The following is a 57671-nucleotide window of genomic DNA, read 5'->3' as shown; positions in this document are numbered from 1 at the left end:
CCAAGGCCAGCGTGGTCACCCCCGGCGCCCCCTTGAACGAGCCCAGGGCCACGATCTGCCGCATCACGACACCTCCTTGACCGACTCGCTCAGCACCGCGATCCGCGGCTCGGGCATCTGCGCCACCCGACGCACCGCCGCCCCCTCCACCAGCACGGTCACCGCACCCTTGCCGGACGCCGATTCCGGCCGCCCCACCGCACTGACCACGCCAAGGACCGGATCGGGAAGCTTCGCGTCCTCCTCCGTTGCCGCACGCCCGCCCGGTTCGATGCCCGGCACGACAGCAACCCGCTGCCCGGCCGCCAGACCGGCAGGCAGCATTCCCGCCTCCACCCCGACCACAGCCAAGGCCAGCCCCGAAGGAGGAAAGCCCGCCCTGTCCCCCACCTGCCCGGGCGCTAGCAACTGCCCCGCCGTCAACGGCACCACGGCCCGCCGCCCCACCACCGCCGCACGCCGCCCGGCCGGAACCACCTGCTGCGCGTCATCCACGCCCAGCCGTACGACGCCGACATCACGCTCCTCGATCACCTCGCCCGCAGCGACCGGCCCCACCACGGACAGCACCGGCTTCCGCTCCCCCGCATTGCCCACCGTCCACGCGGCCCCGCCCGCACACGCGACCGCTCCCGCCACACCCAGCGCGACAAGGCCCGGCCGCCAACGCCGTCGCGCCCCCACCAGCCCGTCACCAACAGGTGGCGTATCAACCGGCCGCCGAGGCGGATGCAGCGCCGCCCACCCGCCGTTCACGCCCGCGGACCCGGAAGAAGACATAGAGGTACCCACACTCCACCCACTCGATCAAAGAGAGACCCTGCGGCACCGGCCCCGGCGCCCGATACACCCGCCCTGCCAGAGGGTCAGGACACGACCAACGCCTGCGCCTCAGCCACCCGCAACGCCATCTGCGCCCGCGTCTGAAGCCCCGGAATAACCCCCTGCTCGCCCCCGCCGTGCCACTCCACATCCCAGGTGACGGTCACCGAAATCGTGAACGCTTCCTTCGGCTCCCCTGCCGACGACCGCATGTAGGTGTGTCCGCAGTCCGGGGACTCGGAATCGGCCGCGTACTTCGCCGAGTACGCCGTCCCCGCTCCCTCACACACCACCGTCTTGCCGTCACCCATGCGCCACGCCGCGCTCCGCGGTATCGCCGTGGCCGTCACCGACACACCCGGCACCTTCACAGTCTCCGACACCGGCTTCCACATCACCCGGTCCAACCACATCCACGTCGGCACCCGCACCAACTGGGCATACGCCTCATCAGGATTGGTCCGAATCTCCGGGTCAGGCAACACCAACTCCCGCACCGCCTGCTGAGCCACGACAGCAGGCTCCGGACGAGCTCCCCCGCCCTTCTTCCTGGCAGGCGGCTCCTTGTCATCCGGTTCAGCGAAGTTCTGCCCGGGCAGGGGCACACCGCGCGGACCGTACATCTGGCCCGGCCGACGCTTCCACTCACTCGCGCCACTTCCAGAACTCGCACCTCTGCCCGTCGCCGCCGAGCCCCCGGAAGCAGAGCCACCACCCGGGCGCCCCGGATATGGAGGGCGTGCCTTGGACGCCGCACCGACACCACACCTACCGGCATGGCACTTCACGCCCGTGGCAACATCCATGCTGGGGTCCCCATCGGCGCTAGCGCGAGTTGGACCAGTCAGCGCCCCGAGCATTGACGACGCCACAACGAAGGCGGCCGCGGTCTTCGCCAAGAGACGGGGCCTCAGTCCATGCATGATCCCGCCTCCCCCCAGTAGAGCTCGGAGACCATCCACTTCCCGGATTTGAAGGTGACGGTCGCCTCGGTGCGGTAGTGCGCGCCCCCGACGCCGTCAGGGGAACCGGTCGGCCTGACCTGCACCCACTTGGACCCGTCGACACAATCCAACAATTCGAGTTCAGCCTTGCTCGACTTCGCCACCGTCGGCGCGATGCTGGCCGCGCCCCGACTGGTGACCCCCTTCTTGCGTGTCTGCTCCATCATGTAGCGCAGCAGGCTCAGGGCATCGCCCTTGGCATGGTCATTGAGCCGAGGGTGCTTGGGGTCGGACGTACGCGAAGCAGCTGCGGCGTCCTCCCACATCGCCCTGTACGTCGCGATCGCCTTACCCTCCCCTTCGCGCACAGGGGACGGCGACGAGGATGGAGGAGGCGACGTCGTTGCTTTGGCAGCCTGCGAAGCGCTCGCGCCCTTCGGTCCAGGTGAGCCCTCCGCGCACGCGCTCAGACCGAGCGCCAGCCCAACGGCGCAAAGAGCTGTTGCCGCCCCGCGCGTTCTCTTCATTGTTGCCATACGCCCCCGCTCTCACCAGCCATGCATTACACGGTGTGCACGCATGGTCACCAGGTGGTGGACCCGTCATGCCCCAGGATTACGGTGCGTTAAACGCACGGCGGAGGGATCGCTTCCCTTTCACTCTTACGGTGTGGGCCTGGTCAAGGGGAGCCCAGCGTGGTCACCCCAACCAGATTGGGACGACAGCGAGTTCACGGTTTCAACCAACTCGCGGCAAGCCATAGAGGTGCGGCCCCAAGCGAGAGCGGCGAACGTCAACATCACGACGCTCGCCGCTCTCGCTCAGCTATTGCATGAACGCACGTCCACCCAGATGCACTTACCTCCCGAGGTCCGGCGAACGCCCCAGCTGCCCCGGCTGAGGTAGTTCACGATCCCCAAGCCCCGCCCGCGTTCAGACAGTGCCTCGCACAGGGCGTCAAGGCCGCCGCCCCGGTCAACCTCCCGGGGCTCGAACGGTACGGACGAGAGGGCCGAGGTCACCACGGGCATTCGACAACACCCGTCATGCACCTCGCAGAGCAGTTCACGCTCCGTTTGCCTCAAGCTGACCACGTACGGTCCACACGCATGCTCGACAGCGTTGGCCACAAGCTCCGACACCGCAAGCACAGCGTTCTCGGCGACATCTCCCGGCACACCGAGTCTGGCGAACTCGGCACACACAACGGTGCGCGCCTGCCCGACCGGATTCTCAACTCCCGTCCCCCAGCTGTAGAGCTTCCGAGATTCCGGCGCACCGAGCCCCACCCCGGGCTTCATCGCGCACCTCCGCGCTGCGCATGACGACCACTTGGCACGCGGCGGTGACGACCAGCCCCACGGCGAAAGCACACTCGTACGTCCTCCAGCGCACACGCGGCCGAGACAGACAGCGCGCTCAGCAAGAGCGCACCGGAGAGTGGCAGGGACAGAAACATGGCGGCCTCCCGAGGTCGCGGCATTGGACCGCGACCACCACACCGCCCGCTTGGACAAGAGCGGAACGCCCTGCTCCGAAGTGATCGACACTGTCGAAGTCCTCACTGACCAGCTCCGGAGAAGCCCGAAGCTCTCTCCGACTCCGGCGCAGACCCGCGGTTCAGAGCTGGCTCTCACACGGATGCCCGACCTCGTGATCCGGTCGCATCACAACGCTGGCAGGGCGGTACCTGTGCTCGAAAAAGATCCGTAACCAGCGCTAGATCGAGTACATCCATCGCACGACGGGAACGCGACCGGCTGCCAGTGTGTCCGCAATCGTCTAGGGCGGCTCTCGGGGGTATCCGAGGCACGGGCCGCCACCCGGCGGGGTGGAGGCGCGCACCGGCGAGACATCGTTGCCAATTCCGCGGGCAAGCCCGTACCCGTAGTGGGCGCGGTGGTGGTCAGTGCCGCATCCCAGCTCAGCGACGGTCGCGCTGGCCACAGGGCCGAAGATTTCGGCCTCGGGTCCGGGGACGTCGCGTAAGTGCCGGTACAAGGCGGGCTCTTGGCCGATGCGGGCGATGATGAGCTTGCCATGGGCTTTACGCTGAAACGCGGCGTCGTACTCGGTGAACGTACTGGGTGGGCATTTCTGGAAGAGTCAGCTGCAAGTTCCCGTCAGATCGGTCGCGACCGGCAGGTGGCCGATCTCCTCTGCTTTGCGGGCTAGAAGGTAGACGGGGTGGCCGCCTCGCTCGGTCTCGTGAATCAGGTCGAAACCCTGCCGGTCGCGGTAGTAGCGCACGAGCCCCAGGTGTCCACAGCCGCGCCGCACCCAGAGCCTTCCGGTCTGAGCGGCGTGCCCCAGGGCCCACCATGCGATCAGGGTGCCCGGTTGGGCGGCCCGGTGGTCGGGGTGGGTGAACGTGGTGGCCAGGAAGAGCGCCGGATCGGAGCGCTCGGCATCGGTCCAGCCCCACTCGGGTGTCTGGTCGTAGAGGCTGGTGCAGCCGATCAGTTCGCCCTCCGGGGTGATCAGTGCCCAGACTGGGGTGTGGCCATTCCCCGCCTGCGCGGCGATGCGTTCGGCCCGGCCGTCTTCGAGAAGGTCTTCACCGCCGACCTTGCCCGTGCGCACCATCCAGGCAGCGCGGGCGCGGATCAGCTCGGTGTAGGCGGCCCGATCGTGGGCGCTGGCGGGTCGCATCAGGTACATGTCTGCAAGACTCTCAGTGGTGGGCGGCGCGGTAGGCGAGGTCAGCGGCGACGACGTCGGCGAGACGGTCGTCCGTAGCGCGGATGTTGCCGGATTCGATGCGCGTCAGTGCCTGGTTGAGGGCGTCGGCGTCTACGAGCTTGGCGTCGATGAGTGGGGATCCCTCATCGAGCAGGCGCCGCACCTGTGCGGGCAGTGTGGTGCGGATCGCGGTGTTCATGACGTCGGTGAAGTTCTCCGACAGCGGCGGCTCCACCACCAGTTCGGAAAAGCCCAGAGCAGTCAGGCGGTGGCGGTGCAGATTCTTGCGGGAGCGCCAGGTTTGGGGCAGCCATTCGCCGAAGCGGATCATGTCCGGGTCGGTGAAGGGGTGCAGGGGCCAGATCCCGGCATCCAGTAGCAGCGGGGCAGCCGATGCCATTGCGAGCAGGGTCATTTCGTTGACCACGGCGGGTGGGCAGGTGTCTCCGTCCACATCCCTGAGGGCTTCTCGGGCCACTGGGCCCAGCCATTCGGTCATCGCGTGCCCTGGCCCGACGGGCTGGTGCGGAGCTTCCTCAGGGGTCAGGGCGACCATCTCGTCGCCGCCGATCCCGGTCACCACGGTGCGGATGCCGGCGCGGGTCAACTGCTCAACGAGGGCGGCTGTGGCTTCGTGGTAGGGCTCTTCGTAGGGGTATACGTAGCCGCCCGTTGCGCGACGGCCGCCGGGGTGCAGTGGAGGATGGGCAAGGGTGGTGATGTCGGTGCGGAAGCGTCCGGTGCGGATCATCTCGGCCCGGCGTACACGTTGCTGCTTCCCCATCGGGCCCGGCAGCGTCATCGCCGAAGCAGTGATCCTTTCGGGGTGACGCAGGGACAGATGGGTGCCGGTGACGGCCGAGTCGAAGCCGCCTGAGATGTGCGCGCTGGTGGTGTCCGGGTCGTAGAGGTGACGGTCGAGCACCCCGTCGAGCATGGTGCCGTAGGCGGTCAGTACGTCGGCGCTATCCGCGAGGGTGCGGGCCTTGGAGTGCAGTGCCGGGGCAGGCAGCTCGAAGTGGACCGGCCCGTGGCCGTCGTAGTGGGCGGTTGCGCGCTCGGTCAGCCGGTACAGGCCGGTGAAGCAGGTGTGATGGCTATAGCGGAACCACAGGCTGAGCAGGCGTGCAGTCTCGGGGATGTGAAAGTCCACGCGAGGCAGTCGCTTGACGAGGTCCGCAGTGGTCCACGACCCGTGCAGCACACCGTCGTTGGCCGTGAGGTAGAGCGGTGCGGTGCCACGTTCGCTGGCTCGTACGCTGACCGCGCCCTCTGGGGCGAAGTCGATGGCGACGAAGTCCAGAGGCCACGCCAGGAGCTCCGCGCGGAGCTGGCGGAAGGTGGCAGAGGGCAGCTCCACCAGAACGCGTCGGCCCCCGCCCACGCGGTGGGCGTTGCGCTCACGTACATGGATGAGCGCCTGTCCGGTATCGCGGTCGGTGAGGGCGACTGCGTCCACGGCCGGGTGATCAAGGGGGGCCACCCAAGACGAGCCGCGTTCCAGGCGAGTGTTGTTCCACGCCCAGCCACTGGTCCCACGGCGGGCTGGGGCGGGTTCGATGCGGAGCTTAAGCACGAGTCCTCCACGGGGGTGGGGCGCAGGCCCGGCCGGGCGGGATCTGGGCCCGGCCGGGCCTGGCGCGCAGAAGAAGCAGCGGGGGCGGGTCAGACCTTGAGGCTGTCGTACTCGTGGTTGGTGTCCGAGGAGCCCGCTTCCTTCTTGTAGGCAAAGCGGCTTGCCAGGTCAGGCACCTCGAATTGGGCTCGGTCGGTGAACAGTGGGCCCAGTTCGATGTCGCCGAGCGTGGTGGCTTGCAGGCTGGTGGACTGGTCCAGTCGTTGCTTCACAGCGGGTTCCATTCGTCGGTGGTGCTCCGGGGCGGGCGACTCTGCCCGCAAGACCCGTGCTGACCCGCCTCGCAGGGAGAACGTTGGGTGAGCGGGTTTGCCCGGCACGGGAGTTCGAGGAGGGTGCTAGCGGCCGGTGAGGGTGTGGATGAGGAGCGCGCCGAAGGTGATCACGACCAGCGACACGAGCGCCGTGGTGATGACCGTCTCGGTCACCCCGGAGCGCACCGGACGCCGGACCCTGTGACCATGCCTGCGGCTCACCATGACGGCACCATCGCGTTCTTCAGAAGGCGGCACGCCCCAGCCAGGAGGTAGAGCCGGGCGGACGGGTTGGTGAAGGCGCCGGTCTGCTGGTCATGGTGGACCGATCTGGCGTGGCCGATGCTGTCGGCGAGCACGTCGCGAGCGCGTTGCTCGGCAGGGCTGCGGCCGGGCATGCGGCCCAGGTGGTACTCGGCGGGCGGGATCAGCGCGGCCAGGTGGATGGTCAACTCGGCGGCCACGGCGTCGGCGAGGCGGCTGGCCGGGTCGGCGACGGCGAGACCCTCGGCGCGGTGGACGGCATTGTCGACGAGGGCAAGGTCCACAGGGTCGCTGCTCCGGTGGTGGGGGTGCGGGGTGGCGGTCATGGGGGTCACCGTGGGCTCCCTGGCTGGACGTGATGGTTCCGTCTGGTTCCTGACGTACAGCCAACTACCGGTCACGCTGCGCGGGTACCGTGAAGAGAGAGCGCGCACGTAAACGCCGTAAAAGCTGTCGGAACTGTCGGAACTGTCGGGAGAATCACCCATGGCAGGTACACCGCGTACGCCGAACACCAGGCTGGCCACCCTGCTTGACCAGGGACAATGTCAGCGCGAAGAGCTCGCCCGCGCGGTGAACCGCATCGGCAGGCTCGCCGGGATGCCGCTGACCTACAGCGGACAGTCCGTCTCCATGTGGCTTCGCGGGCACCAGCCAAAGCAGCAGGTCAGGGCGCTCGTGGTGGCTGCCCTGTCGGAGAAGATCGGCAGGCCCATCACGCACGAGGAGGCAGGACTGACCCCGGCCACGTCCTCCCTGGGCTCACAACACCGCGACACTGTTGAGGAGTTGATCGACCTGGGAAGGGCGGACATGGATCCCTCTCGACGCGGCGTCCTCGCAGCCGGCGTATTTACCGCAGCGCTGGCCGTGCCCGCCTTCGGCACAGCCACAGCGCGCGCCAGTGAGCCGGTCTCACCAGGCAAGGCCACCACTCGGATCGGCGGCTCGCAGGTCGCCTCGGTGCGGCGCACGACCACCAGGATCGCGGACATCCTGGACGAGGACGGTGCAGGTCACGCGCGGCCCATGGCGGCAGCGTTCCTCGTAAACACCGTGGGTCCGTGGATGAAGGCGCAGGCGTCTGGGGCGGTCTCGGCCGATATGAAGGCGGCAGCCTCGGACCTCACGTATCTGACCGGCTGGATGGCGATGTACGAGAAAGACCACGCCGCCGCCCAGCGCTGGTACCTCAAAGCCCTCTCCCTCGCCGACGAAGCCGGGGACCACGTGACGTACTGCCGCACACTGCGGGGCATGTCATTGCAGATGACGAGCCTCCGCCACGGCCGAAAGGGGCTGGAGTTCGCCGACAGCGCCGCCGAGGCCGCACCGCAGGCCGGCCCCCGCCTAGTAGCGTTCCTCCGGGGCCAGCAGGCGCACGCAGCGTCCATGGTCAAGGACCGCCGACAGGCCCACACGCGGCTGAGCGAGGCCGAGGCCGCACTGTCCAAGGCCGACAACCGGCGCGATGCCGTGGGCGGATACGACCGCACCGCGTGGCTCTTCCACCTCTCGCACGTCTTGTACGAGGAGCGGGACCTGCCCGGCAGCATCAAAGCGCTCCAGGACTCCATCAAGGTGCAGCCCGCACAGGAACGACAGGGCCGCGTGCACTCCTACGCCTTGCTGGCCCAGCGGCAGCTCGCCCACGGGCATCTGGACGCGGCGTGCGCCTCCTGGAATCGATTCCTGGACGAGTACGAACTCGTCTCCTCCGCACGCGGCGACGAGCACTTCGGAACGATGCGCCGGGAGATTCGCGCTCATGTCGGCGCACGGCCGGTGAAGGAGCTGGTGGGACGGGCGCGAGAAGTCGCTGCCGTCAAAGCCTGACGGCGCGAGGGCGCGGAGAAGCTAAGCGGATCAGCCCAGACCGTCCCCTTCTTCCTCTGACAAAGCCCGCCCAAGCGACTCAGCAGAGCGGTGCAGACGAGAACCCGCACCCTTCACATAGCTGTAGCCGCTGTCGTGGGCAGGGCCGCGTCTCAGGGCCCTTATCCCCGTTGGTCGGCAGTCTGCGTGGCACGAGCGTCCGGTTGGGCAGCGAGAAGCCTTGGCGGAGGAATCGCTGTGCACAGGGAACTGCAATCGCCTCGGGCACAAGATCAGCACCGGTTCGGACCGCCGCATTCTCCGCTCCGCAAGGTAGGGATCGAGTGCGCCTTCCGGGCCGGAGCGTTGGCGGCCTGCCCGGTGATCACCTCCACGACGATCTCGCGGACGCCTCGCTGCCGTCCAGTCGGCTGCCTTCCGTGCGCTCTTCCGCGGCCACGAAGTGTCACCTCGATGAGCCTCGCGCAGGCGCACGCGGACGCCCCTATGGGTGATAAATACATGCAGAGTTGCGTCTCCACCGCGGCTGGGGGCGCCTGCTTCTCCAGCTCAGCCCATGGCTGCGTCCGCCGCCCCGGTCTTCGCTGTCCGGGAGAGCGACACGATCTCGAGGCGAGCTCCCATCCCCTGGAGCGCCGTCGCCGTATGCAGGAGAGAGACCTTGGCGAAAGCGAACAACGATTCCGGGGTCAGTTCGGCTCCGTCCTTGAGCAAGATCCCGAACACGAGCGTCGGTGCACTCAACGACCTGTCCAGCGGGTGCCCGGGAGCAAGCTCGTCCACCTTGGAGAGGAAGTCCTTCCGGGCCTCAAGGTCGAAACGAACCGTCTCGATCCCTGTGCGCCCCTGAGCGAAGAGGTGGTTCAGTGGGGCGGTGCTGGACGGTGCCTTCTTCACACAGATGAACTGTCCCTGCGGCCCGAGAGCGTCAGCGATCTCCAGGCCGCCTCCGCGCAGTCGCTCGGTGTGTACGTTGTTCTTGTCGAGCAGCACGTACCCGTCCTGCGCCGCGACCTCCTTGTTGTACCAGTCCTCGTCATGCGCGTTGTGCCTCTTGTGCTTCGCAGGACTCCCGCACTTCTCACCCATCTCGCACATCTCGATGGTCCAGGGCGGCATCGTGACGCTGGCAGGCTGGGCGAGAAGCTCGACGATCCGCTTCTCGACAACAGTGAGGTACTCGGCTCCGATCTCGTACCACTTCCCCTGCCAGTAGAAGAAGTGCGCCACTCCATCGGGCACTTCCGCGGTGAGCCAGTGGTCGACCGGAACCTTGCCGCTGTTCGCTTCGGAGTCATCGGTGCTGGCGAACATCTGAATACGACCCTCGCGGAGCGCGCGGAGGCGGCCTCCCTCCGGGCGGTGCTGAACAGTGGCGACGAACTGGTCGACGTCAAGCTCGGCGTACTGCCCGGCATGGCCGGCGAGCGTCACCTTGAAGGACTCGGCGAACTCGAAACGCTCCCTGCAGACGCTGGGCACGGCGAGAGCCATGCGGCTGGTCTGCCCCTCGCCGAGCATGGCATCAAGGCGCGCGTCAAGGTTCTGCGCCTGCTCGCTCTTCGGGCTGAGCGGCCGGACCTGGGCGATGAACTCGAACTCGGGCAGCGGATTGGGACGGGCGCACACCTCCTCGATCCGCTGGAGGTCGTGGAGCAGGGCAGCGGGCGAACTCCCGAGATGTATCTTGACCGACCGGTCGTTACCGGTGACGTGGGCCGGCCGCTTGTTGCCTTTGGCGAAGGTGAGAGGGACGTTGTCGATCTGCCCGGATATCTGGCTGACGATCTCGCCGAACTGCTCGATGCCGAAGCCCCGGATGTGCTCACCGCTGGTGGCGGAGTTCTCGTCAGTCCGACCTCGGGCGTCCATGACCTGGCGGCGGACCTTGGTGATGCGGTCCTCCTTCAGACAGCGGACGGCGAACTCGATGCCGAATCCGGGGTCGATCCGGACCGGGTCGATCATCAGGTGGCCCATGCCGTAGGTGAGGCCGTAGACCGCCTTCTCGGTGCGGACCAGGAAGAGGGCGAGCGAGGTCCGGTTCTCCTCTGCAACAGGGTGCCCCGTCAGGATGCTGAGCGGGTCGCACCAGTCGGCCCGCCCTGGGGTGATCGTGCCGGTGACAAGCAGGCCGTCGAGGCCGTCCTTGTTGACCGAACGGCTCGTAAAGCCTTCGCGGTCCAGGTAGCGGGGCAGCACGAAGGCGCTCAGCTCCTCGTCCCAGGTAGATCCTTTGGCGCGAAGCCGGTGGAGCGAGGTCTTCCGGGTGGTCGGCGACTTCTTCGCCCGGTGGGGGCGGGGGCCGGTGCTGGGGGTTTCGATCGTCACGGGTGTCCTCTTCGATGTGTGTGGCCTGGAGACGGTCCGGTGCACGTACAGCTGGTCCGGCCGATCGGAACGACGCGATAGCGCGTGGTTTACGCCGGCGGTTCGGTTGTGCCCTCCGAACCGCCGGCTCACGGTTCCGCTCGGTCAGTGACGGCGGGTCGGCTTCTGGGGCGCACCGTGAGTACGCCGGGCCGGGGTTGCGGTCAGGTGCCAGCCGTGGCACCGGGGACAGAGGTAGGAGCGGATCGGCTCCTTCCCTCTGGCTCGGCCGTGAGCGCGGATCCTGGAGAGCGTGAGGTCGGCCGCGATGCGGTCGACGAACCAGGTCTTGCCACAGGAGGTCTGCCGCTTGCGGCAGGGGCGGAGCGCCCGCTGAATCGTGCGGGCCTTGCGCTGGTGGTGCACCGGGGTCCCCCGTTTCCGAGATGAGGTGTGTGCTCGATCTTGTGGAGCGTCGGTTCCTTGAGCGGGCTGGGGCGTCCGGCTCTGCGGAGCCGTGGGGCGCCTGGAACGACGCGGGACTTGATGGCATGCGAGGTGCAGTCGGCGAACCAAGAGCTCCCGCCGGAAGGAACCGTAGCGGCGCCAGAGACCGCACGCAAGATGTTGACGTCAGGCATCGATGTTCACAGATGACCGTTGACTTAATACGGGCATGTTCACAAACGCTTGCCTGGGGAGAGATCTGACCGATATGGTCACCGTCATGAGTTCAGCCGAGCACGAGGAGATGACGGCCGCCGCAATCGCCAGGCTGGCCGGCGTCGGACGTGCCGCCGTGTCCAACTGGCGCCGTCGGTACCCCGCGTTCCCGCAGCCGGTAGGTGGTGACCAGCGCAGTCCGACGTTCTCTCGGGCCGAGGTCGAGGCATGGCTGAAGGACACCGGTAAGGGCGATCAGCTATCGACGGCTGGCCGCACTGATACCGGCACTCACCGTGTAGAGCAGGAAGCGCCGCACTCTGCCCTACACGGCGACCGCCTACCGGAGGAACAACGGGAGCATGGAGTCGCGAACCTAGGGTTCGCACAGCTGCTGGCCAGGGCGATGGTGGCCCTATTGCCACGCACCACAGCCGTGGGGCGACCGATTGAAGCGGGTTTCACGGAGGAACCGGCAGTACTCGACCCAGCTTGTTCCAAGGCCACGTTGCTGATGGCCGTCGCGGATCGATTCGGGGATGCCGTCAAGCTCGTTGGCCAGGAAGTCGAGGAGTTGGACGCCTCGGCCGCCGCCCACAATCTACGCAGCAACGCCCACGGGGCACCGTACGAGATCCACACCGGTGACTCCTTCCTGGACAATCAGCTCGACGCCTACCTAGGTAAAGCGGCGGCCGTGGTCTGCGAGCCTCCTCTCGACCTGCCCCGTTGGCCCGCCGACGAGCTGGGCACCGATCCGCGCTGGGTATTCGGCGTCCCTGCTCCACGTGACAGCGAGCTGGCCTGGGTCCAGCATTGCTACGCCCATCTACGGCCCCGCGGCCTGGCTGTGATCGCGGTGCCACCCCGTACGGGTGTCCAGCCCTCCGGAGAACACATCCGCGCCGAACTGGTACGTTCCGGGGCCCTGCGCGACGTGATCACGCTGCCGAAGGGAATGGGATCGGCGACTGACACCGAGTTCTGTCTCTGGGTGCTGCAACGCCCCTACGATGCTGTCGCCACGGAGACGGTGCGCATGGTCGACCTCGCAGGACTGGGCGATCCGGCCGACGTGCCCCAGGAGTTCGCTGCGTGGGAACGCCTCTTCGCAGATGCCCACTCGACAATATTCCGCGCCGTTCCCCGCCGAGAACTCCTCAACGGCGATGCCAACCTTCTGCCCTCCCGGCACATCAACTCGCATACCGAGGCGAGTCCCGAGGACTTCCTCCAGGTCACCGACCGACTGCAGGACATGTACATGCGCATCGGCCAAGGCCTTCCGCGCTTCGCCACGTCGCCGAAGCCGGCACACCACGTGTACGTGACCTTTGGCGAGCTGGAACGTGCGGGTGCATTGAAAATCCGCTCCCGCGAGACCACCCCACGCGCAGGCGACCTGCTACTTCGGACTCTCGGCCGCCCGCCGGTCGTTGCTACCGGCAGCGCCGAGGATGACATCGGCATCGCACAGGTAATCGAGATCGACGGCACCCGGCTGGACTCACATTTCCTCGCCACTTTCCTGCGCATCGACGCCAACGCGCTGCCGGTATCCAACACCCTCGGCGTACTCAGCCGCGAGGACCTGCGCCGCTGCCGCGTTCCCCGCATGCCCCTCCCTGATCAACGCCGTTACGGAGATGCGTTCCGCCACCTCCAGCAGCTCGAGGACGTACTCACCACGCTCGCGAGAACGAGCACGCACGTCATCAAGCAGACCATCCACGGACTGACCACCGGTGTTCTGGCACCGGAGTTCACCACCTCGCAGCACACTGATGAAGCCGAGCCGGCTGACGACGAGACGAGAGATCTGTGACCTCAGCACCCACGCACACCAAGATGGCGAACGACATCTGGTCGGTTGCCGACTTGCTGCGCGGCGACTACAAGCGCCATGAGTACGGGCAGGTGATCCTGCCGTTCACCTTGCTGCGTCGTCTCGATGCAGTAATGGCGCCGACCCGCGACGCGGTACGCGCGCGCAACGCGTCGCTGGAGGTCCAGAACAAGGACCGGCTGCTGGAGCTCGCCGCCAAGCTGTCCTTCTACAACACCTCCGATCAGGACTTCGCCTCGATCGCCTCGGACGCCCCGAACGTCGCGAAGAACCTCCGCGACTACATCAACGGCTTCTCCCCCAACGTCCGGAAGATCCTGTCCCGCTTCGACCTAGACAACGAGATCACCAAGCTCGCGGGCGCGAAGATTCTTTACAAGGTCGTCGGCAAGTTCAATACGATGCATGACCTCGACAAGCTCTCCAACCACGACATGGGTTACGTCTTCGAGCACCTGATCCGCAAATTCGCCGAAGACTCCAACGAGACCGCCGGTGAGCACTTCACCCCTCGCGAAGTCATCAAGCTGATGGTCAATCTGCTCATCGCCCCGGACGCCGAGACCATCGCCGGCGAGGGCCAGGTCATCAACATCCTCGACCCCGCCTGCGGAACCGGCGGCATGCTTACCGCGGCCGAGGACCACATCAAGTCGATTAACCCGAAGGCCAAGGTCTACCTCTTCGGGCAGGAACTCAACGCAGAGTCCTGGGCCATCTGCCAGTCGGACATGCTCATGCGCAACCAGCCCGGCCGCATCCACTTCGGGAACTCTTTCAGCGACGACGGCTACCCGGACCAGAAGTTCGACTACATGCTGGCCAACCCACCGTTCGGCGTGGAGTGGAAGAAGGTCAAGGACGAGGTCGAGGCCGAGACTGAGATCGGCCACGCCGGCCGCTTCGGCGCGGGCACACCCCGCATCAACGATGGATCGTTCCTCTTCCTCCAGCACCTGCTCTCGAAGATGGAACCCGTTGAGGGCAAGGGGGCCCGCTTGGGCATCGTCTTCAACGGCTCGCCGCTCTTCACCGGCGCGGCCGAGTCCGGCGAGTCGAAGATCCGGCAGTGGATCCTGGAAAACGACTGGCTGGAGGGCATCGTCGCCCTCCCGGACCAGCTCTTCTACAACACCGGTATCTCCACGTACTTCTGGATCCTCTCCAACCGCAAGCCCGAGGCGCTGCGCGGCAAGGTGGCCCTGCTCGATGCCCGCGACCAGTGGGAGAAGATGCGCAAATCCTTCGGTGACAAGCGCAAGCAGATCAACGACGAGCAGATCAAGCACATCACCGAGCTGTACGTCGACGCACTCGCCGGCGCGGTCAACGAGAACCACCCGGACCACGCCAAGGTCAAGGTCTTCAAGACCCGCGACTTCGGCTACCACCGCATCACCGTCGAACGCCCTCTGAAGCTGCGCTTCGAGATCACCGAGGACTCCCTCGCCGCGCTGGAGAACGCGAAGGCACTCACCAAGTGGGACGGCCGTAAGGCCCTGGTCGAAGCATTGCGCGGGCTGACAGGCTCGGTGTGGTGGACAAAGCAGGACGCGCGAGACGCCCTTCACGCAGCCGTCGCGGCATACGGCGCGCAGTGGCCTGGTTCGGCAGCGCTCCTCAAGGGCGTCTGGGGCGCGGTCTCCGTCGCCGACCCCGAAGGCGAGGTCCAGAAGACCAAGAAGGCCGGCATCGAGACGATCCTCCCGGACCCTGATCTGCGCGACTACGAGAACATTCCGCTGGACGAGGACATCGAGACCTACTTCACCCGCGAAGTCACCCCGCACGTCCCGGACGCCTGGATCGACCACGAGAAGACGAAGATCGGCTACGAGATCCCCTTCACTCGGCACTTCTACGTGTACACGCCGCCACGGCCACTGGCGGACATCGACGAAGAATTGCGCGAGCTTGAGGTGCAGATCCAGAAGCTGCTGGGCGAGGTGTCGGCGTGACTTCGAAGACTGGGTGGCGTGATACCCGACTCAAGAATCTCTTCACCTCTGTCCGCAATGGCACTTGGGGTGATGATCCCGATGGTCAAAGCGATGTTTTTTGCGCCCGGGGAACCGATTTTGATCGCACGACCAGTCGAATCATTTCCGCAAAGATGCCACGCAGAAGCGTCGCGCCTAGCGTCCGTCGAGACCACGAGCTATCGCGCGGAGACTTGGTGATCGAAAAATCTGGGGGCAGCGCAGATCAACCAGTCGGCAGTGTCGCTCTCTTTGATCTCGATGTTCCCACGGTTTGCTCGAACTTCAATGCCCGGATGAAGGTTACGGCGTCCGTTGACTCTCGATTCGCCTGCTACCTATTGAATGGCCTCTACTGGTCAGGATTCACACGACAGTTTATCAAGCAGACAACAGGGATCCAGAACCTCGACGCTGAGGCCCTCCTGGCCGAACATTGCGCCATTCCACCCCTCGATGAGCAGCGCCGCATCTCCGACTTCCTCGACGTCGAAACATCCCGGATTGACCAGATCGTTGAGCGGCGTCGCACTCAAATCAATCGCCTCAACACTCGCGAACCCTCGCTACTCGATGCTTCATACCGAGCAGATGGAAGTAGCTTCGTTCGCCTTAAGCATCTAGCTTCTCGAATTACCAGCGGGCCGCGCGGATGGGGTGATTTGATCGCGGACGAAGGGACCCCATTCTTGCGAATCTTGAATATTCCACGCAGAGGAGTAAAGCTAGATACTTCTAACATGGCTCGCGTCACGGCCCCTCGTGGTCCTGAACGCGAACGAACCAGAACGAAGCCTGGGGACATTCTGGTAAGCATCACCGCAGACATCGGGTCAGTTGCTATCGTTGACGGCATCGCAGTAAACGGAAACGTTAGTCAGCATATCGCCCTTGTACGCCCGACCTTGTCTATTTGCGATCCCGAATGGCTTGCTTACGCTATTAAGTCGCCCGCAGCAAAGGGGCAGTTGACTGGGAACAGTTATGGCGGGACCAAGGTCGGCCTCGGCCTTGGCGATATCGCAGATTTGCACCTTTCCGTACCACCACTGCCCGTACAGCGGACTATTGCTCGGCACATCAGCCAGGAAACAGCAGTAATTGAGGCGATCAGGAGTGCAATCGAGGGCCAGGACGCCCTCCTCACCAAACGTCGCCAGGCTCTGATCATCGCCGCCGTCACCGGACAGTTCGATGTCACGACCGCCAGCCGTTCGTCCCAGTCCGGAGGCATCGTATGAGCATCCGCGGAGCCCACTCCGAAGACGCATTTGAGTCCAGCGTCGAAGCCGAGCTGCTCGCGCGCGGCTGGTCCCGCGCCCAAGGCACATTCAATGTCGAGCTCGGTATCGACGCTGGCGAGATGTACCGCTTCATCGACGCGACGCAGCAGAAGGCCTGGGACCGACTCATCGGTTTCTATGGCGGCGACCAGAACACCGCCAAGCGCCAGTTCGCGGAACGCGTCGCAGCCGAGGTCGATGCACGCGGCGTGCTGGATGTTCTGCGCCAGGGCGTGCGCGACCGAGGCGTACAGATCGACCTGGTGTACTTCCGCCCCGGCCACACCCTGGCCGTGGACGCACTCGCCGAGTACAACGCGAACGTGCTGACCCTGGCCCGTCAGCTGCACTACAGCACCCGTCACCCCCGCCGCTCACTCGACGTGGCGCTCTTCGTCAACGGTCTGCCGGTCGCCACGGTCGAGTTGAAGAACCCGAACACCCACCAGAACGCCGACCACGCCGTCGCGCAGTACCGTCGCGACCGCGACCCGAACGACGTGTTCTTTGCCAAACGGGCCTTGGTCCACTTCGCCGTTGACCCCGACCGGGCCTTCATCACCACGCGGCTACACGGTGCCGATACGGAATTCCTGCCGTTTAACCTCGGCTCCAAGGGCCCCGGCGTGTCCGGCGGGGCTGGGAACCCGGCCGCCGCCCCCGGCTCGTACAGCGTCGCCTATCTGTGGGAGCAGATCTGGCAGCGCGACAACTGGCTGGAGATCTTGCACCGTTTCATCCACGTCAAGGCCCCGGACAAGAGGGGTGCGAAGGAGAACCCGCACACCTCACCCCGCATCTTCCCGCGCTACCACCAGTGGGACGCCGTACAGAAGATGGTCACCCACGCGCGGGAACACGGGGCCGGGCACAATTACCTGGTCCAGCACTCGGCCGGCTCCGGCAAGTCAAACACGATTGCCTGGTTGGCGCATCGCCTCTCCACCCTATTCGACGCCGCCAACCAGCCAGTTTTCAACAAGATCATAGTGATCACGGACCGGGTGGTCCTCGACCGGCAACTTCAGAAGACCATCTTCCAGTTCGACCACACCCCGGGCGTCGTCAAAAAGATCGACGAGGACTCGACCCAGCTCGCCAACTCCCTGGACGACTCCACCTCGAAGATCGTCATCAGCACCCTGCAGATGTACCCGTTCGTGCTGAAGAAGATCGCCGACATGGGCCTGTCCGGCAAGCGCTACGCGGTCATCATCGACGAGGCGCACTCCTCACAGGGCAGTGAATCGGCGATCAAGATCAAGCAGGCGCTCGGTTCGAATGTTCCGGCTCGCGAGGAGCACGAGGACCCCGTGGAGTACATGACACGGGTACGCGGCAAGCAGCCAAACCTGTCCTACTTCGCCTTCACCGCCACCCCGAAGTCGCCCACCCTGAAGCTGTTCGGCACCTTCGACCCGGACCGGGTGAACCAGCGCACCGGCGAGCAGGGCATGTACGTGCCCTTTCACATCTATTCGATGCGACAGGCGATCGACGAGGGCTACATCCTCGACGTGCTCGCCAACTACATCACCTACAACACCAAGTGGCGGCTGCGTAACGCCGCCGTCGACCAAGCGGAGTCGGCCATCTCCAACCCCGACGTCGACGAGAAGAAGGCCAAAACCAAACTCGTCCGTTACGCCGAGCAGCACCCCAAGTCCTTGGAGCAGAAGGCGCGGCTGATCGTCGACGACTTCCGGGAGAACATCACCGGCCGGCTCGGAGGCCGAGCCAAGGCCATGGTCGTCACCAGCAGCCGTCAGCACGCACTGGACCTTTACCAAGCGATCCGCGCGTACGTCACGCTGCGCGGGTACAACGACTGTGGCGCGCTCGTCGCATTCTCCGGGCAGCTTAAGGACGACGCCGGCCTGGAGTTCACCGAGGCCCAGCTCAACGGTTTCCCTGAGGGCCAGTTGCCGGACAGGTTCGGTTACACCAAGGCCGACGATCCACAGGCGGTCGCCCGCGCCCAGGAGGAGTACCGGCTGCTGGTCGTCGCGGAGAAGTACCAGACTGGCTTCGACCAGCCGTTGCTGTGCGGGATGTACGTCGACAAGCCGCTGACCGGTGTCGCGGCTGTGCAGACGCTGTCTCGGCTCAACCGCATCCACCCGCTCAAGTCGCAAGACGACGTGCATATTCTCGACTTCGTCAACGAGGCTTCCGACATCCAGGCCGCCTTCGAGGACTGGTTCGAGACGACCATCACCGAGCCGAGCGACCCCAACCTCCTCTACACCAAGCAGCACGAGGTAATGGGATACGGCCTCCTGGCGGCATCGGAGATGGAGGCCTTCATCCGCGTCCTGTCCGCAGCCGGTCCCGGCCGGATGCCGGACGCCGCTGAGCGGAAGCTGCACGCCGAGCTCCACGAGTACCTCAAGCCAGCCCTCGACCGCTTCGATGCTCTGGAAACAGACGACGAACGGGAAGACTTCCGGGGCGCGCTGCAGGACTACGTACGCGCCTACAGCCTCATCGCCCAAATCGTCGACTGGGGTGACCGGGACCTGGAACGCCTCTACCAGTACGGCAGGATCCTGCTAATCCGTCTGCCCGGGCGCCCTTCCACCTCGGTCGACATAGGGGACGCGGACCTGAGTCACTTCCGCCTTGAGTTCACCGGACGGCACAACGTGTCGCTGTCCGCCGTCGGTGACCGCGATGTCCGGGGGCACGCCGCCGACGGCGGGGGCTACCGGGAGCCGGAGGTGAAGCCGCTCTCCGAGATCATCGAAGAGCTCAACGACCGATTCGGACTCGACCTCAGCACCTCCGACCAGATCCTCGTCTACCAGCAGGTCGTTGGCCTGGTCGAGGACACCGCGATGCAGCAGGTTGCGCTCATGAACGACGAGGCCCGCTTCGGACAAGTTGCCGACGACCGGCTCGACGACATCGTCGCGGAGAACGCCGAGCGCAACACCGACTTCATGAAGCTGTACTTCGACAACAACGAGTTCCAGAAAGCGATCAAGGAAGCAGCCCGCAAGCGCGCCTACCGCATCATCACCGAACCAGCGCGGGACGAAGCCCTGGCGAAGCTGCGCAGTGAAATGCGCCGGGAAACCGGAGGCCAGGCGATCGAGCAGTAAGCGCTGCAAGTGACAAGCAGTGGGGCGGGCGGAGCCGTACGCTCTGTAGATCTCGGGGTAGGAGTGGTGGGGCGTGACGGACAGTACGGAACAATCGGCCGAGAGACCGCTGCTCGCAGGGCGCTACCGGGTGGACGGTTCGATCGGCCGCGGCGGCATGAGCGAGGTGTTCCACGGCTACGACGAGCGTCTGGACCGACGCGTCGCGATCAAGGTGCTTCGCCCCTCGTCGACCTCCGCGATCCCGGCTTTGCCTGACAGTCCTGAGGCGGCGGAGATCCTCGACGGTCTGGAGCGCGATCGCAAGCGGTTCCTACGCGAGATCCGTACCACCGCACAGCTAGAGCATCCTGGGATCCCTGCGGTTTATGACACGGGTGTCGAGACCGCTCCCGATGGCAGCGCGCAGCTCTGGCTCGTCATGCAGCTGCTGCGCGGCTCGACGCTGGAGGCGGTTCTCGACCGTTCGGATTACGCCGACGCGGCGCCGACCGTGGCTTGGGCGGCGTCGATCGCGGCGCAGATTGCGGCGGTACTGGCCGACGTGCACCGCGTCGACATCGTCCACCGCGACATCAAGCCCTCCAACGTGATACTCGTCAATGGCGGCCTGGTAAAGGTCCTCGACTTCGGCATCGCCATCCTGCGCGGCGCGGGCGCGCTGCCGCGTCTGACCCAGATCGACAAGACCGTCGGAACCCCGCCCTACATGTCTCCGGAGCAGTGTCTCGGCAAGGCGGTGACTGTCGCCTCGGACATCTACTCGCTCGGCTGCCTGCTCTGCGAGTTACTGACTGGCGACGTGCCCTTCCACGGGACCGACAGCATGCCGCTGCGGGCCCACCATCTGCAGACACCTGCCCCCTCTGCCCAAGGCCGACGAGCAGACGTCCCAGTCGCTCTTGACGCGCTGCTGGCGTCGATGCTCGCGAAGGACCCGCAGGAGAGGCCATCGGCAGAGGCCGTCTACGAGGCCCTTCTGCCCCTGGCATCGGCCCCGAGCGATCCGACTACGAGCGGCGACGAGAGCCGAGACCCGACGCGCCCCTTCCGCCGTCCCCTCCTGGCCCCGGCTAAGCAGCGGGAGCAGCCCACCGTCCGAGGTAGGCTCACCGATGGTGAGGCCGAAGAGCTGCAGGCCAACGTTCGGGTACTGCTGGACAACGATCATCCCTCCGAGGCCATCCGACTTCTTGAGGACGGTGTTGCCCGCGCTGCCCACGACCCGTTCCTGGACCTGCGCCTGCGCCACTTCCTCGCCGCCGCACATTTCTACGCCGGCGAGTACACCCGCGCCGCCTCGCTCTTCCAAGTCGTCGGCCGCGACTACCACAAGCATCTACCTTCAACCGATTCGTACGTACTTGACTGCGCCTACCACGCGGGCCACGCGTACGCAGAGATCGGCAAGCCGGACAAGGCACTGCCCCAACTCCGCTTCTACGTACAGAACGCCGACTCCTCGGCAAGCCGCGACACCGCAGACCAAATCCGCGAGTCGCGCTTCGTCATCGCCCAGATGCTCGCCGCCTCCGGACATCAAGACGAAGCACTGGCGGAGCTCGAAGCGGTCCGCCCTCTCTTGGTCGCCACCTTCGGATCCGACTCAACCCAGGTACGCAACCTCGACAAGCAGATCAACCGCCTGATGGGGCGCGTTAAAGGAGAAGACTGAGCGGCGACCGCCTCAGATCCGTCCGACGACACCTCCAGGGGCAATACGTTCCCTCTGCCCCTCGTCCACAGCTCTGCGCCTGCCGAAACTGTCGTCCATGCAACTTAGGAGCACCTTCGGCGATGGGGGAGGGTGAGTGCTTGTGTTGCTTCGTCTCACATACCTGACCGGCACCAACCTATTCGGTGCGGCGGCGTCGTTCGATAAGCCAGCGCGGGAAGTAACTGCCCCGGCTCAGCTTGGGGATGGCCATTTCGACGGTTCTAGCGCAGGTGTCCCACTCGCGCGGGCACCAGCCGGTGCGGGGATTGACGCGTTCGTCGCTGGTTCACCACTTCAAAGATCAGCCGGTGGCCATTCAACTATGCGGGCATAGTCGCAATGCCGGAGCAAACCCCTGGATCAGGTCGAACCCGTACACCACTTCCCTGGACGCAGCCCTCGGCAAGCATGGTCATCGAGCGGAGCCAGACGGCCGGGCGCCAGAGTGAGCGAAGGGCCTCGAAAAAGGTCTCGGTTGCGGTGTGTAGGACGGGTGATGGGCAGGGGGGGCACGATGGCCTCTCGCGTCGGTGTCTGGGCGTGTGCTTGTAACCGAAGCGTCTCAACGGCGCACCTGTGTAAACGGGTTGTGGTCGGCCAGCAAACAGCACAGGGCCGCCCCAAGCCTAGCGATGTGTAGGGGGACGCATGACCCGAGGTGATATGGCGGCGCTCGCCATCACTGCCTGGACGATGTCGCTTTGGGCACTGATGATGACGGCGACGTCTCAGCGGCGGGGCAGACGGACGCTACTCGAACGTGTGGTGTGGCACTGGGCGTTGAAGCGCGCAGTCGAGCGACGGACTGATCTGGAGTCGAAGATCAGCTCGAGCAACTTGGCCACGTTGCCGGAGCCAGCCCTGAACTACATGCAGCGTGACGACGTGCTCTTCCAGGCATCATCAAGGGCTTCTGCGGTCAAGATCATCAGTACTTCCATGCTGTCCTTCAACGCCGGCGGAGCGCTCTCGCTCTCCCTCATGGCCAGTGCTTGGTCCTCGTGGCGTGTGCCTCTAGCGGGCGTGGCCCTGCTAGTGCCAGCGCTGCTCACGATCGGACTAAACCTCTTGGCCATGGGCCCTGGGATGCAGCGTTGGACGACCGAGGTCGTGACCGCCGCCGCGCGTCGGTCCTACGAGGCACTACTGGTGCCGTTCGAGGCGTCTGGACGGGAGCCGTCGGGCAAGGAACCCTTTCATTCCCCCCACATCTCAGCCGTACATGCTCTGGAGGACCTCGCTCGCGCCCTGGAGAAATACGCCGTCAAACGGGCCCTTCCTGACGGGAGGAACCCCATGCCTCAGGTCGTGCGGCATTATGCGGCCGCCGCAACGCACGTACGCACGCTGCGTGACGCAATTGAACTTGACCGGACGGACGACGGCCGGCAGCAGGCAATCGGTGAAGTAGGACGGCTGCTGACGGTCTTGGCGGGGCCGAACCTCCGGGATCTCGTATCCGTCGTTGGTGACGACGAGAACCTTCTCAGCGAGCATCGTGCGCGTACGGCGTGGCGGCGTCAGACCCTAGCGCTTACGGTCTTCACGCTAGTGCTTGGCGGTATTGTCGCCGCTCTTGCCCTGTCGTCGTCCGGGCTCGGCGTTGCGGTCGCCACGGTTGCCGCCGCCTTCGTAGTGGCAACGTGGGCCAAGAACTTCGGGCTCTCCTCCACCCAAAGTGATGGCGGCGCCAGTAGTTGAACTGTTCAGAAGTCAGGCCCGCGCCCAGAACGCCCACCCACTCGCCTGCCGCACCGCCGTGGTGGAGGCACGAGGACCAAGAGACTTGTTGCTAGCGGCGATACGTCGTGAGGCTTACCGAAGGGTTTGCCTTCAACAGACCACAGGAGCCCAGACAGCCCCAGATTGAGGCAGGGCCCGCGCGGCTATCCGCGGGCTTACCTCTTCCCAGCCGCGGTGCCCGGCCGCCGCTCGACCGGTGCCTCAGTACGCGACCAGGGCGGCTGTGTCATTCCCGCTGGCCCTCAGTTCGACAGCGGGCCCTCTCCCGTCGAGCGAGCCCTACGTTAAGAAGGCTGCAGTGAAAGCAGCACCACCGTATGTACAGCAGCTGCCATCCTGGTTCTCTGGCACCTCACGAGCCGAAGACCCTCAGCGGTCGCCGTCTTCCTCAAGTATGGCGAGTACGACCCAGGCTCCTCGGCGCGTGGGCCCGGCCACGCCGGGAGAGACACACACCCGCCCGGAGTATCAGTATCTCTATACGGCGCCCTACAGACGCCAGCATCCACTTGCGCCGTGACAAGGGGACCTACAGGAGCAGGCGTGCCCAGCCACCACCCCGTCCGACCTGCACCGCATCTCGCCACCGCGTTCAACCTCTGGATGACGTGTGCACCGAGACAGGGAGCCCCCGCAGACATGGGGTCGGTGAAAACCGTCAAGGGGTCCAGTGGGAGCACGGCCCCATGACGAGTATTCGGACAAGGGGGCGAACAATGCGACCCCTTGTCTCGTCCACCAGGCCGGGCAGCGGAGATGCTCCCTGGGAGCGACCGGATCGGTGACCGTCCGTCGACCGCCGGTTGACGTCGCTCCCAGACTCCCGCTCCCTGGGAGCACAGGGAGCGGCTCCCCGCTCCCAGAATTGCTCCCAAACACGAAGTAGGGGCCATCCGAAGATGGCCCCTACCTGCGACGTTTCCGTCGGGACGACAGGATTTGAACCTGCGACCCCTTGACCCCCAGTCAAGTGCGCTACCAAGCTGCGCCACGTCCCGGTGCGCGTGTCCCGCGGTGTTCTGCGTGATCGCGCAGACAGAACTTTACCCCACGTTCGGTAGTGGTCCTCGCCCCCCGCCGGACGCCTGGCGAGGGACAATCGCCGTATGAGCACCGCACCTCGACCCGATGACCGTGATGACCGTGGCCGTGACCGTGACACCGAAGGGCGGGCCCGTAACGCGCGGCCGCGTGACGGTCTCGGGCGGCCTTTGCCGTACGGCACCGAAGGCGTGGAACGGCAGCCCGAAGGGGTCACGCGTACCCCCGAGGAGACCGTCACTCAGGCGCAGGCGCTGCTCGACGCCGGTCGCCCCTTCCACGCGCACGAGGTCTTCGAGGATGCCTGGAAGTCGGGGCCCGAGGACGAGCGTGACCTGTGGAAGGGGCTCGCGCAGCTGGCCGTTGGGCTGACCCACTCCGCCCGCGGCAACCTCACGGGCGGGGCGCGGCTGCTGCTCAGGGGGGCGGGCGCGATCGGCGCGGCGAAGCGGGAGGAGCGGCCGTACGGGATCGACGTGGACGGACTTGTGTCGTGGGCACAGCAGTTGGCGGAGTCCCTGGTAGAGGGGACCCCGGAAGAGGCGGACGGGCGGACGGTGGACGCGGCCGAGCACGCACCACGGCTGCGCGGCGCCGACGGCGTCTGACGCGGTGGAGCGTGGTGGGCCCTGGTCGCGCCGACATGACCGACCGCTCCGATCGGCGGGGCACGGCCGGTCGCGCGTGACGCCGCAAGGCCGGACCTCACAGCCGCCCCGGGCACAACAGCACCGCCCACGCGGCGGCGCGACCCGCCCACCCCCGTGACCCGTCCGTACGGCAGACTCTCGGCGTGCGAAAGATTCATGTCATCGGCATCGGCGCGGGCGACCCCGACCAGTTGACCCTGCAAGCCGTCAAGGCTCTGAAGAGCACCGACGTGTTCTTCATCCTCGACAAGGGCGGGGAGAAGGACGACCTGGTCCAGCTGCGGCGTGATCTCCTCGACGCGCACCGCGCCGACGGCGCCTACCGGGTGGTCGAGGCACGGGACCCCGCGCGCGACCGCAAGGCGGGCGGCGCTGACTACTCCCCCGCCGTCGGGGACTGGCGCAGCCGCCGTGCGGACATCTACGCGCGGCTGATCGCCGATGAGCTGGGAGCGGATCAGTGCGGCGCGTTCCTGGTGTGGGGCGACCCCGCGCTGTACGACAGCACGCTCGGGATCCTGGAGGAGGTCCTCGACCGGGGCGAGCTGACCTTCTCGTACGACGTCGTGCCGGGTATCAGCAGTGTCTCCTCGCTCGCCGCCAGGCACCGCACCGGCCTGAACCGCGTCGCGCGCCCCGTGCAGATCACCACCGGGCGCCGTCTCGCCGACGGCGGCTTCCCCGAGGGTGTCGATGATGTCGTGGTCATGCTCGATGCCCAGCAGGCGTTCCGGCAGTACCAAGGGGCGGAGGGCAGTGACATGTACATCTACTGGGGTGCCTACATCGGGACCGCCGACGAGATCCTCGTCTCCGGTCCGCTCGACGAAGCCGGTCCCCGCATCGAGACCCTCCGGGCCGAGGCGCGTGAGCGCAAGGGGTGGATCATGGACACTTATCTGCTGCGCCGCAACCTGGACTGAGCGAACGGGCGCGCGGCCCGCAGGGCCGCCGTCACCGGACCGGACCGGCCCCGCATGCACACGCCCATGCGCGGTGTGAGGGTGACGGGGTGACCACCACCGCCGAGCCCGCCGCCGAGGCCCCTGCCCAGGGGCCGCCCGTCCTGGACAAGCGTCGCCGCAACATCGTCTTCGTGACGATCATGCTGGGAATGCTGCTCGCCGCACTCGACCAGACCATCGTGGGCACCGCGCTGCCCACGATCGTGGCGGATCTGGGCGGCGCCGAGCACATGTCGTGGGTCGTGACGTCGTATCTGCTCGCCGAGACCGTCGCCACGGTCCTGGTCGGCAAGTTCGGCGACCTGTTCGGGCGCAAGATCGTCTTCCAGGTCTCGGCGATCGTCTTCATCACCGGTTCGTTCCTGTGCGGCCTGTCGACGAACATGACGCTGCTCATCGCCTGGCGCGCGCTGCAGGGCATCGGTGCGGGCGGGCTCATGGTGACCTCGATGGCGTTGATCGCCGACGTGATCCCGCTGCGCGAGCGCGGGAAGTACCAGGGTGCGATCGGTGCCGTCTTCGGGGTCGCCACCGTCATCGGGCCGCTTCTCGGCGGGCTCTTCACCGACCATCTGACCTGGCGCTGGGCCTTCTACGTCAACGTGCCCATCGCGATCGTCGTGGTGATCGCCGCGGCGCGGAACATCCCCGTCGTGAAGTCGGCGGTGCGTCCAGTCATCGATTATCTCGGCATCGCGTTCGTCGCGATCGGTGCCAGCGCCCTGATCCTGGCGACGAGTTGGGGCGGCAACCAGTACGCGTGGGGTTCGGGCACGATCATCGCGTTGTTCGTGGGCGGCGCGATCGCGCTCGGGCTGTTCTGCGTGGTCGAGACGCGGGCCGCTGAACCGATGCTGCCGATGCGGCTCTTCGCCAACCCCGTCTTCACGGTCTGCTCGGTCCTCAGCTTCATCGTCGGCTTCGCGATGCTGGGCGCGATGACGTTTTTGCCCACCTATCTGCAGTACGTCGACGGGGACTCGGCCACGATCTCGGGCGTGCGGACGCTGCCCATGGTGATCGGGCTGCTCATCGCGTCGATCTTCAGCGGCAATGTGGTCAGCAAGACCGGGATCTATCGGATCTTTCCCATCATCGGCGCCTTGGTGATGGCTCTCGGGCTCTATCTGCTCTCGCTCATGGGCAGCGAGACCAGCACCTGGCTCGAATCGCTGTACATGTTCGTCCTCGGTACCGGTATCGGGCTCTGCATGCAGGTCCTCACCATCGCCGTGCAGAACACCGTCGTCTACTCGGACCTGGGTACGGCGACCTCCGGGGTCACCTTCTTCCGTACGCTCGGCAGCTCCTTCGGCACCGCCGTGTTCGGCACCATCTACGCCAACACGCTGAAGCCGAACCTGGAGGACGGGGTCGCCGCGGCGGCGCAGGCCGGGGCCGCCGACCCCGCCGTGGTGGCCAAGGCCGCGCAGAGTCCGCAGGGGCTGCACGATCTTCCCGCGGAGGCGGCCGCGCCCATCATCAAGGCGTACGCCGACACACTGCACACCGTGTTCCTGTGGACGGTGCCCGTGGCGCTGCTCGGGTTCCTCGTCGCCCTCTTCCTCAAGCAGGTGCGGCTGCGGGACAGTGCGCGGATGAGTTCGTCGGACATGGGCGAGGGGTTCGCGTCGCCCACGTCGAGCGGCAGCTCGGACCGGGTGCTCGAGCTGACGGTCGGCAACATCATCCGCAGTACCGGCATGGATACCGCTCGTCGCATCATGCGTGACTCCGACACCCGGCTCGACGTCGCGGGCGCGTGGGCCGTCATGCAGGTCACGCTCTTCGACCGGATGGTCGGTCACTCGAATCTGAGCCTGATCGCCGCCCGGCGGCACCTGCCGGCGGAAGTCCTGGTGCCGGTCTTCGACCGCATGGTCGAGGAAGGCTTCCTGACGCGCTCCGGGATGCTCTTCTCACACACCCCCGCCGGTGAACGCGAGGCCGACGTGATCGGCAGGGCGTGGGCCAAGTGGCTGGGCGAGCAGGTGGAGAAGGACAGCGGCCGCCCCGCCGACCAGGACCTCGTCAAGGCGGTCGATGTGATCGCGAAGCGGCTGCTCGTGGAGGACCTGGAGCATGGCCTGGCCCCCGAGGCGAGGCGGCCGGTCCCGGTGCCGTCGGGCAAGGCCTGACGGCACCGGGTGCGCGGGCTCGTCCGAAGGTCCTGTCTCAGCGGAACGCTGCGAGATGCCGGGCGACCCAGTCGTCGAAGGAGCGCGGGGCGCGGCCGAGGACCCGTTCCACGTCCGGGCTGATCCGCAGTTCGGCCGGATTCGGGGCGCCGATGATGTCCAGGGTGTCGTCGGCGACTTCCGCGGGCACGAACTGGATCATCGCCGCCCTGGCCTCTTCGCGGGTGAGTTCGTGGAACCCCACGGGCGAGCCGACCGCCGCGGCGATCACCTCCCCCTGCTGACGCGGCGTGATCACCTCCGGGCCCGTCAGCTCGTACACCCCGCCGGTGTGCCGGTCATCCAGCAGACAGGCCGCCGCGACCTCGCCGATGTCGGCCGGGTCGACGACCGGCACCCCCACGTCACGGAAGGGTGCGGCGACCGTCCGCCGCGTGCGTACGGACTCCGCCCAGGCCAGGGCGTTGGAGGCGAAGCCGCCCGGCCGCAGGAGAGCCCAGTCCAGGCCGGATTCCCGCACCGCGTCCTCCACCGCCCGGACCGCGACCCGCGACGGACCGAGCGGTCTGGTCGCCACACCCTGCGAGGAGAGCAGGACGATCCGCCGCACCCCGGCGGCGACGGCCAGGTCGATGATGCCTGCCGGGTCGGCGTCGGGAGCGTGAAGGTCGCCGGAGAGCAAGAAGAACAGGGCCTTCGCTCCCTCCAACGCGGGTGCGAGGGTTGCCGGTTCGGCCAGGTCGGCCGCCACGTGCCGGACTCCGTCCGGCAGCGCCGTCGCGTGCCGCGACACCGCCGTCACCTGCTCGCCCGCGTCGGCCAGGGCCTGCGTCAAGGGTCGGCCCACATTCCCGGTGGCTCCGGTCACCACGATCATTGTCAGCTCCTGATCCGTTGTGTGCTGTGGGAGTTGACGTTAGGAACCCGGCTTACTTTTCGTAAGGACGTACCTGGAGGTAAGCTCCGGACATGAGTGAAGGCGCGCAGCTGACGCACACCGAGTCGGCCAAGCGGTATGACGTGTTTCACACCGACTGCCCCGCGCGCGACGTGGTCGACCACGTGACCAGCAGGTGGGGCATCTGGGTACTGATCTCCTTGCGGAGCAACGACCTTCGGTTCTACGAGCTGCGCGACAGCATCCACGGCATGAGCGAGAAGATGCTCTCTCAGACCCTGCGCGCGCTGGTCAAGGACGGCCTGGTGCGGCGGGAGGTCGAGCCGACGACTCCGCCCCAAGTCACCTACGGTCTGACCGAGTTCGGGCAGTCGGTCGGCGAGCCCCTGAGGGACCTGTTCGACCGGATCACCCAGTGGCTGCCGCCGCGCGACACCTAACCGGCCGACGAATCAGGTCACTTGACCGAGGCGACGCCCAGGTATGACAGGACGCTCTTCTCGTCCGGCAGCACCGTCGCACCCTCCGGGGGACGCGGGCGCCGCACGATCACCACGGGCACCGACAGCACGCGGGCGGCGGTGAGTTTGGCCGCCGTGGCGGCGCCCCCGCTGTCCTTGGTCACCAGGACGTCGATGCGGTGCTCGCGCAGCAGCGCCGTCTCGCCCTCGACGGTGTAGGGCCCGCGGTCGATGAGCACCTCGGTGTGGCGGGGCAGGGGCGGCTCCGGCGGCTCCACGGAGCGTACGAGGAAGTGGAGTTCCGCCAGGCCCGGGACCGCGTGCGCGTCCGCGAAGGTGGCGAGGCCGAGACGGCCCGTGGTCAGGAACACGCGGCGGCCGAGCGCGGGCAGCAGCGCCGCCGCGTCGGCGAGCGAAGCTGCTTCGTGCCAGGGGTCACCGGGCTCGGGCCGCCAGCCCGGCCTGCACAGCATGACGGACGGCACACCGGTGGCCGCCGCGGCCAGGGCCGCGTGCTCGCTGATGGTGGCGGCGAAGGGGTGGGTGGCGTCCACGACGGCGTCCACCTCGTGGTCCCGCAGCCAGGCGGACAGGCCGTCCACGCCGCCGAACCCCCCGATGCGTACGTCTCCTTCGAGCGCGGCCGGGCGGGCGACGCGCCCCGCGAGGGACGTGGTCACCCGGACTCCGGGGCGGGCGGCGAGGGCGGCGGCGAGCCTGCGGGCTTCGGTGGTTCCGCCGAGGACGAGCACATGCATGACCCCGAGGCTACGCGGCGGCTCGCGGCCGGGTTCGAGCAGTTCAGCGCAGCAGCAGCTGGAGGCCGCCGAGCACCGTGGCCCCGATCACCAGCTGCTCGAAGAGACGCTGGTTGATCCGGTGCACGGCCGCCCTGCCGATGAGGGCGCCCGGGATCACGAAGAGCACGAGCGCCGCGTCCAGCAGCAGCGAGTGCGCGTCGATCAGGCCGAGGCCCACGCTGAACGGCACCTTGGAGGAGTTGACGATGAGGAAGAACCACGCCGACGTCCCCAGGAAGCCGAGCTTCCGGAAGCCCGCGGAGAGCAGATACATCGACATGACCGGGCCGCCCGCGTTGGCGACCATGGTGGTGAAGCCGCCGAGCACGCCGTAGGAGGGGGCCTTGAGTCGCGAGCCGCGCGAGGGTTTCACCTCGTCGTCCTCGGCGGCAGGGGCCCTGCGGCGCCACAGCGTGACCGCCGCCATCAGCAGCAGGATCGCCCCGATCGACGTACGGACGGCGGCGTCGTCGGCCCACATCAGGAAGACCGTGCCGACGACCACGCCACCGGCGACGGCCGGGAACAGCCGCCACAGGGTGGGCCAGTGGGCGTGTCTGCGGTAGGTGAGGACGGCCAGGACGTCGCCCGCGATGAGGATGGGCAGCAGGACGCCGGTCGACTCGCGCGCCGGCAGGACCGCGGCGAAGACCGCGAGGCTGACCGTGTTGGCTCCGCTGACGGCGGTCTTCGAGAAGCCGACGAGCACCGCGGCCGCGGCGAGCGCGGCGAATTCCCAGAGAGATATGTCCATGCCGGGGCGAAACCTACGCCCCGCTGTAGGTGACGCGCAGCTCCCGCTTGAGGACCTTCATGCTGGGGCCGAGCGGCAGTTCGCCGGTGAACTCGACGCGGCGCGGGTACTTGTGGCGGCCCAGGTGCTCCTTGGACCACTCGGTGATCTGTCCGGCGTCGGGCGCGGAGCCGGGCGCCGCGACGACGACGGCGCAGATCTCCTCGCCGTGCACGTCGTCGGGCAGACCGATCACGGCGACCTGCGCGACGTCCGGGTGGCGCATGAGCACCTCCTCGACCTCACGCGGGTAGACGTTGAAGCCGCCGCGAATGATGACGTCCTTCTTGCGGTCGACGATGGCAAGGAACCCGTCGGCGTCCTTGGTCCCGAGGTCACCGGTGCGGAACCAGCCGTCGACGACGGCCTCGGCGGTCGCCTCCGGGCGCCCCAGGTAGCCGGAGAAGACGTTGTGGCCACGGACCACGACCTCACCCAGCTCCCCCGTCGGCAACAGCTCGATCCGTCCCTCGACGTCGGCGCGGGCGATCTCCACGTCGACGCCCCACAGCGGGTGGCCGATGCTGCCCGCCTTGGTGCCGAAGACGGGCTGGTTCACGGAGGCGGTGGGCGAGGTCTCGGAGAGCCCGTACCCCTCGTAGACCGGTACGCCGAAGGCCTGCTCGAAGCGTTCCAGTACGCCTACGGGCAGCGAGGCGCCGCCGGAGATCGCGAGCCGCAGCGCGGGAAGCTCGGCCGCCGTGGCAGCGGCGGCCACGAGGTTCACGTACATCGTCGGCACCCCGTGGAAGGTGTTGACGCCCTCCGCCGCCATCAGCTCGATGGCCCGCGCGGCGTCGAAGCGCGGCAGCAGGACGAGCGTGGCGCCCGCGCGCCAGGTCGCGTTCATCGAGACGGTCTGGCCGAACGCGTGGAAGAGGGGGAGCGCGCCGAGCGCGATGTCGTCGCTGCGCACGTCGTGGGCGTCGAAGGCGCAGACGGTCGCGTTCATGACGAGGTTGAGGTGGCTGAGCACGGCGCCCTTGGGGACGCCGGTGGTGCCGCTGGTGTAGAAGACGACGGCGGGGTCGTCGGCCTCGCGGGTGACGTAGCTGGGCAGCGGCTCGGCTGCCCCCGCCAGGGTCTCCAGTTCACCGCCCTCGCCCAGGGTCAGCATCCGTACGCCGGTGGCGGCGGCAGCGGCCTTGCCCGTCCCGGCCTGCGCGGGGTGGCACAGCAGCAGGGTGGCGCCACTGTCACGCAGCACGTGCTCGACCTCCTCCGCGGAGAGCAGGAGGTGTACGGGGACGACGACGCCGCCGGCGGCGAGGATCGCGTAGTAGGCGCGCGGGAACTCAGCGGTGTTGGGCGCCATCAGAGCCACGCGGTCCCCCGGCCGGACGCCGAGGTTCACGAGCGCTGCCGCCTGCGCGCGGGCCTGCTCCCACAACTCACCGAAGGTGAGCCGCAGTTCATTCTCGACCAGAGCGGTGCGGCCCGGCCGGCGACGGGCGGGCTCGGCGAGGATCGCGGCGAGGGACAGCGTGGCCATGGGTGGTGCTCCGTTTCCTTGCGTTCCGTGCAGCCTTGAGCGTTGTTCCGTGAAGCCTTGAGCCGGCGTTCAGTGCGGCCTTGCGGGAGGGGGTCAGCCGCGCTCGACGAGCAGGGCGCTGCCCTGGCCGACGCCCACGCACATCGTGGCGAGGCCGCGGTCCGCGCCGGTGCGGCGCATGCGGTGCAGCAGCGTGGTCAGGATGCGGGCGCCCGAGCAGCCGAGGGGGTGGCCGATGGCGATGGCGCCGCCGGTCGGGTTCACCAGCTCCGGGTCGATGCCCAGGGCGTCGACGCAGGCGAGGGCCTGGGCCGCGAAAGCCTCGTTGAACTCGGCCTCCTGGATGTCGCCGATGGACCAGCCGACGCGGGCGAGTGCCTTCTGGGTGGCGGGGACGGGCCCGAGGCCCATGACGTCCGGATGCACGCCGGCGGAGGCACCCGCGACGTACCGCCCGAGGGATTCGAGTCCGAGGTTGTTCAGGGCTTCCTCGCTGACCAGGAGGAGGCCTGCGGCGCCGTCGTTCATCGGCGACGCGTTGCCCGCGGTGACGGTGCCTCCCTTGCGGAAGACGGGACGCAGGCCGCTGAGCTTCTCGTACGAGGTGTCCTCACGGACGCATTCGTCGCGGTCCACGAGGGTGCCGTCGGGCAGCGTGACGGGGAGGATCTCGTCGTCGAAGTGGCCGTTCTTGCGGGCCTCGGTGGCCTTCTGGTGGCTGCGGAGGGCGAAGGTGTCCTGGCGTTCGCGGGAGATGTCGTGGCGCTCGGCGACTTCTTCGGCGGTCTCGCCCATGGCGAGGACGCCGTGCAGGTCCTTCATCGCGGGGTTGACCAGGCGCCACCCGAGGCGGGTGTCGGCGGTCTCCATCTTGTGCGGCAGCGCTTCGTCAGGGCGTGGCAGGACGAAGGGAGCGCGGCTCATCGACTCGGAGCCGCCCGCGAGGACGACGTCGGCCTCGCCGGACGCGATGGTGCGGGCGGCGGCGGTGACGGCTTCCATGCCGGAGGCGCAGAGGCGGTTCACGGTGGCGCCGGGCACGGATTCCGGCAGACCGGCGAGGAGGGCGGCCATGCGGGCCACGTTGCGGTTGTCCTCGCCCGCCTGGTTGGCGGCGCCCCAGTAGATGTCGTCGATCCGGGCGGGGTCAAGGTCGGGGGTCCCCGCGAGGAGGCCGCGTACGACGGTGGCGGCGAGGTCGTCCGGGCGTACGGAGGAGAGGGCGCCGCGGAGCTTCCCGATGGGGGTGCGGCGGGCTGCGGCGAAGTGGACTGGGCGCACGATACGGCTCCGGATCGTTTGCGGTTCAGCTGTACGTAAATTAGCGCTGCTAGTTTTAGTCTACGGGGAGGCTGCGCTGGGCGGAAGAGCGGTTCTCTTTCCCCAACCCCGCCCCTTCCCGAAAACCCGCTCGGCGCGGGGGCCTCGTTGCCGTCATCACCGGCTTCGCCGAGTTCGTCCTCAAACGCCGGACGGGCTGGATATTTCGCCGGTCCGGACATGTCTTTCAGCCCTCCGGCGTTTGAGGAGGCCCTAGCCGACCGCCACCCGCACCGGCCCCCCACCCGCGTCCACCTTCCCGGCCCAACTCCCCGAGAGGTACAACCCCCGGTTGGGAAGAGCCGTTCCCAGCACCCGCTGCCGGTACAAGCACCGCCTGTCCTGCCTCACCACCAGAACAGGGCAGACCAGAGCCTCCGCCGTCCGCAGGACGAAGCGACCCCCACGAGCACCCGGCACGAGCCGGTTCGGAGCCACCCACCGCAGGGGCGCATCCGCCACCACCGGCACCGCACCGCACGGCCACCCCCCGCCGCCGAGATGCCCTCGCACCGCGTGAGCGACCCGTACCCCCTCCCCCGCCGCCACCCGCGCCGGCTCCACCGCGTGCACCCCGCTGCCCACCGCGAAGACGCCCGGGGACGCCGTACGGAACGACGTGTCCACCGCCGGGCCCCTCGTCCCGGCGTCGAGGAGCACGCCTCCGCGCCGAGCCAGCTCGTGGTCAGGAATGAAGTCACCGGTGAACACCACCGTGTCGCAGGCCAGCACGCGCTCCCGACCGTCGTGCCGCCGCAGCCGCACCCCCGACAGCCGTTCGCGCCCCAAAAGTTCGGCCACCGATACGCCGGTGAGGAGCGGCACCCGAGCCGCGGCGGCCCGGCCCCGGCTCACCTGGGCCCGCGCCTCCTCCGTGACGAGCGCGGCCACCTCGACGCCCGCGCGCCGCAGCGCGGACAGGGCCGCGTAACTCACCGGCTCCGCCCCCACGACGACCGCCCTGGTCCCGATCTCCTGCCGGTAGACATGGACCGCCTGCTGCAACTCCCCCGTGCTGAACACCCCCGCCGGGCGCGACCCCGGCACGAGCCGCGCCGTCCGAGGCCGTTCGCGCGCGCCGGTGGCGAGGACCACGGCACGCGCGGTGATCCGCTCCAGGCCGTGCGGCCCCGTCGTGTCCAAGGAGAGGGGACCCGACCAGCCGGTGGCGCTCACCCCGGCCCGCACGGCCGCTCCGGCACCGAGCGCGGCCTCGACGAGTTCCTCCGCGTACCGCGGTCCCGTCGCCGCACCCCACCGCCCGAATCCGCCGTGGTGGCAGTGGCGCGGCATCCCGCCCGCCCGCGCCTCCCGTTCGAGCACCTCCACCGTGCCCGCGCCCGAACCGGCGAGGCTCACGGCCGCGGCGAGTCCCGCGGGGCCCGCGCCGACCACGAGTACGTCCACGCTCCGCTGCCGCCTCATCGCGCCGCCCCCGACTCGCCCCAGCCTTCGAAGAGTTCGCGTACTGCCGCTCCGCAGTAGAACCCCTGGCAGCGCCCACCGCGCGCCCGCGTCCTGCGCCGCAGGCCGTCCAGTGATCCGGGCGGGACCGTGCTGATGAGGGCGTCCCTGATCTCTCCTCGGGTCACGCGCTCGCAGTGGCAGACGATGCTGCCGTAGGCGGGGTCGGTCGCGATGAGGTCGGCGCGCTGGTAGGGGCGGGGGAACGCCTCTCCGAGGTTCGGCATGCTCACCGGGTCCAGGTTTCCGCCCACCGTCAGGTCGAGGTCGGGGCCCGCGGCGTCGGCGAGCAGGCCGACGACGTGCTCAGCGATCGCCATCGACGCGGTGAGGCCCGTGGACCGGATGCCACCGACGGTGATGTACCGCTCTTCCGGTGCGCTGTGGATCTGGTAGTCGTCGTGCTCGGTGGCCGCACGCAGCCCGGCATAGACCGCGGTGACCTCTTCGTCCAGCAACGCGGGCAGGATGCGCCGGCCCTTGGCGCGCAGGTCGGCGAGGCCGTCTTGGGTCGTATGCGTCGCGCCCTTGTCGTCCAACTCCTCGGCGGTGGGGCCGAGAAGGACGTTCCCGTACACGGTCGGCGCCACGAGGACGCCTTTGCCGAGCGCCGTCGGTACGGGCAGGAGTATGTGGCTGACCAGGTCACGGGCGAGCTTGTCGAAGACGATGAGCTGACCACGGCGCGGGGTCACCGTGAATTCGCCACGGCCGAGCAGCCGCCGGTCGAGCGCGTCGGCGTGCAGACCTGCGGCGTTGATGAGGTAGCGGGTGCGTACGATCCCGCGGGGGGTGCTCAGTTCGTGGCACTGGGCGTCAGCGCCGGTAGACGAACTCACCTTCTGCACTTCGCTGTTGAGGTGCAGGTCCACACCCCCTCGAACGGCTTGGGTGGCGTACGCGAGTGTCGTCGTCCAGGGGCAGATGATGGACTCGCCGGGGACGTCGAGCGCGCCCAGGGCTCCCTCCCCCAGGTGGGGCTCGCGGGCGCGCACCTCGTCGGCTCCGATGATGCGGGCCTCGTCGTAGCCGTTGCGTTCCGCCTTTTGCAACAGGCCCGGCAACGCGCTCAGTTGTTCCTCGTTCCAGGCGACGAGGAGCGCGCCGACCGGTTCGACGGGGATGCCCGAATCGGCGGCGTACGCGGCGAGGAGACGACTGCCCTCGCGTACGAGTCGGGCTTCCAAGGAGCCCGGCACTGCGTCGAAACCGGTGTGCAGGATCGCGGTGTTGGCCTTCGACGTGCCGTCCCCCACGTCGCCGGAGGCTTCCACCAGGGCGACGCGGAGCCGGTGGTGGCCGGCCAGTTCCCGGGCGATGGCCGAGCCGACCACCCCGGCGCCGACGACGGTCACGTCGTAGGGCTCGGCCGGCAGCGGACCCTTGGTGGTGACGCTCATGACGACGGGGCGGGCGCGCGGTCGAGGAGCGCGCCGACCGCCGAGCGGAAGTCCCCGAGGCGCTCGGCGGCCTGCGTGGCGTCGATCTTCGGCTCGTACACGGTGGCGGGCCGCCACCGGGGGACGGCGTCGCGCACCGTGAGCTTCGGATCGAGGCCCATGCGGGCGACGACGCCCACGCCGAGGGCGGTCACATCGGGCAACGCCGATACCTCCACCGGGATTTGCAGCAGGTCGGCCTGGGTCTGCATCAGAAGGGCCGAGCGGGTCAGGCCGCCGTCGACGCGCAGGCTCGTCAGGGGCTCGCCCAGGTCGGCGGCCACGGCGTCGGCGAGGGAGGCCACCTGGGCGGCGACCCCCTCACACAGGGCGCGGACCAGATGACCCGGGGCCGTGTCGAGGCCGAGTCCGGTGATCGAACCTCGCAGGTCGCCCCGCCACCAGGGCGCCGCGAGCCCGGCGAGCGCGGGTACGAACGTGACGCCGCCCGCGTCCGGCACCGACGAGCCCACCGGGTCGAGGTCCGCCGCCCCTTCGATCACGCCGAGGTCGGTGAGCCAGCGGACGGCGGACGCGGCCGTGTAGACCTGACCGTCGAGGCAGTAACTGCTCTTCCCCGCCAGACGCCAGGCGACGCAGCTGACCAGGCCGGAGTCACCGCGCCGCGGCCGGGAGCCGGTGTGGGCGAGCAGGAACGCGCCGGTGCCGTACGTGCACTTGGCGGTGCCCGGCTCGGTCACGTCCTGGGCGAGCAGCGCGGCCTGCTGGTCGACGAGGAGACCGGTCAGCGGGAGTTCGGGGCCAAAGACTTTCGTGGTGCCGACCTGGCCTGCCGCGTCGACGACGCGGGGCAGCCGCTCGTCGGCGAGGCCGAAGACATCAAGGGCGCGCGGCGACCACACGACGTCGTCCAGGTCGAGGAGTTGGGTACGTCCCGCGGTGGCCGCGTCGGTGACGAACTCGCCGGTGAGCCGGTGGATCAACCAGGCGTCGCTGGTGGTGACGACGCCTTCCCTGGTGAGGTGGCGGCGTATCCACGCCATCTTGGGTGCGGCGAAGTAGGGGTCGAGGGGAAGACCGGACAGCTGCCTCAACTCTGCGGCGTAAGAGTCGAGTTCCGTGCAGAGTGCTTCCGCTCGCCGGTCCTGCCACACCAGCGCGTCGGTCAGCGGGCGGCCTGATGCGGGGTCCCAGGCGAGCACCGTCTCTCCCTGGTTGGCGAGACCGACCGCGGCGACCGGCTCCCCGGCGTCCACCAGGGCGCGGCGGCCCGCGTCGACGACCGAGGTGAGCAGCGCCGCCGGATCGACCTCCACCCGCCCTCCGGGCAGGTGACGCGGCCGTACGGAGGCGGCGGCGGAACCGATCACGCCGCGGTCCGGACAGAGGACGAGAGCTTTCGTGCCGGAGGTGCCCTGATCGATGGCGAGGACAGCCTCGCCGCGCGGTCCTCTGCCGTTGGTGATCACCGCGGAAGCCTGCTACAGCGTCCGGGAAGGCGTCAAGAGCCCCTCGAAGGGCCGACCGGCGCCTGGCTTTCTCCCAAATCGCCAACCGGCGCGCCGCGTTGAACACAAAACGATCCCAAAAGATCCAAGAACCGTCCTGTGCGTGGAAGTTACAGATCTACACTGACCGCCGAACAACATCACTTCGTCACCGGCCAGTTCCCGCCCCTGCCCACCACACCCTCTTCCCCCACAGAGGATTCATGCCCACTCCGTCAGGCCGCCCCGTGTACCACCCGGCGGGCCACGACGAACAGTTGCGCGCCGTGCTCCAGGACCTCAAGGCGGGTCGCTGGGTGTCGGCGCGCAACCTGCTCGACTCGACGCCCGACTGGGGGCTGTGGACGCAACGTACGCAGATCCTGGCCGCCGCCGTCGCCGGTTCCGACGTGGTGAGGACCTGGCAGGCCGAGGAACCGCACAGCGCCGCGGCAGCGGTTCTGCACACCAGGGTCCTCGTCGAGCGGACCCTGCGCGCCCATCGCGGCGGACACCGTCACACCAACGAGCTGTGGCGCGAGGCGGCAGCGGCGTGCGGAGCCACGATCGACGCCTCGCCCGAGGACCCCGTGCCGTGGGTCTGCCTGCTCGCCCTCGCGCAGCTCGACAAGGGACAGCGGTGGGACGAACACCGGGTGCCCGCCCCCGAGCCGATGCTGTTCCCCGGTCCCTGGCATCTGCTCGCCGAGGCCGACAAGCGCGACCCGGGCAACCGCGAGGCCTACCACCGGATGCTGCAGTTCGCCTACGCCCGCCGCCCCGGAGGTCCGCTCACCGAAGCGGTCAACTTCGCCCACTGGGCGTCCGGTTCGGCGCCCGCGGGCTCGGCCCTGCACGTACTGCCCCTGTATGTGCGCGTCGAGCGGTACCGCAAGGACGGCGGCGCCGAGCACGCCCTGGATCTGCACTGGATCGGGGAGGACGCGACCCGCTCCGCCCTGCGCGCACTGCACCTGTGGTTCGACCACGCGCCGCCCGCAGCGACCTCGCTCCTCGACCTCAACCACCTGGCCCACGCCTTATGGGGCGCGCATCAATTCCAGGAAGCGGTGCGGGTGTTCGAGGTGCTCGACCCCTTCTACACCGTGGCGCCGTGGACGTACCGCACGCGGTCGCCCGGTGATGCCGACGCGGCGGCCGAGGCGTTCACCCAGGCACGTACGCGCTGTCTGCTCGCCGTACGAGATCCGGGCTGAGGCGCCCGGCCGCGCCTCAGCCCGGATCAGTACCACCGCTCAAGTACCACCGCTCAAGTACCACTCGCTCCCCCGCATCCCCGCTCCCCGACGGAGGTACATCCGTGTCCCGCACCACCTGGTCGAGCCCCGCATCGACCGAGGCCCCGCTGCCCGACGAGGAACAGAGGCTCAGGGAGCTCGGCTACCAGCCGGTCCTGGCGCGCCGGATGGGCGGCTTCGGCAACTTCGCCATCAGCTTCTCCGTCATCTCCATCCTCTCCGGCTGCATGACCCTGTACGGCTTCGGGCTCGGCACCGGCGGCCCGGCCGTGATGCTCTGGGGCTGGGCGGGCGTCGGCCTCTTCGTGCTCTTCGTGGGCATGGCCCTGGCCGAGGTCACCAGCGCGTACCCGACGTCGGGAGCCCTCTACTACATGGCCGACCGGCTCGGCGGGCGCCGCTGGGGCTGGTACACGGGATGGCTGAACCTGCTCGGTCTGCTGGGCGCGATAGCAGGCATCGACTACGGCGCGGCGCTCTTCACCGGGGCGTTCCTGAACCTGAAGTTCGGCTTCACGCCGACGCCGGAGAAGACCTTCCTGATCTTCCTCTGCATCCTTCTGCTGCACGCGGTCCTGAACCTTTTCAACGTGCGCCTGGTGAGTCTGCTCAACTCGATCAGCGTGTGGTGGCACGTGGCCGGTGTCGCCGTGATCGTGGGCGTCCTCGCGATCGTGCCGGACCACCACCAGTCGCCCGGGTTCGTCTTCGGTGAGTTCGTCAACGACACCGGCTGGGACAACCCGCTCTATGTCACGGCGATCGGGCTGCTCCTCGCGCAGTACACCTTCTGCGGGTACGACGCGTCCGCTCACCTCTCGGAGGAGACCTCCAACGCCTCGGTGACCGCGGCCCGCGGCATCGTGCGTGCCATCTGGGCGTCGTGGATAGCCGGTTTCGTCCTGCTCGCCGGGCTGACGTTCGCCATCCAGGACTACGCGGGCACGCAGGACAGCGAGACCGGCGTACCGCCGGCGCAGATCATGATCGACGCACTCGGCGAGTCCGGCGCGACGGCCCTGCTGCTGATCGTGATCGTGGCGCAGTTGTTCTGCGGCAACGCCGAGACGGCGGCGGCGAGCCGGATGGTGTTCGCGTTCAGCCGCGACAACGCGCTGCCCGGCTCGAAGGTGTGGCGCAAGGTCAGCTCCCGTACGCAGGTGCCGGTGCCCGCGGTGTGGCTCTCGGTCGGTCTCGCCGCGGTCATCGCGCTGCCGTCGCTGTACTCGACGACCGCCTATACGGCCGTGACCGCCATCAACGTCATCGGCATCACGCCCGCGTACGCCATCCCGATCTTCCTGCGGCTGCGGGCGGGCGACCGCTTCCAGCCGGGGCCGTGGAACCTGGGCCGCTGGAGCAAGCCGATCGGCTGGGTCGCGGTGGTCTGGGTCGGCTTCGTGACCGTCCTGTTCTGTCTGCCGCAGGCCTCACCGGTGACGGTCGACACGATGAACTACGCGTCGATCGCGCTCGTCGTGGTGCTGACCCTCGCCACGGTGTGGTGGTTCGTGGCGCGGCGCTCCTACAGCACACCGTCGGCGTACGGGTCGGAGCGGGAGCAGGCGGAGATCGCGGAGGACATCATCTAGCTCCCTGATTCCCTTACGGGGTGCGGTCGTTGAGGATCCGCTGGAAGAGCCGGTGGTCGCGCCAGGCGCCGTTGATGTGCAGGAACTCCGGCGCGACACCGAACTCCTCGAAGCCGCACTTGGTCAGGACCCGCTGCGAGGGGACGTTGTCGAGGAGGGTGCCGGCCTCGACGCGGTGCAGGCCGAGTTCGGTGTCGGCGGACCGGCAGGCGAACATCACCGCGGCGGTGGCCAGGCCTCGGCCGATGTGGTCGACGTCGATCCAGTAGCCGAGGCTTCCGCTGCGCAGCGGGCCGAGGACGATGTTGGACATGGTGACCGAGCCGACGATGTCCCCGTCGCGGTCGAGCACCCACGGAGCCGTCCGCCCGGCCCTGCACTCCTCCAACTGGGCATGGAGCCGGGCCGCCTGCGCCTGCCGGGTGAAGTAGTCCTCGGGTCTGCTGGGCTCCCACGGCTCCAGATGCGCACGGCTGCGGGCACGGGAGCGCGCGAGGCCCTCCGCGTCCTCCGGCGTGGCGGGGCGCATGACGACGTCCGGGGCGATGCGGGCGATTTCGGTGATCATGCGCCAAGCGTAGGGACTGCGGCACGCGCGCGTGCCGGTTGGTTCAGGCCCGGTGGTCGGCTCGTTCCGGTTGGTTCACGCCGGTCGGCTCACCTTCCGCCCGCCACCCGCAGGATCGTGCCGGTCGCGTAGGACGCCTCGTCCGAGAGCAGCCAGGCGACGGCCGCCGCGATCTCGTCGGGGTCGCCCGCACGCCCCAGCGGGATGCCCGCGGCGAGCTTCCCCGGGCGCTCGGGGTCCGCGTGGAACTCGGTCCAGATCACCCCGGGCGCGACCGCGTTGACGCGGATGCCGTCCGCCGCGACCTCCTTCGACAGGCCGACGGTCATCGTGTCGACGGCGCCCTTGGCTGCGGCGTAGTGGACGTACTCGCCCGGGGCGCCGAGGGTCGCCGCCGCGGAGGAGATGTTCACGATGCCGCCGCCCGCGCCGGTCCGCTTCATGTCGCGGATCGCGCGGCGGGCGCAGAGGAGGTAGCCCAGTACGTTCACGTCCAGTGCCCGGCGCATGGCGGCGGCATCGGCGTCCGCGAGGGGGCCCACCGGGGCGCCGACTCCCGCGTTGTTCACCAGTCCCGTCACCGGGCCGAGTTCCGTGGCGGCGGTCTCGAAGAGGCGGTCGACGTCCGCCTCGTCGGCCGTGTCCATGCGGACGGTGACACAGCGGGCGCCGCCTGCCCCCGCCGCGCGGACGGTCTCGGCCACCTTCTCCGCCGCCCCGGCCTCGGAGTGGTAACCGATGGCGATGTGATGGCCGTTCGCGGCGAGGCGGGCAGAGATGGCCGCGCCGATGCCACGGCTGCCGCCGGTCACTACCGTGACGGGATGGTGCTGCACATTTCCTCCGGGAAGGGGGGGCCGGACGGCCGATGGCTGATTACGTACTGAATTCGCGGGCACTCGGAATCGCGTCACGTAAGGCTGAAATGCGATCTCCAAGGAGTGTGGCCATGTCGGCTTACGGTAGTCGTTCAGCGGCGTCAGGCACCCGCACGAGTGGTTTCGCGGTAGCCGGCCTCGTCTGTGGAATCTTCGGGCTCTTCATCCTCAACTTCATCCTCGGACCGCTCGCCATCATCTTCGGTGCTGTCTCGCTGCGTCAGAAGGCGGGCAACACGGGAATGGCCAAGGCAGCCGTCATCCTCGGCATCGTCGACGTGGTTCTTTTCATCGTGCTGATCGCCATCGCCGCTTCCTCCGGTGGATTCACCTGGTACGTCGGCGGCTGACCGCAGTCACTGAGGGCGGGTGGACGGTTTCATCGGTGGGGAGGGAATGCGCGTGACGCGCGCATTCCCTCCCCACCGGCGGTTCACAGCACCACGCGGTCCTCGGGTGCGGCCTCATCGGCCGCCAGGCTGTCCATGAACGAGGAGACGGAGAAGACCGCGCGTCCCGGCCCCGCGGGGCCGTAACCGGGCGGCGACGTCAGGCCGTTGGACTCCATCGTCGCGCGGTACGCCTCCAGGAGACGTACGTGGTATTCCAGCGGTGCGCCCAGCGGGTTCGCCTTGCCGAGCGGCGTCGTGGGCTCCGGGCACCACGTGGTGAAGCGGGGCGTGATGCCGCGCGACATGAAGTACTCCAGCCCCTCGGTGGTGGAGTCGATGGCCTCGCCGACCGTCTTGAACCCGAACGGCTCCGCCATCTCCACGCCCGCCACGAAGTTCGGGATGACGTTGCGCGGCCCGAAGACCTCGGCCGAGTCCAGGATGCGGCGGTGCCACTCGTCGCGGCCGACGTAGCGCTCCTTGCCGGGGCAGTAGCGCTCGAACAGATACGGGTCCCACACCTCGTAGTTGGGGTGGTAGATCCGCACGCCGTAGTCGTGGAAGCGCTGCACGTCCGCCTTGGGCAGGGCCTGGGCGACGACCTTGCCGATCCAGCGGCCGGGGAAGCGCTCCTCGATGGCCTTCGCGTACTGGCCGTAGAAGTCGGCCTCGTCCTTGCCCTGGAGCTTTGTGGTGATGGCGCCGCCGGTGAGCGTATACGCGGTGGAGGACTTGTTCGTGTCGTACTTGTCGATGATGGCGAGGGCTTCGAGGACCTCGTCCATCGGTTTCACACCGGTGTAGGGGCGACCCGCCGCCTTCTGCTGGCGCCAGTTGTGGTTGATGTCGCAGTACCCGCACTCCTCCTTGGCGCCGAAGTACTGGCAGACCCGGAAGACCGTCAGGTAGATGAGGTAGCCCCACTGGATGGTGGGCGCCACCTCCATCACGGACTTGCCGTTCTCCAGGGTGTGCCGGTAGTAGTCCGGCATCGGCGGCAGGCCCACGTCGGAGATGCGTACGCCGTCCAGATAGAGGCCGAGCACGCCGTCGTCGTCGGCGGCCACGCGGTACGGCGACGAGGGGTTCACGCGGACCGAGACGACCGTGCGGCGCAGGTCGTACGGGCCGCCGGTGAGAACGATCTCCTCGGGCGGGCGGCGCAGGGCGGCGGCGCCGAGCTCGGGGAGGGTGCTGTGGTCGAAGGAGAAGATGAAGTACGACTTCGGCTTGACCTCGCCACCCTCGTTGTCACTGAGCGCGGACTCGTCGAACGCCATCCCGCCCCTGAGCAGGTCCTCCTTGATCACCGCCTCCCGCGGCACCTGCGGGAACCGCTCCATGAGTCCCTCGACGAGCTGGGTACGGCTCTCGCTGCGGCTTGCCATCTGCCGGGCACCTCGGATCCTGTCGGTGAATTGTGCTTTCCCGTGACCCCCACGCTAATACGCGGCTTTTCCGGCGCGGATCCGCCTCCGGTCTCAGTGGCCCTCCGTCCGGAGGCGGAACCTCCGGCGCCGCGTCACCGCGCCGGGAACCTGACCGTGTGGCCCTCGCGTTGTCCTTGCATGAACGAGCTGGTTGCCGGGGGGAACGTGCCGCTTCCGGACGGTGCCGTCACCCTCCGGGTGCCCGGCCCCTTCGACCTGTCCGTGATCGTCACGGGCGACAGCGGGAAGGTCGCGGGCGACGAGGACTTCGTCTTCTACAACCAGCCCGCCACCTCCGGCGCCCGCATCCAGGGAGACACGGTCACGGTCGACGGGCGGCGCCTGCGGGCAGGGGCGAGCCGCGTCACCGTGGCCGTCAGCCCCGCCGAGCCGGGCACTCCCCTGGGCCGTCTCCCGGGCATCGCGCTCCAGGTGCACGGTCCCGGCGGCCGGCTCGTGGCGCGTTTCACACCGCCGCGCCCCGACCGCGAGACGGTGCTGCTGCTCGCGGAGATCTACCGCCGCGGCCCGGGATGGAAGCTGCGGGCACTCGGTCAGGGGTACGCGGACGGGCTCGCGGGGGTGGCACGCGACTTCGGGGTGGACGTGGCGGAGGACGAGGCTCCGCAGTCGGCCGCGGCTTCGCGGGCACGGCCGAGTACTCCCTCCGGTGCAGGGCCGAGCGGTGCTTCCGGTGCAGGGCCGGGTGCCGCCTCCGGAGCTGGGTCGGGCGGTTCTTCCGGAGCAGGGCCGGGTGCCGCCTCCGGAGCTGGGCCGAGCGGTACTTCCGGAGCAAGGCCGGGTGCCGCCTCCGGAGCAGGGCCGAGCGGTCCTTCCGGAGCAGGGCCGGGTGCCGCCTCCGGAGCAGGGCCGAGCGGTCCTTCCGGAGCAGGGCCGGGTGCCGCCTCCGGAGCTGGGGCGGGCGGTGCTTCCGGTGCACGGTCCGGCGCGCCTTCCGGGGAGCGACTCTCCGCGCCTCCCGGGCGGCCGCTCATACCTTCCGGGCGGTCCGCGCCCGCCGGGCCGGCCGTCTCTTCCGGCCCGGCCGGCCCCGACGGATTCCTTCCGCTGGTCAACGCCGCGCGGGCTTCGGTGGGCGCGCCGCCGGTCGCCCTCGATGCCCGGCTGAGCGCCGCCGCGCACGCGCACGCCGCCGGGATGGCGGCCCGGTCCACGCTCAGCTCGGAGCACGCGGGCGGTACGTCCCTCTATCAGCGGGTCGTCGCGGGTGGGTACGCGTATCTGGCCATCGGCGAGCATCTGGTCTCCGGGCCGCGCACGGCCGCCGAGTTCGTGGAGTACTGCCTCTCGGGCGAGCAGTCACGGCGTACGGTGCACGGCCGCGCGTACACGCAGGTCGGGGTGGCACACACCGCCGCCGCGCGCTCCGGTGACCTCTACTGGACGGCGGTGTGGGCCAGCCCGTTCACCGCGCAGGGGCTCGCGGAGTGGGCAAGCGCCGTGCTCCGCCTCACCAACGCCGAACGGACCGCGGCAGGCCTGCGCCCCCTCTCCCCCGACCCGCTCCTGACCGTGGCGGCGCAGAACCACAGCGCGGACATGATCGCCCGCGCCTTCTACGCCCACACCTCCCCTGACGGCGGCGAACCCTGGCACCGCGCGTCCGCCGCGGGCAGCGGGCATCGCGCGATCGGCGAGAACATCGCCTGCGGACAGCGCACGCCCGCCGAGGTGGTGGACGGCTGGATGGACAGCCCCGGCCACCGAGCCAACATCCTCAAGCCCTCCTTCACCCACCTCGGCGTCGGCTATGCGGGCGGCGGCTCAGCGGGCACGTACTGGACGCAACTGTTCGGCGGCTGAGCTGACCTCAAGGACAACTGCCGTGCCTGCCACGGACCGGCCCTCGTGCAGGGTGATGGCCCGGCCGGGCCGAAGGTGCTGCCACCGCGAAGGGTCCAGAGGCGCGAGTCGCACCGAAGCCCGTCCGCCGGGCGCCAGGGAAGTCGACCGGAAGCGGGGGGTCCGCACCGAGTTCCTCCAGCAGCCCGAGGGCCACTTCCCATTCGTCGTGGACGAGGTACTCCCAGACGTCGCTCACCCTGACGTCTTTCTCGGTGGCCCCGGGAGCTCCGCTCAGTCCCCCGCCACCGCCACCGGCACCCCGCTCCTGGCCGACGCATAGCCCGCCGTCACGATCTTCAGCGTGCGCAGGCCGCCCTCTCCGTCGGCCACGTCCATGCCGCCCTCGGTCGGGCCGTGGAGGAAGGCTCGCAGCATCCGCTCGTCCAGGTCGGCGCCGAAGGGGAGTTCGAGGCCCTGGCCGCGGCGTTCGCTGTAGCCGTGGACCGACTGGTCGAAGGCGTCCATCTCCAGGGTCGCCCGCTCGCCCACCACGGTGAGTTCGAGCCCGCCCCACGAGTGGTGGGAGCGGGGATGGGACCAGCTGCAGTCGATCGTGGCCACCGAGCCGTTGTCGTAGGTCACGGTGACCAGACCGCTGGTCTCGGCGTCGACCTCACCCTCGTACATGCGGTTGTTCGTCTGGGCGTACACGTCGACGGGGCGCGCGTCGCCGAAGAGGTCGTCCAGGAGGTCGGCTATGTGGACCGTGTGGTCCATCAGGGCGCCGCCGCCCGCGAGTTCGGGATCGGCGAACCAGCGCCGCGAGGACGGCATGGAGCCGTTGTTGGCGCCGGACACGGTCAGGACCCGGCCCGCCTCCCCCGAGGCCACGGCCGCCTTGACGGCCGCGTACGCGGGGCTGAAGCGGACCGGGAAGGCCACTGCCAGCCGTACGCCGGCCTCGCGGCACGCCGTGAGCATCGCCGCACCGTCCTCGACCGTCGTGGCCAGCGGCTTCTCGCACAGGACATCGACGCCGTGGGACGCGGCGAGCTCCACCAGGGGGCGGTGCCGCGCGTTCTCCGAGCAGACGATCACCGCGTCCGGGCCCCAGGCGAAGGCCTCCTCGTACGTCTCCACGTACGCGACCCCCCTCTCCTCGGCGAACGCGCGCCCCCGCACCTCGCCGGGCGCGGCCGAGCCGGCGTCCGGGTCGCTGCCGATGACCTCGATGCCCGGCATACGGGACAGGAGCCGCAGGTATCCGGCCGCGTGGACGTGGGCGAACGACAGAACGGCGACCTTCATCGTGTGACCTCCTGGATGACCGTGCGGGCCGTCCGCGCCCGGCTCGCTGTGATCTCGACGGCCCGGCCCGTACGACTCGACTCCACCGCCGCCTCGGCGATCCGCACCGCCTCGATGCCGTCCCGCGCGCTCACCCGCGGTTCTCCGGCCCCCTCCTCCCAGGACGCCGCGAACTCCCGCAGCTCTGTCAGGTAGGGGCTCTCCGTCATCGGGCTCGAAGGGATGCCCTCGTTGGCCGCGCGCACCCCCTGTGCGGTGATCCGGTAGCCGGGCACGGACGTGGAGTCGTGCCGCAGCAGCCCGTCACTGCCCGCGACGCGGAACGTCGTACGGAACTTCTGGTCCGGAAGGCCCCAGAGGCCGGTGATGTGACTGATCGTGCCGGAGGCGTGGGTGAGGACGGCGGTCGCCGAGACGACCTCGGCGCGGGCGCCGCCCGTGGCGTGCTCGACGCCCCGCGTCTGCGCGTGCACGCGGACCACGTCGCCCGCGATCCAGCGGGCGATGTCGATGTCGTGCACCATCAGGTCCATGATGACGCCACCCGACTTGGCGGGGTCACCGAACCACGGCGCCCACTGCGGGCGCGCCCCGCCGCGCGTGAAACGCAGAACCGCGAGATCGCCCAACTCCCCTCGCGACACCGCCTGTTGCATCGCCGCGTACGCCGGGAAGTACCGCACGACATGGGCGGGGTGCAGCCGGACGCCCGCCGCTTCGGCGGCGGCCGCGGTCTCCTCTGCGTCCCGGGCGTTCAGGGCCAGGGGCTTCTCGCAGATGACGTGCCGGCCCGCCACGACGGCCGCGAGGGCGAGTTCCTTGTGGGTGGGGGTGGGGGTGCAGATGTCGACGGCCGTGCAGTCGGCGAGCAGTTCGCCGAGCCCCGCCACCGCGGTGACACCACGGCCCGCATACTCGGCGGCGAGTTTCTCCGCCGAGCCGTCAACGGTGTATACGCTGACGCGCGCACCCAGTTCCAGCCAGCCGGGTAGATGGGCGCGGGCGATGCCGCCCGCCCCGATCAGGCCGATGTGAAGCGGTCGCATGAAGGGAGTTACCTTTCCTCGTCCAGTGGGGGCGGTGCGGGGCCGGTGGCGGCCATGCGGGGTCAGCTCTTGGAGCCGGAGAGGGCGACGCTCTGCACGAAGTGCCGCTGCAGGAAGACGTAGACGAGCAGCATGGGCAGGCTCGCGATGAGCGAACCGGCCATCATCACCGGGAAGTTGGTCTCGTACTGGCCCTCCAGTGAGGTCAGTCCGGCGCTGATGGGCATCTTCTGCGGGTCGGTGTTGACGATCAGCGGCCACAGGAGGTCGTTCCACGACCACATCGCGGTGATGACGGCGAGCGCGGCGAGCGCGGGCCGCACCAGCGGCAGCATGATCGACCAGAAGATGCGCAGCGGCCCCGCGCCGTCGATCCGCGCGGCCTCCTCCAGCTCCTTGGGGAGCGTGAGGAAGAACTGGCGCAGCATGAAGGTCCCGAACGCACTGAACATGCCCGGCAGGAACAGCGCGGGCGCCGAGTTGAGCAGGCCGAGCCGCTGGATGATGTCGTACTGCGGCAGGACGAGCAGCGAGCTCGGCACCATGAGGACGGAGAGGAAGAGCGCGAACAGGACGCCCCGGCCCCGGAATTGCATGCGCGCGAAGGCGTAGGCGGCGAGGGAGCAGAACACCAGCTGTCCCACCGTGCGGCCCACGGTGTTGAAGACGCTGTTGAAGAGCATCTCCCGGAACGGCAGTGCGGTGAAGACCTCTTCGAAGCTCGACCAGTTCCAGGTGTCGGGCAGGAAGGTCGGGGGCACCTTGGCCGTCTCGGCGAGGGACTTGGCCGCGGTGAGCAGCTGCCACAGGAAGGGGAAGACCATCACCAGGGCGCCGAGCGAGAGCGCCGCGTGGGTGGCGACCGAACCGGCGTTGAAGCGGCGGCGTGCAGACGATCGTACGGAGGACTCACGCATAGTGCACCCACCTCTTCTGCAGCCTGAACTGCACCAGCGTCAGCGCCGCGATGATCAACATGAGCAGGAAGGCGAGCGCGGCGGCGGCGCCCTGGGCGTTCTCGATGAAGGCCCATTTGTAGAAGAGGCTCACCACCGACTGGGTGTCACCGATCGCCGGATTCTTCTCGGCCATCATGATGTAGATCAGGTCGAAGGTCTGCAGCGAGTTGATCATGCAGATGATGGAGGCGAAGAAGATCGTCGGGCTGAGCAGCGGCAGCGTGATCGTGAAGAAGCGACGCAGCGGCCCGGCGCCGTCCAGCTCGGCTGCTTCGTAGTAGTCCTGCGGGATGCCCTTGATGCCCGCCATGAAGATGATCAAGTAGTAGCCGGTGGTGGACCAGACCATGACGGCGCCGATCGCGTACACGGCGGTCGAGGGGTCGGAGACCCAGTAGCGGCGGTCCGCTCCGAACCACTCGAAGACTTCGTTGATCAGTCCGTAGTCGCCGTTGTAGAGCCAGTTCCACACCAGACCGACGGCCACCGGCAGCGTCACGAACGGGATGAAGTAGAGCGCGCGGTAGACCGCGACGCCGCGCAGTCCGCGCCGGTTGAGCAGCGCCGCGACGCCGATCGCGACCGGCAGGGCGAGCAGCCCGACGACGCAGTAGATGAGCGTGTTGCCGAGGGCCTGCCAGACGGTGACGTCCTTCAGGACGCGGACGTAGTTGTCCGCGCCGATCCAGGTGTGGCCGCCGAACGCGCCGAACTCGGTGAAGCTGTAGTAGAAGGTCTGGAGCAGCGGCCAGAAGTAGAAGACGGCGAAGCCGATGCCGAGCGGCGCGATGAAGAGGTAAGCGGTGCGCTGACTGCGGGACTTGGGCGCGGGACGGACCTCCGGTTTGCCGCGGCCCGCCTTCTTCGCCGCCGCCGTGGAGGGAAAGACACTCATCATGCGCGCTCCTCCTTCAGGGCTCGGTCCATCTGCTCGCCCAGCGTCCGTGCGGCGCTCTCGATGCCGCCCTTGCCGCTGAACGCAGCGCCCAGGAGCGGGTATTGGAGGTTCTCCCAGACCGCGGTGTTCTTCGAGCTCGGGTACGGCACGGCGTACTCCAGCATCTCGATGTAGTGCTTCAGGTCGAACTCGGGCATCGACTTGAGCCAGGCGTCCTGCGTCCCCTCGTACGAGGAGATGGTGATGCCTGCCGACGCCTGGATTTCCGCGGCCTTGCGGCCCGCCATGAAGTGGACGAACTTCCAGGCCGCCTCCTTCTTCCGGCTCTTGGCGGAGATGACGTTGGCGAGCCCGTGGATGATGGTGGCCCGCTCCCGGCCCTTGGGCAGGACGGTGACGCCTGCGTGGTCCTTGAGCGCGGGAACGGCGTGGTACTGCCCGGAGAACGCGGATATCTCGTAGACCATGGCGGCCTTCTCCGACCAGAAGCGGTTGCGGGCCTTGGACTCGACCATCGCGCTCTGCGGCGGCGACCAGCCGCGGTCGATCATGTCGGTCCAGTAGCGCAGGCCCTCGATGGACCGCTCGTCGCCGAAGCCGGACCGCCCGTCCTTGAGGACGTGGCCGCCCGCTCCGTGGATGGCGGGGTAGAGCTGGGCCTGGCGGTCCATCTCGGCGGCCATGCCGTGCACGCGCTCACGCGGGTTGGTGAGTTCGGCGGCGGCGTCGCGTACGTCGTCCCAGGTCCACGTCGCGTCCGGGTACTTGATGCCCGCCTTGTCGAAGAGGGCTTTGTTGTACCAGAGGCCGATGGTGTCGAAGTCCTTCGGTATGCCGTACTGCGTGCCCTGGTAGGCGTAGATCTTCACGAGCGATGCGGGGTGGCGGTCCACGGGGGTGGCGTCGCTCTCGATGTGTCCGCTCAGGGGTTCGAGGACGCCGCTTGAGGCGTACAGCTGGAGATTGACCGCGTTCATCCAGAACACGTCGGGGGCCGTGCCGCCGCGCATGGAGGTCTTGAGGGTGGTCCAGTAGCTCGACCAGGGCGTGAGCTCCATGCGCACGGATATGCCGGGGTTCTCCTTCTCGAAGGCGTCGATCACCTTCTGCAGGCCAGGCACCTGGGCCACGTCCCATACCCCGTACGAGAGGGTGGTGCGTCCACCGCTCCCCTTCCCGTCGTCGCTCTCGCCGGAGCAGGCGGCGAGCAGGGGCGCCGCCATCGCTCCGTACAGCAGAGTCCTCCTACGCATGAGCGCCTCGCTTCCGGTCGTGGCTTCGGGGGTGCTACGGCGCCGGGTCCGTCAGGAGATCGGACTCGACCTGGTCAAGTGCCTTGCGTACGGCGCCGATCGCGACGCCCTGTTCGCCGAGCGTGCTCAGCGCGATGCGCGGAACGTGCAGGGTCAGCGGGCGCAGCCTGTCCTCGATCAGCGGCACGAGATGGCTGCCCAGCGGGGTCGCGCCGCCGGTGAGCACCACGAGCTCCGGGTCGACGGCCAGCGCGAGGGCGGCGATGCCCGGCGAGATGCGGTCGGCGAAGTCCGTGACGGCGGCCAGTGCGCGCGGGTCTCCGGTGTCCGCGGCACGGGCGAGTGCGGCCACCTCGGACTCGCCGGAGCGGCGTACTCCTCGCCAACTGAGCGCATCCTGCGCGGTGTTCATGCCGAGCAGCGGCAGCAGGCCGAGCTCGCCCGCGCCGCCGCGCCGGCCCCGGTGCAGTCGCCCTCCGATGGTGAGGCTGCATGCCACGCGATGGCCGGTCAGGACGCAGACGACGTCGCCCGCGAGGGTGGCCGCGCCCTGCCAGCGCTCGGCGAGCACGGCGAGGTTCACGTCGTTCTCGACGAGGGTGTGACCCGTCTCCCCGGCGGAGAGGAGCCCCGCGAGATCGACGCCGGACCACTCGGGGATGACGTAGGAGGTGATCGTGCCGCCCGCGTCGACGACGCCCGGGACGCCCACGCAGCGGGCCAGGATGTCCTCGCGCCGCACGGCGTGTGCGTCCAGGAAGGCTTCGAGGCCCTTGCGCAGGAGGTCCAGCCGCTGGGCCCCGCCAAGATCCGGGTCGATGTCCTCGCGCCGCACGGCGAGCACCGTTCCACCGAGGTCGGCGAGGAGCAGCACCATCTTGTGCAGGCCGATGTCGGCGCCCACGACGCGGCCCGCCTCCACGCGGAACCTGAACCGCCGGGCGGGGCGCCCCGGCGCGCGCTCCGCGTCGTCGCGCTCGGCCTCCGACGCCCAGCCATGGGCGGTCAGCTCCTCGACGGCGGATTCCACGGTGGGCCGGGAGAGTCCGGTGCCCGCGGCGAGCTCCGCGAGCGTCTGGGGGCTGCGGTGGTGCAGGGCGCGCAGGACGACGGTGGTGTTCAGCCGGCGCAGCGAGGCGAGATCGTGTCCTCGTGTCCCGTTCCGCAACACTTCTTCACCCCATGTCGAGGCCGGGACAGCCCTGTTGACCAGCAGGTCGACCGCCGCACCCGGAGATTAGGGAGGAGACTTGCATATCCCTGGCCGCCGGGGAACCCCCCTCGCAGGACCCGAGTGACCCTTGAGCCCGGTGGGGCTAGCGGGCACGATGACGGACGCACGCACCACGCCCGCCCGAACGCAGGTCGCCTCCAAGGGAGTTGACGCATGCCCGCGATTCCACCACCCGTGACTCAGCCCATCGACACCAGCAAGCCCCACCCCGCCCGGGTCTACGACTGGTTCCTCGGCGGCAAGGACAACTACCCGGTGGACGAGGAGCTCGGGCTCCAGATCGTGTCGCTCGAACCGCAGACCAAGTACTGCGCCCAGCACAACCGCTGGTTCATGCAGCGCGCCACGCGTCGCCTGGCGGGAGAGGAGGGGATACGCCAGTTCCTGGACATCGGCACCGGCATCCCGACCGAGCCGAACCTCCACCGCATCGCGCAGTCGTTCGCCCCCGAGACGCGTGTGGTCTACGTCGACAACGACCCGATCGTCCTCGCGCACGCGGAGGCGCTGCTGCGGGGGACGCCCGAGGGGGCGACGGAGTTCCTCCAGGTGGACGCGCGCGAACCGGACAAGATCCTCGAACAGGCCGAGGGCGTAGTGGACTTCACGCAGCCGATCGCGCTCTCCCTGATCGCGCTGCTGCACTTCATCGGCGACGACGACGGCGCCTACGACGTCGTGGAGCGGCTCGTGGCCGCCCTCGCGCCCGGCAGCCACCTGGTCCTGTCCCAGATGGCGAGCGACTTCGACCCTGAGCGGACGCGGCAGGCGGTGGAGATGTACAAGGCGGGCGGCGTCACGCTCGTGCCCCGGGCGCGCGCGGAGTTCGAGCGGTTCTTCGACGGTCTGGAGCTGAGCGACCCCGGCATCGCGTGGCTGCCGGACTGGCATCCCGAGCTCGGCGTCGACGAGGTCAGGAACGGCACTCCGGTGCCGCTGTACGCGGGAGTGGCGCGCAAGCCGTAGCCGCCCGAGCGGAAGTCAGCCGATTCGGGGCGGGACATCGGTTATCACCCTGTGCCCGGCGAGTTGAGGGCAAGCTGGGCGCGGGCCCCCGGCAACGGAGCCGCACCCATGGGGCAGGATGACGCTCGCGCCGGACTGCGAACATACGTCCGGCGCGCCGGCACAACCTGGAGAATGAACTGATGGAGCGAGCCCTCACATGGCACGACCTGATCACCGCCGGTATCGCGGTGATCGCCGGCATCGCGGCGGGTGTGCTGCTGCGCATGATCCTGCGGTGGCTGGGTGAGCGGGCCAGCAGGACCCGGTGGAGCGGTGATGACGTCATCGTCGACGCCGTGCGGACCCTGGTCCCCTGCGCGGCGATCACCGCGGGCGCGGCCGTCGCCGCCGCGGCCCTCCCGCTCACACCGAGGACCGGCCGGAACGTCACGATGACGCTGACCGCCCTGCTCGTCCTGGCCGCGACCCTGACGGCGGCCCGCGTGGTCACCACCCTGGTGAAGTCCCTCGCGCAGTCCCGGTCGGGTGTCGCGGGCTCGGCGACGATCTTCGTCAACATCACCCGTGTCGTGGTGCTCGCGATGGGCTTCCTCGTCGTCCTGCAGACGCTCGGTGTCTCCATAGCCCCGCTGCTCACGGCGCTCGGCGTGGGCGGACTCGCGGTGGCCCTGGCTCTCCAGGACACCCTGGCCAACCTCTTCGCGGGCGTGCACATCCTCGCCGCGAAGACGGTGCAGCCGGGCGACTACATCAAGCTCAGCAGCGGCGAGGAGGGCTACGTCGTCGACATCAACTGGCGCAACACGGTGGTGCGTCAGCTGTCGAACAACCTCGTCATCATCCCCAACGCCCAGCTCGCGGGCACCAACATGACCAACTTCAGCCGCCCCGAGCAGGATCTGTCGATCATGGTGCAGGTCGGCGTCAGCTACGACAGCGACCTGGAGCAGGTGGAGCGCGTCACGACCGAGGTCGTGGAGAGCGTCATGAAGGACGTCGACGGCGCCCTGCCCGAGCACGAGCCGGCCGTACGCTTCCACACGTTCGGCGACTCCAGGATCAGCTTCACGGTGATCCTTGGCGTCGGCGAGTTCAGCGACCAGTACCGCATCAAGCACGAGTTCATCAAGCAACTCCACCAGCGCTACCGCGCCGAGGGCATCCGGGTCCCCGCCCCGGTCCGCACGGTGAACGTTCAGCAGGGCGAACTCCCGCCCGTCCTGATCCCCCACCAGCGCGAGGCGACGGCACCGACGACGAAGCCTGCGCCGTAGCGGGCGGACATGGTCGGCTGAGCCGGGCGTCACAGGGCCGCCCTCGACAAACACCATAAGCAACCGCTTAGTATCGGGTGTGCGGGGCCCTCTGCCCCGGGATCGGTTCCGCCGTCACCGCATGGAGAATCCGCATGGCATCCCTGCTCCTGTCCCGTCGTGACCTCGACTTCCTGCTGTACGAGTGGCTCGACGTGCCCGCGCTCACCGCGCGGGAGCGGTACGCGGACCACTCCCGCGAGACCTTCGACGCCGCACTGGAGCTGAGCGAACAGATCGCCACGCGGCACTTCGCCCCGCACAACAAGAAGAACGACGCCCAGGAGCCCACCTTCGACGGGGAGCGGGTGCACATCATCCCCGAGGTCAAGGAGGCGCTGCGGGTCTTCGGGGACTCGGGGCTCCTGGCCAGCGCCATGGATCACGAGATCGGCGGCGGGCAGCTGCCGGCCGTCGTGGCACAGGCCTGCTTCGCGTGGTTCCAGGCGGCGAACGTCGGCACGGCCGCGTATCCCTTCCTGACCATGGGCAACGCCAATCTGCTCCTCGCGCACGCGTCGAAGGAGCAGATCGAGACCTTCGTGCGCCCCATGGTGGAGGGCCGCTTCCTGGGCACGATGTGCCTGTCGGAGCCGCAGGCCGGTTCGTCGCTCGCCGATGTGCGGACGCGGGCCGAGGAGCAGGCGGACGGGACGTACCGCCTCTTCGGGAACAAGATGTGGATCTCCGGCGGTGAGCACGAGCTCTCGGAGAACATCGTGCATCTGGTGCTCGCCCGGATTCCGGGCGGTCCGCCCGGCGTGAAGGGGCTCTCGCTGTTCATCGTGCCGAAGGTGCTCGTCGGCGAGGACGGGTCGCTGGGCGAGCGCAATGACGTCGTGCTCGCGGGCCTCAACCACAAGATGGGTTACCGAGGGACCACGAACACCCTGCTGAACTTCGGCGAGGGCGCCCACCGTCCCGGCGGTGAGCCCGGCGCGGTCGGCCATCTCATCGGGGAGGCCAACCGCGGTCTCGCGTACATGTTCCACATGATGAACGAGGCACGGATCGGCGTGGGCCTCGGCGCCACCGCCCTCGGCTACACCGGCTATCTGCACGCCCTCGACTACGCGCGCACCCGCCCGCAGGGCCGTCCACTCGCGGCGAAGGACCCCGCGTCGGCGCAGGTCCCGATCATCGAACACGCCGACGTACGCAGGATGCTGCTCGCCCAGAAGGCGTACGTGGAGGGCGCGTTGGCGCTCAACCTGTACTGCGGGCGGCTGCTCGACGAGCAGAACACCGGCACATCGCCGCAGGCACGCGAAGAGGCCGAGCTGCTGCTCGACGTGCTCACCCCGATCGCCAAGAGCTGGCCCTCGCAGTGGTGCCTGGAGGCCAACAACCTGGCCATCCAGGTGCACGGCGGCTACGGCTACACGCGCGAGTACAACGTCGAGCAGTTCTACCGCGACAACCGCCTCAACCCCATCCACGAGGGCACGCACGGCATCCACGGCCTCGATCTCCTCGGCCGCAAGGTCATCATGGACGGCGGCAGCGGCCTTCGGCTGCTCGTCGAGCGGATCTCGCGGACGTCCGCCCGCGCTGCCGCGACGGGCGGCTCCGCGTCCGGGTACGGGCGGGCGCTCGACGCGGCCTCGGCGCGTGCGGTGGAGGTGACCCAGCGCCTCTGGTCGACCGGCGACCCGCAGACGGCGCTCGCCAACGCGAGCGTCTACCTCGAAGCGGTCGGGCACGTGGTCGTCGCCTGGATGTGGCTGGAGCAGTTGCTCGCCGCCGAGTCCGGCACCGAGGACTTCCACGCGGGCAAGCGCGCCGCCTGCCGTTACTTCTTCCGCCATGAACTGCCGAAGACGGAGGCCCAGTTCACGCTCCTGGAGAGCCTGGACCGGACCGCGCTCGAACTGGACGAGAACGCCTTCTGACCCAGAAGTACAGGAACACCGAGCAGACCGCCGCGAAGGCGCACCACGTCGAGATGTACTCGCGTCGCCACAGCAGGACGCACACCGCCGCTCCGACGGCGACCAGGACGCCGAAGAGGACAAGGCCCCGGTCGCCGGAGAGGAGCAGGGAGCCGACGGTGGCGACCAGATATCCGGCGACGATCAGCTCGGTATGGGGCAGGCCGAGCGCGTACCCGACCGTGTGGCCACGGATCTCGGCCGTCACGGTGCGGGTCGCCAGGTAGTAGGAGAGCACCGCCGCTGTCGCGATGCCAAGGACGAGGGCGGCCAAGAGGCGGCGGCGGGCGTTCGGCGGGGCCGCGCACAGCACCGCCGCGGGCACCCACAGCGCGAGCAGGGGCAGGGCGATCACGGTCCAGGCGACGGTGGCGGGCCCCGTGCCGCCGCCCTCGCGCCAGACCTCCGACTCGACGATCTGGTGGGCGCCGAGCAGCAGCGGGAGCGCGGCGACGGGCAGGTCGCGAGGTCGGCCGCCGAGTGCCGCTCGACTCACGCAGGCGACCCCCACGGCGGCGACGCCCACGCCCGCCACGAGATCGGCCGTCGCGCTCCAGCACATGGCCCCACGCTAAGGCCGCCTCCCCCCACCGGCGCGGCGGGCGGCCCGCAGGGGTCATGGGGGAGGCACGCGGTTCGCGCCCGGCGAAAGAACCCCACGGAAAACGACAGGAGTAAAGCGCGTACGCTTACGTCATTGATCTCATGGGATCGAGCCCCGCATCCCCCGCCCGATCGAACCCCTCATCCCCTGCCAGGAGGACACATGACCTCGGCTCCCCAGACCGCGCGTACCCCCCAGACGCTCGACCGCCCCTTCAGTGTCGGCAGCCTCACCCTGCC

47 protein-coding genes, 1 tRNA gene and 1 pseudogene (2 of these 49 running past the window's edge) are annotated in these 57671 nt (G+C 68.6%); 19 read left to right on the top strand and 30 right to left on the bottom strand.

All coding sequences use genetic code 11. The features are described from left to right. The 9 genes from ACIBCK_RS36820 to ACIBCK_RS36780 form a co-directional block, all read right to left on the bottom strand. Positions 1–64: the 5' end (the start) of a hypothetical protein gene (locus ACIBCK_RS36820; RefSeq protein WP_399397442.1), read on the bottom strand. Its footprint begins 785 nt before the window's first position; 64 of the gene's 849 nt are visible here — the first part of the coding sequence; the start codon lies at positions 62–64; the stop codon falls past the left edge of the window. Next, the gene (locus ACIBCK_RS36815) at positions 64–570 is read right to left on the bottom strand and encodes an SAF domain-containing protein (protein ID WP_399397440.1); all 507 of its coding nucleotides are present in this window, start codon (positions 568–570) and stop codon (positions 64–66) included. Before ACIBCK_RS36815 ends, ACIBCK_RS36820 begins: the two co-directional genes overlap by 1 nt. 296 nt (positions 571–866) lie before the next feature. After that, a complete protein-coding gene (locus tag ACIBCK_RS36810) occupies positions 867–1334 on the bottom strand; it encodes a hypothetical protein (protein ID WP_399397438.1) in 468 nt (155 codons plus the stop codon). A gap of 398 nt (positions 1335–1732) precedes the next feature. After that, positions 1733–2134, bottom strand: coding sequence for a hypothetical protein (locus ACIBCK_RS36805; RefSeq protein ID WP_399397436.1), 402 nt, complete (start codon positions 2132–2134; stop codon positions 1733–1735). Between the two features lie 453 nt (positions 2135–2587). After that, a complete protein-coding gene (locus ACIBCK_RS36800) occupies positions 2588–3067 on the bottom strand; it encodes an ATP-binding protein (protein WP_399397434.1) in 480 nt (159 codons plus the stop codon). A gap of 805 nt (positions 3068–3872) precedes the next feature. Further along, on the bottom strand, positions 3873–4427 hold the full coding sequence (locus ACIBCK_RS36795) for a GNAT family N-acetyltransferase (protein ID WP_399397433.1): 555 nt from the start codon (positions 4425–4427) through the stop codon (positions 3873–3875). A gap of 13 nt (positions 4428–4440) precedes the next feature. Beyond that, positions 4441–5907: an asparagine synthase gene (locus tag ACIBCK_RS36790; protein ID WP_399397431.1), complete on the bottom strand. Its 1467-nt coding sequence runs from the start codon at positions 5905–5907 to the stop codon at positions 4441–4443. Between the two features lie 206 nt (positions 5908–6113). After that, positions 6114–6296, bottom strand: coding sequence for a hypothetical protein (locus tag ACIBCK_RS36785; RefSeq protein WP_399397430.1), 183 nt, complete (start codon positions 6294–6296; stop codon positions 6114–6116). Positions 6297–6556: 260 nt separating this feature from the next. After that, entirely contained in the window at positions 6557–6928 is a 372-nt protein-coding gene (locus ACIBCK_RS36780) for a hypothetical protein (RefSeq protein ID WP_399397428.1), read from the bottom strand. Between the two features lie 160 nt (positions 6929–7088). Between ACIBCK_RS36780 and ACIBCK_RS36775 the strand changes: the two genes are divergently transcribed. Beyond that, a complete protein-coding gene (locus ACIBCK_RS36775; protein WP_399397426.1) occupies positions 7089–8438 on the top strand; it encodes a hypothetical protein in 1350 nt (449 codons plus the stop codon). A gap of 549 nt (positions 8439–8987) precedes the next feature. On the opposite strand, the gene ACIBCK_RS36770 is transcribed toward ACIBCK_RS36775, so the two are convergent. Then, positions 8988–10769, bottom strand: coding sequence for a DUF6119 family protein (locus ACIBCK_RS36770; RefSeq protein ID WP_399397424.1), 1782 nt, complete (start codon positions 10767–10769; stop codon positions 8988–8990). A 706-nt stretch (positions 10770–11475) separates the two neighbouring features. Here ACIBCK_RS36770 and ACIBCK_RS36765 point away from each other — a divergent pair. From ACIBCK_RS36765 to ACIBCK_RS36745, 5 genes are all read left to right on the top strand, one after another. Then, positions 11476–13236, top strand: coding sequence for an N-6 DNA methylase (locus tag ACIBCK_RS36765; RefSeq protein WP_399397422.1), 1761 nt, complete (start codon positions 11476–11478; stop codon positions 13234–13236). 23 nt (positions 13237–13259) lie between these two features. Beyond that, positions 13260–15215 carry an N-6 DNA methylase gene (locus ACIBCK_RS36760; RefSeq protein WP_399397518.1) on the top strand — a complete coding sequence of 652 codons (1956 nt, stop codon included), beginning with the start codon at positions 13260–13262 and terminating at the stop codon, positions 15213–15215. Beyond that, complete coding sequence (locus ACIBCK_RS36755) at positions 15212–16477, top strand: restriction endonuclease subunit S (RefSeq protein WP_399397420.1); 1266 nt, start codon at positions 15212–15214, stop codon at positions 16475–16477. Before ACIBCK_RS36760 ends, ACIBCK_RS36755 begins: the two co-directional genes overlap by 4 nt. Then, positions 16474–19623, top strand: coding sequence for a type I restriction endonuclease subunit R (locus ACIBCK_RS36750; RefSeq protein ID WP_399397418.1), 3150 nt, complete (start codon positions 16474–16476; stop codon positions 19621–19623). The genes ACIBCK_RS36755 and ACIBCK_RS36750 overlap by 4 nt, the downstream gene beginning before the upstream one ends. Positions 19624–19696: 73 nt before the next feature. Continuing rightward, on the top strand, positions 19697–21298 hold the full coding sequence (locus ACIBCK_RS36745) for a protein kinase (protein ID WP_399397416.1): 1602 nt from the start codon (positions 19697–19699) through the stop codon (positions 21296–21298). 181 nt (positions 21299–21479) lie between these two features. Here ACIBCK_RS36745 and ACIBCK_RS36740 read toward each other — a convergent pair. Continuing rightward, positions 21480–21623, bottom strand: a pseudogene (locus tag ACIBCK_RS36740) (transposase); the annotation flags it as partial. Positions 21624–21988: 365 nt separating this feature from the next. Between ACIBCK_RS36740 and ACIBCK_RS36735 the strand changes: the two are divergent. Beyond that, positions 21989–23041: a hypothetical protein gene (locus ACIBCK_RS36735; RefSeq protein ID WP_399397415.1), complete on the top strand. Its 1053-nt coding sequence runs from the start codon at positions 21989–21991 to the stop codon at positions 23039–23041. Positions 23042–24007: 966 nt separating this feature from the next. Here ACIBCK_RS36735 and ACIBCK_RS36730 read toward each other — a convergent pair. Next, positions 24008–24081: transfer RNA gene (locus ACIBCK_RS36730), tRNA-Pro, on the bottom strand. 108 nt (positions 24082–24189) lie between these two features. Between ACIBCK_RS36730 and ACIBCK_RS36725 the strand changes: the two genes are divergently transcribed. From ACIBCK_RS36725 to ACIBCK_RS36715, 3 genes are all read left to right on the top strand, one after another. Further along, entirely contained in the window at positions 24190–24732 is a 543-nt protein-coding gene (locus ACIBCK_RS36725) for a DUF309 domain-containing protein (protein ID WP_399397413.1), read from the top strand. A gap of 185 nt (positions 24733–24917) precedes the next feature. Continuing rightward, positions 24918–25697 carry a precorrin-6A synthase (deacetylating) gene (cobF, locus tag ACIBCK_RS36720; protein ID WP_399397411.1) on the top strand — a complete coding sequence of 260 codons (780 nt, stop codon included), beginning with the start codon at positions 24918–24920 and terminating at the stop codon, positions 25695–25697. An 89-nt stretch (positions 25698–25786) separates the two neighbouring features. Beyond that, positions 25787–27877 carry an MDR family MFS transporter gene (locus ACIBCK_RS36715; RefSeq protein ID WP_399397410.1) on the top strand — a complete coding sequence of 697 codons (2091 nt, stop codon included), beginning with the start codon at positions 25787–25789 and terminating at the stop codon, positions 27875–27877. 37 nt (positions 27878–27914) lie between these two features. On the opposite strand, the gene ACIBCK_RS36710 is transcribed toward ACIBCK_RS36715, so the two are convergent. Then, positions 27915–28754 (bottom strand): SDR family oxidoreductase, encoded by an 840-nt coding sequence (locus ACIBCK_RS36710; RefSeq protein WP_399397408.1) that lies wholly within the window; start codon positions 28752–28754, stop codon positions 27915–27917. 92 nt (positions 28755–28846) lie between these two features. Between ACIBCK_RS36710 and ACIBCK_RS36705 the strand changes: the two genes are divergently transcribed. Then, positions 28847–29215, top strand: coding sequence for a winged helix-turn-helix transcriptional regulator (locus ACIBCK_RS36705; RefSeq protein WP_399397407.1), 369 nt, complete (start codon positions 28847–28849; stop codon positions 29213–29215). A 17-nt stretch (positions 29216–29232) separates the two neighbouring features. Here the strand turns inward: ACIBCK_RS36705 and ACIBCK_RS36700 are convergent, their stop codons facing one another. The 7 genes from ACIBCK_RS36700 to ACIBCK_RS36670 form a co-directional block, all read right to left on the bottom strand. Further along, complete coding sequence (locus ACIBCK_RS36700; protein ID WP_399397406.1) at positions 29233–29994, bottom strand: cobalt-precorrin-6A reductase; 762 nt, start codon at positions 29992–29994, stop codon at positions 29233–29235. Positions 29995–30037: 43 nt separating this feature from the next. Continuing rightward, positions 30038–30790: a sulfite exporter TauE/SafE family protein gene (locus tag ACIBCK_RS36695; RefSeq protein ID WP_399397404.1), complete on the bottom strand. Its 753-nt coding sequence runs from the start codon at positions 30788–30790 to the stop codon at positions 30038–30040. Between the two features lie 13 nt (positions 30791–30803). Then, the gene (locus ACIBCK_RS36690; protein ID WP_399397402.1) at positions 30804–32321 is read right to left on the bottom strand and encodes a long-chain fatty acid--CoA ligase; all 1518 of its coding nucleotides are present in this window, start codon (positions 32319–32321) and stop codon (positions 30804–30806) included. Positions 32322–32414: 93 nt separating this feature from the next. Beyond that, positions 32415–33602 carry a thiolase family protein gene (locus ACIBCK_RS36685; RefSeq protein ID WP_399397400.1) on the bottom strand — a complete coding sequence of 396 codons (1188 nt, stop codon included), beginning with the start codon at positions 33600–33602 and terminating at the stop codon, positions 32415–32417. Positions 33603–33854: 252 nt separating this feature from the next. Next, on the bottom strand, positions 33855–35066 hold the full coding sequence (locus ACIBCK_RS36680) for an FAD-dependent oxidoreductase (protein WP_399397398.1): 1212 nt from the start codon (positions 35064–35066) through the stop codon (positions 33855–33857). After that, positions 35063–36505, bottom strand: a complete 1443-nt coding sequence (locus tag ACIBCK_RS36675) for an FAD-dependent oxidoreductase (RefSeq protein ID WP_399397396.1) — start codon at positions 36503–36505, stop codon at positions 35063–35065. The genes ACIBCK_RS36680 and ACIBCK_RS36675 overlap by 4 nt, the downstream gene beginning before the upstream one ends. After that, positions 36502–37974, bottom strand: coding sequence for an FGGY family carbohydrate kinase (locus ACIBCK_RS36670; protein WP_399397395.1), 1473 nt, complete (start codon positions 37972–37974; stop codon positions 36502–36504). The genes ACIBCK_RS36675 and ACIBCK_RS36670 overlap by 4 nt, the downstream gene beginning before the upstream one ends. Positions 37975–38216: 242 nt before the next feature. Between ACIBCK_RS36670 and ACIBCK_RS36665 the strand changes: the two genes are divergently transcribed. Both ACIBCK_RS36665 and ACIBCK_RS36660 read left to right on the top strand, forming a co-directional pair. Then, complete coding sequence (locus ACIBCK_RS36665; protein ID WP_399397393.1) at positions 38217–39209, top strand: hypothetical protein; 993 nt, start codon at positions 38217–38219, stop codon at positions 39207–39209. A gap of 104 nt (positions 39210–39313) precedes the next feature. Further along, positions 39314–40843 carry an amino acid permease gene (locus ACIBCK_RS36660; protein ID WP_399397391.1) on the top strand — a complete coding sequence of 510 codons (1530 nt, stop codon included), beginning with the start codon at positions 39314–39316 and terminating at the stop codon, positions 40841–40843. A 13-nt stretch (positions 40844–40856) separates the two neighbouring features. On the opposite strand, the gene ACIBCK_RS36655 is transcribed toward ACIBCK_RS36660, so the two are convergent. Together ACIBCK_RS36655 and ACIBCK_RS36650 are read right to left on the bottom strand one after the other, a co-directional pair. Beyond that, positions 40857–41411, bottom strand: coding sequence for a GNAT family N-acetyltransferase (locus tag ACIBCK_RS36655; protein ID WP_399397390.1), 555 nt, complete (start codon positions 41409–41411; stop codon positions 40857–40859). A gap of 89 nt (positions 41412–41500) precedes the next feature. Beyond that, complete coding sequence (locus ACIBCK_RS36650) at positions 41501–42247, bottom strand: SDR family oxidoreductase (RefSeq protein ID WP_399397388.1); 747 nt, start codon at positions 42245–42247, stop codon at positions 41501–41503. Between the two features lie 113 nt (positions 42248–42360). Here ACIBCK_RS36650 and ACIBCK_RS36645 point away from each other — a divergent pair, with 113 nt between their 5' ends. Next, the gene (locus ACIBCK_RS36645) at positions 42361–42639 is read left to right on the top strand and encodes a DUF4190 domain-containing protein (protein ID WP_399397386.1); all 279 of its coding nucleotides are present in this window, start codon (positions 42361–42363) and stop codon (positions 42637–42639) included. Positions 42640–42722: 83 nt separating this feature from the next. Here ACIBCK_RS36645 and ACIBCK_RS36640 read toward each other — a convergent pair whose 3' ends face one another. After that, positions 42723–44069, bottom strand: a complete 1347-nt coding sequence (locus ACIBCK_RS36640; RefSeq protein WP_399397384.1) for a radical SAM protein — start codon at positions 44067–44069, stop codon at positions 42723–42725. Between the two features lie 180 nt (positions 44070–44249). On the opposite strand from ACIBCK_RS36640, the gene ACIBCK_RS36635 reads away from it, so the two are divergent. After that, complete coding sequence (locus tag ACIBCK_RS36635) at positions 44250–45935, top strand: CAP domain-containing protein (RefSeq protein ID WP_399397382.1); 1686 nt, start codon at positions 44250–44252, stop codon at positions 45933–45935. Positions 45936–46208: 273 nt separating this feature from the next. On the opposite strand, the gene ACIBCK_RS36630 is transcribed toward ACIBCK_RS36635, so the two are convergent. From ACIBCK_RS36630 to ACIBCK_RS36605, 6 genes are all read right to left on the bottom strand, one after another. Continuing rightward, on the bottom strand, positions 46209–47225 hold the full coding sequence (locus tag ACIBCK_RS36630) for a Gfo/Idh/MocA family protein (RefSeq protein WP_399397380.1): 1017 nt from the start codon (positions 47223–47225) through the stop codon (positions 46209–46211). After that, positions 47222–48271 (bottom strand): Gfo/Idh/MocA family protein, encoded by a 1050-nt coding sequence (locus ACIBCK_RS36625; RefSeq protein WP_399397378.1) that lies wholly within the window; start codon positions 48269–48271, stop codon positions 47222–47224. The genes ACIBCK_RS36630 and ACIBCK_RS36625 overlap by 4 nt, the downstream gene beginning before the upstream one ends. Positions 48272–48333: 62 nt before the next feature. Then, a complete protein-coding gene (locus ACIBCK_RS36620; protein WP_399397376.1) occupies positions 48334–49188 on the bottom strand; it encodes a carbohydrate ABC transporter permease in 855 nt (284 codons plus the stop codon). Continuing rightward, on the bottom strand, positions 49181–50128 hold the full coding sequence (locus tag ACIBCK_RS36615; protein ID WP_399397374.1) for a carbohydrate ABC transporter permease: 948 nt from the start codon (positions 50126–50128) through the stop codon (positions 49181–49183). The genes ACIBCK_RS36620 and ACIBCK_RS36615 overlap by 8 nt, the downstream gene beginning before the upstream one ends. Next, entirely contained in the window at positions 50125–51381 is a 1257-nt protein-coding gene (locus ACIBCK_RS36610; protein ID WP_399397372.1) for an ABC transporter substrate-binding protein, read from the bottom strand. Before ACIBCK_RS36610 ends, ACIBCK_RS36615 begins: the two co-directional genes overlap by 4 nt. A 34-nt stretch (positions 51382–51415) precedes the next feature. After that, the gene (locus tag ACIBCK_RS36605) at positions 51416–52552 is read right to left on the bottom strand and encodes an ROK family protein (RefSeq protein WP_399397371.1); all 1137 of its coding nucleotides are present in this window, start codon (positions 52550–52552) and stop codon (positions 51416–51418) included. Positions 52553–52768: 216 nt separating this feature from the next. Here ACIBCK_RS36605 and ACIBCK_RS36600 point away from each other — a divergent pair, with 216 nt between their 5' ends. From ACIBCK_RS36600 to ACIBCK_RS36590, 3 genes are all read left to right on the top strand, one after another. After that, positions 52769–53581, top strand: a complete 813-nt coding sequence (locus tag ACIBCK_RS36600) for an SAM-dependent methyltransferase (protein ID WP_399397369.1) — start codon at positions 52769–52771, stop codon at positions 53579–53581. A gap of 182 nt (positions 53582–53763) precedes the next feature. Further along, complete coding sequence (locus ACIBCK_RS36595) at positions 53764–54858, top strand: mechanosensitive ion channel family protein (RefSeq protein WP_399397367.1); 1095 nt, start codon at positions 53764–53766, stop codon at positions 54856–54858. 134 nt (positions 54859–54992) lie between these two features. Further along, positions 54993–56789 (top strand): acyl-CoA dehydrogenase, encoded by a 1797-nt coding sequence (locus tag ACIBCK_RS36590; RefSeq protein ID WP_399397365.1) that lies wholly within the window; start codon positions 54993–54995, stop codon positions 56787–56789. On the opposite strand, the gene ACIBCK_RS36585 is transcribed toward ACIBCK_RS36590, so the two are convergent. Then, positions 56731–57390, bottom strand: coding sequence for a DUF6629 family protein (locus tag ACIBCK_RS36585; protein ID WP_399397363.1), 660 nt, complete (start codon positions 57388–57390; stop codon positions 56731–56733). The two genes, ACIBCK_RS36590 and ACIBCK_RS36585, sit on opposite strands and share 59 nt — an antisense overlap. A gap of 204 nt (positions 57391–57594) precedes the next feature. On the opposite strand from ACIBCK_RS36585, the gene ACIBCK_RS36580 reads away from it, so the two are divergent. Further along, on the top strand, positions 57595–57671 hold the 5' end (the start) of the coding sequence (locus ACIBCK_RS36580; protein ID WP_399397361.1) for an NADH:flavin oxidoreductase. 1048 nt of this gene lie beyond the right edge of the window; 77 of the gene's 1125 nt are visible here — the first part of the coding sequence; its start codon is at positions 57595–57597; its stop codon lies beyond the right edge, outside the window.

It is taken from the genome of Streptomyces sp. NPDC051218 (assembly GCF_044455475.1).
Classification (GTDB): domain Bacteria; phylum Actinomycetota; class Actinomycetes; order Streptomycetales; family Streptomycetaceae; genus Streptomyces.
Note: the sequence above shows the minus strand (reverse complement) of the source record. Positions and strands in the feature narration are given on the sequence as shown.

Coding starts and splice junctions, on each gene's coding strand:
- ACIBCK_RS36675 (WP_399397396.1), bottom strand. CDS start 36,505: ATGAGCGTCACCACCAAGGGTCCGCTGCCGGCCGAGCCCTACGACGTG.
- ACIBCK_RS36710 (WP_399397408.1), bottom strand. CDS start 28,754: ATGATCGTGGTGACCGGAGCCACCGGGAATGTGGGCCGACCCTTGACG.
- ACIBCK_RS36750 (WP_399397418.1), top strand. CDS start 16,474: ATGAGCATCCGCGGAGCCCACTCCGAAGACGCATTTGAGTCCAGCGTC.
- ACIBCK_RS36585 (WP_399397363.1), bottom strand. CDS start 57,390: ATGTGCTGGAGCGCGACGGCCGATCTCGTGGCGGGCGTGGGCGTCGCC.
- ACIBCK_RS36655 (WP_399397390.1), bottom strand. CDS start 41,411: ATGATCACCGAAATCGCCCGCATCGCCCCGGACGTCGTCATGCGCCCC.
- ACIBCK_RS36695 (WP_399397404.1), bottom strand. CDS start 30,790: ATGGACATATCTCTCTGGGAATTCGCCGCGCTCGCCGCGGCCGCGGTG.
- ACIBCK_RS36775 (WP_399397426.1), top strand. CDS start 7,089: ATGGCAGGTACACCGCGTACGCCGAACACCAGGCTGGCCACCCTGCTT.
- ACIBCK_RS36760 (WP_399397518.1), top strand. CDS start 13,260: ATGGCGAACGACATCTGGTCGGTTGCCGACTTGCTGCGCGGCGACTAC.
- ACIBCK_RS36645 (WP_399397386.1), top strand. CDS start 42,361: ATGTCGGCTTACGGTAGTCGTTCAGCGGCGTCAGGCACCCGCACGAGT.
- ACIBCK_RS36600 (WP_399397369.1), top strand. CDS start 52,769: ATGCCCGCGATTCCACCACCCGTGACTCAGCCCATCGACACCAGCAAG.
- ACIBCK_RS36780 (WP_399397428.1), bottom strand. CDS start 6,928: ATGACCGCCACCCCGCACCCCCACCACCGGAGCAGCGACCCTGTGGAC.
- ACIBCK_RS36610 (WP_399397372.1), bottom strand. CDS start 51,381: ATGCGTAGGAGGACTCTGCTGTACGGAGCGATGGCGGCGCCCCTGCTC.
- ACIBCK_RS36630 (WP_399397380.1), bottom strand. CDS start 47,225: ATGAAGGTCGCCGTTCTGTCGTTCGCCCACGTCCACGCGGCCGGATAC.
- ACIBCK_RS36800 (WP_399397434.1), bottom strand. CDS start 3,067: ATGAAGCCCGGGGTGGGGCTCGGTGCGCCGGAATCTCGGAAGCTCTAC.
- ACIBCK_RS36625 (WP_399397378.1), bottom strand. CDS start 48,271: ATGCGACCGCTTCACATCGGCCTGATCGGGGCGGGCGGCATCGCCCGC.
- ACIBCK_RS36615 (WP_399397374.1), bottom strand. CDS start 50,128: ATGATGAGTGTCTTTCCCTCCACGGCGGCGGCGAAGAAGGCGGGCCGC.
- ACIBCK_RS36680 (WP_399397398.1), bottom strand. CDS start 35,066: ATGAGGCGGCAGCGGAGCGTGGACGTACTCGTGGTCGGCGCGGGCCCC.
- ACIBCK_RS36795 (WP_399397433.1), bottom strand. CDS start 4,427: ATGTACCTGATGCGACCCGCCAGCGCCCACGATCGGGCCGCCTACACC.
- ACIBCK_RS36665 (WP_399397393.1), top strand. CDS start 38,217: ATGCCCACTCCGTCAGGCCGCCCCGTGTACCACCCGGCGGGCCACGAC.
- ACIBCK_RS36620 (WP_399397376.1), bottom strand. CDS start 49,188: ATGCGTGAGTCCTCCGTACGATCGTCTGCACGCCGCCGCTTCAACGCC.
- ACIBCK_RS36705 (WP_399397407.1), top strand. CDS start 28,847: ATGAGTGAAGGCGCGCAGCTGACGCACACCGAGTCGGCCAAGCGGTAT.
- ACIBCK_RS36635 (WP_399397382.1), top strand. CDS start 44,250: ATGAACGAGCTGGTTGCCGGGGGGAACGTGCCGCTTCCGGACGGTGCC.
- ACIBCK_RS36700 (WP_399397406.1), bottom strand. CDS start 29,994: ATGCATGTGCTCGTCCTCGGCGGAACCACCGAAGCCCGCAGGCTCGCC.
- ACIBCK_RS36725 (WP_399397413.1), top strand. CDS start 24,190: ATGAGCACCGCACCTCGACCCGATGACCGTGATGACCGTGGCCGTGAC.
- ACIBCK_RS36595 (WP_399397367.1), top strand. CDS start 53,764: ATGGAGCGAGCCCTCACATGGCACGACCTGATCACCGCCGGTATCGCG.
- ACIBCK_RS36690 (WP_399397402.1), bottom strand. CDS start 32,321: ATGGCCACGCTGTCCCTCGCCGCGATCCTCGCCGAGCCCGCCCGTCGC.
- ACIBCK_RS36590 (WP_399397365.1), top strand. CDS start 54,993: ATGGCATCCCTGCTCCTGTCCCGTCGTGACCTCGACTTCCTGCTGTAC.
- ACIBCK_RS36640 (WP_399397384.1), bottom strand. CDS start 44,069: ATGGCAAGCCGCAGCGAGAGCCGTACCCAGCTCGTCGAGGGACTCATG.
- ACIBCK_RS36735 (WP_399397415.1), top strand. CDS start 21,989: ATGACCCGAGGTGATATGGCGGCGCTCGCCATCACTGCCTGGACGATG.
- ACIBCK_RS36765 (WP_399397422.1), top strand. CDS start 11,476: ATGAGTTCAGCCGAGCACGAGGAGATGACGGCCGCCGCAATCGCCAGG.